The organism is Saonia sp. (genome assembly GCF_056326165.1).
In genome coordinates this window covers 1-57,671 of sequence record NZ_JBWFBN010000013.1, presented here as the reverse complement: position 1 = coordinate 57,671, position 57,671 = coordinate 1, and the positions used below count along the sequence as shown (strand labels likewise).

The 57,671-nt window shown below is 34.9% G+C and carries 48 protein-coding genes (1 of these 48 running past the window's edge); 21 read left to right on the top strand and 27 right to left on the bottom strand.

Going from position 1 to position 57,671, the window contains the following annotated elements:
* The 4 genes from AC000W_RS12005 to AC000W_RS11990 all read right to left on the bottom strand — a co-directional run.
* Positions 1 to 1,425, bottom strand: partial view of an efflux RND transporter permease subunit gene (locus AC000W_RS12005; protein ID WP_474748593.1) — the beginning only. 1,860 nt of this gene lie to the left of the window's left edge; 1,425 of the gene's 3,285 nt are visible here — the first part of the coding sequence; it begins with the start codon at positions 1,423 to 1,425; its stop codon lies beyond the left edge, outside the window.
* A gap of 3 nt (positions 1,426 to 1,428) precedes the next feature.
* Positions 1,429 to 2,577 carry an efflux RND transporter periplasmic adaptor subunit gene (locus AC000W_RS12000; protein ID WP_474748592.1) on the bottom strand — a complete coding sequence of 383 codons (1,149 nt, stop codon included), beginning with the start codon at positions 2,575 to 2,577 and terminating at the stop codon, positions 1,429 to 1,431.
* Between the two features lie 153 nt (positions 2,578 to 2,730).
* The gene (locus tag AC000W_RS11995; RefSeq protein ID WP_474748590.1) at positions 2,731 to 3,609 is read right to left on the bottom strand and encodes a leucine-rich repeat domain-containing protein; all 879 of its coding nucleotides are present in this window, start codon (positions 3,607 to 3,609) and stop codon (positions 2,731 to 2,733) included.
* A 190-nt stretch (positions 3,610 to 3,799) separates the two neighbouring features.
* Positions 3,800 to 5,713, bottom strand: a complete 1,914-nt coding sequence (locus tag AC000W_RS11990) for an ABC-F family ATP-binding cassette domain-containing protein (RefSeq protein WP_474748588.1) — start codon at positions 5,711 to 5,713, stop codon at positions 3,800 to 3,802.
* Positions 5,714 to 5,777: 64 nt separating this feature from the next.
* Between AC000W_RS11990 and AC000W_RS11985 the strand changes: the two genes are divergently transcribed.
* Positions 5,778 to 6,161 (top strand): DUF983 domain-containing protein, encoded by a 384-nt coding sequence (locus AC000W_RS11985; protein ID WP_474748587.1) that lies wholly within the window; start codon positions 5,778 to 5,780, stop codon positions 6,159 to 6,161.
* On the opposite strand, the gene AC000W_RS11980 is transcribed toward AC000W_RS11985, so the two are convergent.
* From AC000W_RS11980 to AC000W_RS11945, 8 genes are all read right to left on the bottom strand, one after another.
* Positions 6,158 to 7,213, bottom strand: coding sequence for an NAD(P)/FAD-dependent oxidoreductase (locus AC000W_RS11980; protein WP_474748585.1), 1,056 nt, complete (start codon positions 7,211 to 7,213; stop codon positions 6,158 to 6,160). The genes AC000W_RS11985 and AC000W_RS11980 overlap by 4 nt on opposite strands.
* Positions 7,214 to 7,301: 88 nt before the next feature.
* Positions 7,302 to 8,204 (bottom strand): type IX secretion system ring subunit PorN/GldN, encoded by a 903-nt coding sequence (gene porN / locus AC000W_RS11975; RefSeq protein WP_474748584.1) that lies wholly within the window; start codon positions 8,202 to 8,204, stop codon positions 7,302 to 7,304.
* 99 nt (positions 8,205 to 8,303) lie between these two features.
* Positions 8,304 to 9,872 carry a type IX secretion system motor protein PorM/GldM gene (gene porM, locus AC000W_RS11970; RefSeq protein WP_474748583.1) on the bottom strand — a complete coding sequence of 523 codons (1,569 nt, stop codon included), beginning with the start codon at positions 9,870 to 9,872 and terminating at the stop codon, positions 8,304 to 8,306.
* Positions 9,873 to 9,931: 59 nt separating this feature from the next.
* A complete protein-coding gene (gene porL, locus AC000W_RS11965; protein ID WP_474748581.1) occupies positions 9,932 to 10,585 on the bottom strand; it encodes a type IX secretion system motor protein PorL/GldL in 654 nt (217 codons plus the stop codon).
* Between the two features lie 80 nt (positions 10,586 to 10,665).
* Positions 10,666 to 12,027, bottom strand: coding sequence for a T9SS ring complex lipoprotein PorK/GldK (porK, locus tag AC000W_RS11960; protein ID WP_474748580.1), 1,362 nt, complete (start codon positions 12,025 to 12,027; stop codon positions 10,666 to 10,668).
* A gap of 115 nt (positions 12,028 to 12,142) precedes the next feature.
* A complete protein-coding gene (locus tag AC000W_RS11955; protein ID WP_474748579.1) occupies positions 12,143 to 13,300 on the bottom strand; it encodes a formimidoylglutamase in 1,158 nt (385 codons plus the stop codon).
* Positions 13,301 to 13,302: 2 nt separating this feature from the next.
* Entirely contained in the window at positions 13,303 to 15,786 is a 2,484-nt protein-coding gene (gene topA, locus AC000W_RS11950; RefSeq protein ID WP_474748577.1) for a type I DNA topoisomerase, read from the bottom strand.
* Between the two features lie 120 nt (positions 15,787 to 15,906).
* Positions 15,907 to 17,151 carry an LVIVD repeat-containing protein gene (locus AC000W_RS11945; protein WP_474748576.1) on the bottom strand — a complete coding sequence of 415 codons (1,245 nt, stop codon included), beginning with the start codon at positions 17,149 to 17,151 and terminating at the stop codon, positions 15,907 to 15,909.
* A 142-nt stretch (positions 17,152 to 17,293) separates the two neighbouring features.
* Here AC000W_RS11945 and miaB point away from each other — a divergent pair, with 142 nt between their 5' ends.
* From miaB to groL, 7 genes are all read left to right on the top strand, one after another.
* A complete protein-coding gene (gene miaB / locus AC000W_RS11940) occupies positions 17,294 to 18,739 on the top strand; it encodes a tRNA (N6-isopentenyl adenosine(37)-C2)-methylthiotransferase MiaB (protein WP_474748574.1) in 1,446 nt (481 codons plus the stop codon).
* A 3-nt stretch (positions 18,740 to 18,742) separates the two neighbouring features.
* Complete coding sequence (locus AC000W_RS11935; protein ID WP_474748573.1) at positions 18,743 to 20,014, top strand: sigma 54-interacting transcriptional regulator; 1,272 nt, start codon at positions 18,743 to 18,745, stop codon at positions 20,012 to 20,014.
* An 84-nt stretch (positions 20,015 to 20,098) separates the two neighbouring features.
* Positions 20,099 to 20,617: an LptE family protein gene (locus tag AC000W_RS11930; RefSeq protein ID WP_474748571.1), complete on the top strand. Its 519-nt coding sequence runs from the start codon at positions 20,099 to 20,101 to the stop codon at positions 20,615 to 20,617.
* Between the two features lie 4 nt (positions 20,618 to 20,621).
* Entirely contained in the window at positions 20,622 to 21,491 is an 870-nt protein-coding gene (locus AC000W_RS11925) for a hypothetical protein (protein ID WP_474748570.1), read from the top strand.
* A 2-nt stretch (positions 21,492 to 21,493) separates the two neighbouring features.
* Complete coding sequence (gene secG, locus AC000W_RS11920; RefSeq protein ID WP_474748568.1) at positions 21,494 to 21,853, top strand: preprotein translocase subunit SecG; 360 nt, start codon at positions 21,494 to 21,496, stop codon at positions 21,851 to 21,853.
* A 152-nt stretch (positions 21,854 to 22,005) separates the two neighbouring features.
* Positions 22,006 to 22,284, top strand: a complete 279-nt coding sequence (locus tag AC000W_RS11915; protein WP_474748567.1) for a co-chaperone GroES — start codon at positions 22,006 to 22,008, stop codon at positions 22,282 to 22,284.
* A gap of 20 nt (positions 22,285 to 22,304) precedes the next feature.
* Positions 22,305 to 23,939, top strand: coding sequence for a chaperonin GroEL (gene groL, locus AC000W_RS11910; RefSeq protein ID WP_474748565.1), 1,635 nt, complete (start codon positions 22,305 to 22,307; stop codon positions 23,937 to 23,939).
* Positions 23,940 to 24,029: 90 nt separating this feature from the next.
* Here the strand turns inward: groL and AC000W_RS11905 are convergent, their stop codons facing one another.
* From AC000W_RS11905 to AC000W_RS11880, 6 genes are all read right to left on the bottom strand, one after another.
* On the bottom strand, positions 24,030 to 25,130 hold the full coding sequence (locus AC000W_RS11905) for a DUF3179 domain-containing protein (protein WP_474748564.1): 1,101 nt from the start codon (positions 25,128 to 25,130) through the stop codon (positions 24,030 to 24,032).
* Positions 25,127 to 26,059: a hypothetical protein gene (locus AC000W_RS11900; RefSeq protein WP_474748563.1), complete on the bottom strand. Its 933-nt coding sequence runs from the start codon at positions 26,057 to 26,059 to the stop codon at positions 25,127 to 25,129. The genes AC000W_RS11905 and AC000W_RS11900 overlap by 4 nt, the downstream gene beginning before the upstream one ends.
* A gap of 151 nt (positions 26,060 to 26,210) precedes the next feature.
* Positions 26,211 to 26,921 (bottom strand): heavy-metal-associated domain-containing protein, encoded by a 711-nt coding sequence (locus tag AC000W_RS11895; protein WP_474748561.1) that lies wholly within the window; start codon positions 26,919 to 26,921, stop codon positions 26,211 to 26,213.
* A 4-nt stretch (positions 26,922 to 26,925) separates the two neighbouring features.
* Positions 26,926 to 27,282: a heavy-metal-associated domain-containing protein gene (locus AC000W_RS11890; RefSeq protein WP_474748560.1), complete on the bottom strand. Its 357-nt coding sequence runs from the start codon at positions 27,280 to 27,282 to the stop codon at positions 26,926 to 26,928.
* A 28-nt stretch (positions 27,283 to 27,310) separates the two neighbouring features.
* Positions 27,311 to 29,545, bottom strand: a complete 2,235-nt coding sequence (locus AC000W_RS11885; RefSeq protein ID WP_474748559.1) for a TonB-dependent receptor — start codon at positions 29,543 to 29,545, stop codon at positions 27,311 to 27,313.
* 106 nt (positions 29,546 to 29,651) lie between these two features.
* Positions 29,652 to 30,053, bottom strand: a complete 402-nt coding sequence (locus AC000W_RS11880; RefSeq protein ID WP_476658682.1) for an HYC_CC_PP family protein — start codon at positions 30,051 to 30,053, stop codon at positions 29,652 to 29,654.
* Positions 30,054 to 30,159: 106 nt separating this feature from the next.
* On the opposite strand from AC000W_RS11880, the gene AC000W_RS11875 reads away from it, so the two are divergent.
* The 6 genes from AC000W_RS11875 to rodA all read left to right on the top strand — a co-directional run bounded on the left by AC000W_RS11875 (position 30,160) and on the right by rodA (position 37,829).
* Entirely contained in the window at positions 30,160 to 30,612 is a 453-nt protein-coding gene (locus AC000W_RS11875) for a GAF domain-containing protein (RefSeq protein ID WP_474748556.1), read from the top strand.
* Positions 30,613 to 30,707: 95 nt separating this feature from the next.
* Positions 30,708 to 32,240 carry a bifunctional phosphoribosylaminoimidazolecarboxamide formyltransferase/IMP cyclohydrolase gene (purH, locus tag AC000W_RS11870; protein WP_474748554.1) on the top strand — a complete coding sequence of 511 codons (1,533 nt, stop codon included), beginning with the start codon at positions 30,708 to 30,710 and terminating at the stop codon, positions 32,238 to 32,240.
* 58 nt (positions 32,241 to 32,298) lie between these two features.
* On the top strand, positions 32,299 to 33,327 hold the full coding sequence (locus AC000W_RS11865) for a rod shape-determining protein (RefSeq protein WP_474748553.1): 1,029 nt from the start codon (positions 32,299 to 32,301) through the stop codon (positions 33,325 to 33,327).
* 46 nt (positions 33,328 to 33,373) lie between these two features.
* Complete coding sequence (gene mreC / locus AC000W_RS11860) at positions 33,374 to 34,192, top strand: rod shape-determining protein MreC (protein ID WP_474748551.1); 819 nt, start codon at positions 33,374 to 33,376, stop codon at positions 34,190 to 34,192.
* Positions 34,193 to 34,687: 495 nt separating this feature from the next.
* Positions 34,688 to 36,556 (top strand): penicillin-binding protein 2, encoded by a 1,869-nt coding sequence (gene mrdA, locus AC000W_RS11855; protein WP_474748550.1) that lies wholly within the window; start codon positions 34,688 to 34,690, stop codon positions 36,554 to 36,556.
* Positions 36,546 to 37,829 carry a rod shape-determining protein RodA gene (gene rodA, locus AC000W_RS11850; RefSeq protein ID WP_474748548.1) on the top strand — a complete coding sequence of 428 codons (1,284 nt, stop codon included), beginning with the start codon at positions 36,546 to 36,548 and terminating at the stop codon, positions 37,827 to 37,829. The genes mrdA and rodA overlap by 11 nt, the downstream gene beginning before the upstream one ends.
* On the opposite strand, the gene AC000W_RS11845 is transcribed toward rodA, so the two are convergent.
* Both AC000W_RS11845 and AC000W_RS11840 read right to left on the bottom strand, forming a co-directional pair.
* Positions 37,826 to 38,626 carry a DNA/RNA non-specific endonuclease gene (locus AC000W_RS11845; RefSeq protein WP_474748633.1) on the bottom strand — a complete coding sequence of 267 codons (801 nt, stop codon included), beginning with the start codon at positions 38,624 to 38,626 and terminating at the stop codon, positions 37,826 to 37,828. The two genes, rodA and AC000W_RS11845, sit on opposite strands and share 4 nt — an antisense overlap.
* A gap of 112 nt (positions 38,627 to 38,738) precedes the next feature.
* The gene (locus AC000W_RS11840; RefSeq protein WP_474748547.1) at positions 38,739 to 40,838 is read right to left on the bottom strand and encodes a carboxy terminal-processing peptidase; all 2,100 of its coding nucleotides are present in this window, start codon (positions 40,836 to 40,838) and stop codon (positions 38,739 to 38,741) included.
* A gap of 199 nt (positions 40,839 to 41,037) precedes the next feature.
* On the opposite strand from AC000W_RS11840, the gene surE reads away from it, so the two are divergent.
* Genes surE through AC000W_RS11815 form a run of 5 tightly spaced genes read left to right on the top strand, consistent with a single transcriptional unit; the run spans position 41,038 to position 45,806 of the window.
* The gene (surE, locus tag AC000W_RS11835) at positions 41,038 to 41,817 is read left to right on the top strand and encodes a 5'/3'-nucleotidase SurE (RefSeq protein ID WP_474748546.1); all 780 of its coding nucleotides are present in this window, start codon (positions 41,038 to 41,040) and stop codon (positions 41,815 to 41,817) included.
* Positions 41,810 to 42,094, top strand: coding sequence for a hypothetical protein (locus AC000W_RS11830; RefSeq protein ID WP_474748544.1), 285 nt, complete (start codon positions 41,810 to 41,812; stop codon positions 42,092 to 42,094). The genes surE and AC000W_RS11830 overlap by 8 nt, the downstream gene beginning before the upstream one ends.
* Position 42,095: 1 nt before the next feature.
* Complete coding sequence (lpxB, locus tag AC000W_RS11825; RefSeq protein ID WP_474748543.1) at positions 42,096 to 43,208, top strand: lipid-A-disaccharide synthase; 1,113 nt, start codon at positions 42,096 to 42,098, stop codon at positions 43,206 to 43,208.
* A gap of 32 nt (positions 43,209 to 43,240) precedes the next feature.
* Positions 43,241 to 43,792: a C40 family peptidase gene (locus AC000W_RS11820; protein ID WP_474748541.1), complete on the top strand. Its 552-nt coding sequence runs from the start codon at positions 43,241 to 43,243 to the stop codon at positions 43,790 to 43,792.
* Position 43,793: 1 nt separating this feature from the next.
* Positions 43,794 to 45,806, top strand: a complete 2,013-nt coding sequence (locus AC000W_RS11815) for a ComEC/Rec2 family competence protein (RefSeq protein WP_476658681.1) — start codon at positions 43,794 to 43,796, stop codon at positions 45,804 to 45,806.
* Positions 45,807 to 45,826: 20 nt separating this feature from the next.
* Here AC000W_RS11815 and AC000W_RS11810 read toward each other — a convergent pair whose 3' ends face one another.
* On the bottom strand, positions 45,827 to 47,395 hold the full coding sequence (locus AC000W_RS11810; RefSeq protein ID WP_474748538.1) for a peptide MFS transporter: 1,569 nt from the start codon (positions 47,393 to 47,395) through the stop codon (positions 45,827 to 45,829).
* A gap of 163 nt (positions 47,396 to 47,558) precedes the next feature.
* Here AC000W_RS11810 and AC000W_RS11805 point away from each other — a divergent pair, with 163 nt between their 5' ends.
* Positions 47,559 to 48,869, top strand: a complete 1,311-nt coding sequence (locus AC000W_RS11805; protein ID WP_474748536.1) for a hydroxymethylglutaryl-CoA reductase, degradative — start codon at positions 47,559 to 47,561, stop codon at positions 48,867 to 48,869.
* A 3-nt stretch (positions 48,870 to 48,872) separates the two neighbouring features.
* Entirely contained in the window at positions 48,873 to 49,784 is a 912-nt protein-coding gene (locus AC000W_RS11800) for a GYDIA family GHMP kinase (RefSeq protein ID WP_474748535.1), read from the top strand.
* On the opposite strand, the gene AC000W_RS11795 is transcribed toward AC000W_RS11800, so the two are convergent.
* From AC000W_RS11795 to AC000W_RS11770, 6 genes are all read right to left on the bottom strand, one after another.
* Positions 49,781 to 51,901 carry a peptidylprolyl isomerase gene (locus tag AC000W_RS11795; RefSeq protein WP_474748533.1) on the bottom strand — a complete coding sequence of 707 codons (2,121 nt, stop codon included), beginning with the start codon at positions 51,899 to 51,901 and terminating at the stop codon, positions 49,781 to 49,783. The two genes, AC000W_RS11800 and AC000W_RS11795, sit on opposite strands and share 4 nt — an antisense overlap.
* A gap of 91 nt (positions 51,902 to 51,992) precedes the next feature.
* Positions 51,993 to 53,282, bottom strand: coding sequence for a hemolysin family protein (locus AC000W_RS11790; protein ID WP_474748532.1), 1,290 nt, complete (start codon positions 53,280 to 53,282; stop codon positions 51,993 to 51,995).
* Positions 53,283 to 53,493: 211 nt separating this feature from the next.
* Positions 53,494 to 54,093: an LPS export ABC transporter periplasmic protein LptC gene (lptC, locus tag AC000W_RS11785; protein ID WP_474748530.1), complete on the bottom strand. Its 600-nt coding sequence runs from the start codon at positions 54,091 to 54,093 to the stop codon at positions 53,494 to 53,496.
* A 2-nt stretch (positions 54,094 to 54,095) separates the two neighbouring features.
* The gene (locus AC000W_RS11780) at positions 54,096 to 55,466 is read right to left on the bottom strand and encodes a tetratricopeptide repeat protein (RefSeq protein ID WP_474748529.1); all 1,371 of its coding nucleotides are present in this window, start codon (positions 55,464 to 55,466) and stop codon (positions 54,096 to 54,098) included.
* 38 nt (positions 55,467 to 55,504) lie between these two features.
* Positions 55,505 to 56,788, bottom strand: a complete 1,284-nt coding sequence (gene bamG, locus AC000W_RS11775) for a BamG family beta-barrel-assembly machinery protein (RefSeq protein ID WP_474748528.1) — start codon at positions 56,786 to 56,788, stop codon at positions 55,505 to 55,507.
* Entirely contained in the window at positions 56,789 to 57,517 is a 729-nt protein-coding gene (locus AC000W_RS11770) for a type III pantothenate kinase (protein WP_474748526.1), read from the bottom strand. It lies immediately after the preceding gene.
* Positions 57,518 to 57,671: the final 154 nt, after the last annotated feature.

Genomic DNA, 57,671 nt, shown 5'->3' with positions numbered 1-57,671 from the left:
TAATGCTTCAACCAAAGAAACAACCAAAGTAAGTATTACAATTACTGAAACTTCCGAGAAAAATTCTCCTATACGACTATCCAAAAAGAAGAAAATGGAAAACGCCAAAATTGTCGTTATAATTGCAGACACAATTGGTGGGATTACCTCCATAGTACCATCTATTGCCGCCTGCACAGGAGTTTTCCCCTTCTCATAATGTTGATAAATGTTCTCTGCAATTACAATACCATCATCTACCAGAATACCAATTACAATAATCATCCCAAAAAGAGATAATACATTAATGGTAACATTGAACAAGGGTGCAAAAACAAACATTCCCAAGAAAGCTACCGGTAACCCAAAAGCTACCCAAAAAGCCAATCTAGTATTAAGGAAAAGGGACAAAAAGAGAAGCACCAAAATCATCCCTACCACCGCATTTTCTGTTAGCAATTGGGTACGCTGATTTAATACTTTTGATAAATCGTTGACAATACTAAGCTGTACATTATTATATTTTTGATTGAATTCTTCTACATATACCTTTACCTTATCTGCTGCAGAAATTAAATCCTCTGTGTTGGTACTGGTAATGGTAGTGTTTACTGATAAATTGCCATTGAAAAAGGATGCATTGGGCGTTTCGGAAAACCTGTCCCTAACAACAGCTACATCTTTTAATCTTATTGTTCTTCCTGATGCATCTGATCTAATAATTACATTAGACAATTCATCTCCATAATAACTTCTGTTATTAGCCCTAATTAAATACTCCTCAGCACTGGTCTTAATATTACCACCCGTTACCAATATGTTAGCATTTCCTAACGCTTGGGCCACTTCATTAAAAGATACATTATAAGCAAGCAAACTATTCTCGTTTACCGCAATTTCTATTTCCTCTTGGGGGTATCCAGAAATATTTATTTGAGAAATACCATCAATGCCTCTAAGATCATTCTCAATTTGTCTTCCTATTTGTTTTAAGGTAGCCAGAGGAATATCATCACCGCTAATTGCAAAGCTTATGGTTTGCCTCACAGCTTCTAGCTTAGAAACTACTAAAGGCTCCATCCCTGATGGAAATGACGGAACTCTGTCCACGGCATTCTTAACTTGTAAGAGCATAAAATCTATATCTCTTCCTTTTTCTATTTCAACATTTATGCTTCCACTATTTTCCCGAGAAGTAGAAGTAACTCTATCTACGCCAACTAACCCCTTAAGATTATCTTCTATTTGAAGCACAATACCTTCTTCAACCTCTTGCGGAGAAGCTCCTGGATAGGTAATGTTTATTGAAATATTTTTTGATTCTGAAAGTGGAAAAAACGAAGATTTTAATGTGTAAGCACCAACAATACCAAAAATAAAAAATGCAATAATGATAACATTGACAGCTACATGGTACTTGATAAAGTATGATATAATCTTCCTCATTATTTATTCTGTTGCGTTGGACTTTTGCGCTGTGCCTTTTTCATCGAAAATCTTTACCAGCATTCCAGCATATGCTCCTACTACTGGTTTTTCTATTATTGTTATTCCATTTGGCACATCCTTGAGTACAACTTTTTTATCAGAAAAGAAAACAGGTTTTACATCTATTAAATCTAATATAGAATCTCTAACCACAAAAATTTGTTGGCTTTCCAACAACAATCCCCGATCAATTTCAATAGCATTGGTTTCTTCTTTGGCATTAAGGTTAGCTTCCAAATACATACCTTCTTTCAACTCACTACTGGTTACTTCAATAAAAGCAGTGACAGTTTGTGAAGCTTGATCCACCCTACCATTTATACGGGTAACTCTACCTGAATACTCTTTTGTTCTGTCTAAGTTCACCAAATTAACAGCCTCTCCTTTCTTTAATAACTCGCCATGAATTTTACTAACCGCCACTTCCAACTCATAAACTCCAACATTTATATATTCCCCTAATTTTTGTCCAGGACGAACTAAAGTTCCTTCTGTTACCAAGGCTTCTGTAAGAATTCCATTATAAGGAGCGGTAATAGTAAATTTAGAAAGTCGTTGTTCTAAGTTTTTAACATTGTAGTAATTGGTTAAAATTCCTCTTCCAGAAATAAAGTACTGTTCTTTTTCTGATGCCATTTTTGGCAAAGGCGGTGTACTTTTATTAATATCAAAGCCTCTTAAATATTCTTCCCACTTTGGAAAAACTTCGGGATAATCCAAACGCAAGTCTGGCATTATGGAAGTAATTAAATTATAGAGATTACTTTTTGCGGATTGTACACTTGCATAATATTCCGAAGCGTCTATACCAATCAATCTTTCACCAGTTCTGTACTCTTGACCTGCCTTAAATAATTTATTTCCCCTTCTAAAAACACCTTGAACCTCTGCAAACAATTCCATTCGTTGTTTAGCAACAAGGTTACCATTAGCAGTAACTATAATAGGAATAGTCTTATTTACAACTGTATCTACAAAAACCGTTTTAACCACCTTATTTTGGCGTGCAATTGGTTTTCTTTTATTTTTAACGATAAGTCCTGCACCATAAATTGATGCTATAATTAGTAGAACTCCTAGAATTGATAAAATAAGTTTCCTGAGATTCATAAAGGATAGGATAGATTGGTAATAAGATTACAAAACTATCCATTAGTTTAAGCTAGTCTTGTTAAATATATCTTAAATATCCCAGTGCCTTGTAAATAAAAAAGGATGCCATATAGGCATCCTTTTTTCAAAACTAACTAAATTAAAATACTACTAATTGTCATCATCATCGACAAACTTGGTGTCTGCCATTCTTGTTTTGCTAAAATCCATATCCTTAAAATCTAACCTAACATCTTCTTTATCATAATCGAACACCAAAAATTGTTGAGTATTCATCATCTCCAAACTTTTATAAGAATTAAACTTATTATTTTGGATTTGAAGTATTTCTAAGCTTGCCAATTGACCAAATTCCTGTGGAATTTCACCGCCTAAATTATTATTAGCTAAAACCAATTCTTTCAATTGACCCAAATTACCTAATTCAGAAGGTATAGACCCCTCCAATGTATTTTCAAAAAGTCCAAGGCTTTTTAACATGGTAAGCTTACCCAAGGATTCTGGTATTTCTCCTTTTAAATTATTACTAGATAGGTTAAGCACTTTTAAATTTTTTATATCTCCAATACTTTCTGGAATACTTCCATTTAAGAAGTTATTGAAAAGAGAAAGTTCTTCCAAGCTCTTTAAGTTTCCAATTTCATTGGGAATAACACCCTTTAATCGGTTCATTTCTAGCTTAAGAACTTTCAGTTGCCCTAAATCAGATAATTCTTTGGGAAACTCTCCAACCAAATTATTGAATGCCAAATTTAGATGCGATAAATTTTGTAGCTTTTTAATACTCTTTGGGATGGTTCCATTCAAATTATTTCTAAATAAATTTATCTCAACCACATGTCCATCAGCAACCTTAATCCCATACCAGCTTTCAACTGGTTCATTTAGATTCCACTTTTTTATCCATTCACTTCCCTTTGTATAATTATAAAAATCTATGAGAGCCTTTTTTTCCTTGCTAGATACATTTGCAAAGATCATTTGCCCAGAAATAAAAAACAAGATTAGAATAAGTTGTGCTTTTTTCATTTGCTATATATTAATGCTTAGAAAAAAATAATGAATTTCCTACATGCATAGGATTTATCCTACAAATTTAAGATTACAACGGTAAATAGGCAAAAATATTCGTTCAACGGTGGCAAGACTGTTCATTTTTGTTGTGAACTACCAAAAAACTGTGGTTAAAGACTTTAAAATAGATTTGAAACTGTCTTTTTTATGTCAAGCTTTCTAATTCTAATGTGATGCTCTCCCAATTTTTCATTAACTCTTCCAAAGTTTTTTTCTTTTTTTGGTAGCCATCAAAAAAATTAGGCTTGGAAATAGCTGCATCATAATTCATTAAAAGTTCATGGTCTATTTCTCCTATTTCCTTTTCCAAAGATGAAATTTTACTCTCTATTGTGCTGAGCTTGTTCTTCAAAGTTTTTAATGCTTTCGCATCCTGATAACTTGTGTTTTTTGGTTTGTTTTTTTCTTTTTTTTGCTGAATGTCTTCTTTCTTTTCTATTGCTCTAAAATCCTCAACCTTTCTTTGTTCAAGATAAAAATCAATATCTCCTAAATATTCTTTTATTTTTCTATCCTTGAACTCGTATACCTTATTGGTGAGTCCTTGTAAGAAATCCCTATCGTGCGAAACCAATATCAAAGTTCCTTCAAAATTTATTAGAGCTTGCTTTAAAACATTTTTGGATTTTATGTCAAGGTGGTTGGTAGGCTCATCCATAACCAGAACATTAAAAGGCTGTAGTAACATTTTAGCCAATGCCAACCTATTACGCTCACCTCCGGATAACACTTTTACATATTTCTCCACATCATCTCCTCTAAAAAGAAAGGAACCTAAAATATCCCTAACCTTACTTCTATTCTTTTCATTGGCTGCATCTATCATGGTGTCCAATATGGTTTTATTCCCATCTAGATATTCTGCCTGATTTTGTGCAAAATACCCTATCTGGACATTATGTCCCAACTTAAGGTGGCCACCATAATCCAAATCGCCAACCATAATTTTTGCCAGCGTGGATTTTCCCTGGCCATTTTGACCCACAAAAGCCGTTTTACTATCTCTTTCAATAAGTAGGTCTATTCCAGCTAAAACATGCTTATCACCATAACTTTTGGACAACTCTTCCATCTCCACAATTATTTTTCCTGGAGTTACGGAAATTGGAAACCTAAGGTTCATGACACTGTTATCATCCTCATCGACCTCAATACGTTCTATTTTATCCAATTTCTTTATTAGTGATTGTGCCATTGATGCTTTTGTAGACTTAGCCCTGAACTTTTCAATCAACCTTTCTGCTTGTTGTATTTCTTTCTGTTGATTCTTTTGAGCATTAAGTTGCTGCTCTTTCATTTCCGACCTCAACACCAAATATTTTGAATAAGGCTTGTTGTAATCATAGATTCTACCCAAAGAAATTTCTATGGTCCTATTGGTTACATTGTCCAAGAACATTTTATCATGGGATACTATTACCACAGCGCCAGCATAGTTCTTTAAAAACTGCTCTAGCCATATAATAGATTCTATATCCAAATGGTTTGTAGGCTCATCCAACAATAGAACATCGTTATTCTGCAAAAGCAATTTTGCCAGTTCTATACGCATGCGCCAACCACCAGAAAAAGTATCCGTTTTATTATCAAAATCTTCGCGTGAAAAACCAAGTCCTTGCAATATTTTTTCTGTATCCCCTTGATAGTTGTAACCTCCTAAAATCTCATACCTATGGGTAACCTCGCTAACATCTACCATAAGTTGATGATAGATATCACTTTCATAATCTGTTCTTTCTGCCAATTGATGATTAATATCATCCAATTGAAGTTCCAGCTTTTTTATTTCCTCAAAAGCTTGATAAGCTTCCTCTAAAACTGTTCTACCTTGTTCAAAATCTATATCCTGTCTAAGAAACCCTATCTTAACTTCTTTATCCGAAGCAATGACTCCAGTATCTGGAGCACTGTCTTTAGACAGTAATTTTAATAAGGTAGATTTTCCAGCTCCATTTTTTCCAATTAACCCAACTCGGTCTCCAGAATTTAACCTAAATGAAATCTCCTCAAATAAAAACTCACCTCCAAATGAAACGGAAAGGTTATGGATATTCAGCATATTTTGTGACTATTGTTACAATGAAAATTAATGAGAAACTGTAGTTTTGTAAAAACTTTTGCAAATGTTAAAAAAAGGAAGCAAACTCTACAGCATTTTAACAGGAACTTGTCCAAAATGCCAAGAAGAAAGCATGTATTTGGATAACAATCCCTATAATGTTTCCAAACTTTTAAAAATGCACGAGCGTTGTTCTCATTGTAACACAAAATATAAAATTGAACCCTCTTTTTTTTATGGAGCTATGTACGTAAGTTATGGGGTGGGAATTGCCTTTGCAGTAGCTGCATTTATTATTTCCTATTTATTTGTAGGCGCTTCATTAAAAACCTCCTTTATATCCATTGTAACTACCATGGTTGTTTTTATGCCTTTCATTATTAGAATATCCAGAAACATTTGGATTAATTTTTTTATTGGCTATGACCCAGAAGTGAAAAAGGCTTAGGCATTAAAATACTTTTTTGTATACCTTACCACATCCATTTCCTTAGGCAATGCTTCATTGGCCTCTATAAATTTATATAGTTTGTCCGATGCAAGTGGACCTATCATTACTCCCCTTGATCCAAAGCCATTAAGTATATACATATTTTTATATTTTGGATGGCTCCCAACCAAAGGTCTCCTATCTGCTACTGTTGGCCTAATTCCTGCCACATGATTTATCTCCTCATACGCACACTTTAGAAATGTATCCAACTTTTCTAATAACTCTTCTTTTGCTTCTTTGGTAGGTGTATTGGTCTTATCCTTCCATTTATATGTAGCGCCCACTCTATACAAATCATTTCCAAGAGGGATTATAAATACCGAAGATTTAATAACATTATACTCTTTTAAGGCTGGGGCTTTTATTGTGAGTAATTCCCCTTTGGTACCGTTAAGTGGCAAATAATTAAAATAAGGATTCAGCTTTACTCCAAAACCAGTGGCAAAGACAATTTTTCTTGCTTTTATAGATTGATATGAAATATAGCCATTATGAATTTCTAGTTTAGAAAACTGAAAAGATTCATTTTGTAAAGCGTCTTTTCTATTTAAATAGAGTTCATAATTTTCTTTTAATAATTTGGTGTCTATCCTACCAGTTCCCAACACCTCTCCATAACCAAAAGGGGCATTAATATGTATATTTTGATTTGAAACTATATTAGGTGACAAAAATGGTTTTAGATTAACCTTGTCCGATGCTTCAAACCAAAGGTTTTGTTCCTCTATTGAAGCAAAACGCCTTAAAACTGGAACCTTATAATCTAACCTAATTCCTAACTTGTTTTCTATATCCCTATAGAAAGGTTGTGCAAAATCCAATTGTTCTTTTGCATTCCAAACAGCAGTAAATCGTTTTAAAATAACAGGATTATAAAGACCCCCAGCAACAGTAGATGATTTTTGAGAATCATCTGTAATTACCTTAAAAGTCTTTTTATTCTTTTCCAGAGTCTCGCAAAAAGAAACTCCTGCTAAGCCCAATCCTACAACCAAATAATCTAACATTAGGGCAAAAATAAAAAACGCCGCACATTAAGTGCAGCGTTTTCATTTTATAATTGAATTGGAATCAATATAATTTTATGCGTTTTTATTAATAAGCCCACATATCTTGTTCTCTATCCCTGATAGTTTCTTTAATACGTTTAGCTTCTAATAATTGAAACAAAGCATTATCTGCGACATATTCATTTACCTTACGGTCTCCGTGAACATTGTCTTCTCTGTATATAATTGCATTGAACCTTCTTGCATTCAACAACATATCATAAGATATGGGTTGAGCAGAATTTCGTTGGTTAAACACCTTGGCTTCGTGCAAAATTTCCCTTGCACTTGGGTACCATACCCAAAACAATTCTACTTTGGCATCTTCCAAATCCATAGACTCATCATCTATAAAGTTAACATCTGGTGCAACTGGTGCAATACCTAATAATCTATATTTTAATTCTCCTAAACGCTTGTCAAAATACCAAATACCTTTAATATGGTATTCTTCAATGTCAGCAGCAGTTAAATCTCTTTTATTAATATATTCTGCAGAAATTTCTTCACCAGCATTATATTGCTCATATCCATAATCTGTAGTATCTACTTTTTGCAAAGCACCTTTTACATCTTCAAGTGTTCTTTTTTCAGTAAAATAAGAATCCGCATAAACATCTGTTAGTTTACCATTTCTAATGTTCTTCATAAGAACATCATATAATGATCTTCTATCAGATCCTATATCTATAGTATCTGTAGGATAGTATAGCGGAAAATTAACACGCTCATCCAAATCTATGGTTTCCCATAAAGTTTTGGACCAGAGAATATCCCTTTCATCAACATAGGCATATGCTAGAGGAGCATCATTATCGTGAGCAATTTGCTCTTCTGTTTTTACTCCAATCTCTTCTGGTTTTTTGGCATTTAAAATATTTGCCTGTGCCATCATTGACATTGGTAGTAGAGCAACAACTCCAATTAATAAAACATTCTTCCAATTCATTTGTAACTATTTAATTATTTTTACTTAGCTAGATTATTTGCTTTTTAGAGGTATTGCACGCTGGGCACAATACCCGCTAAAAAGCTTTATTTTAATATACTAGTTTGTAATTTCTATAACAACAGGAGATACTTTTTTCAACTTGTAACTTCTATTGTTAGTGATATACGCCTCGACATCAAAAATTTGTACGGCATCACCTCTTTTTGCCCTTCTAAGAGCCGACTTGGCTCTACCATCCAACTTGTTGCCTTTTACAATAACAGTTGGTTGTCCAGGTACTTTAAACTTAAATCCACTTACGGCAAGATTCAAATCAAAATCGAAATCTTCCAATAAGGCTCCAACAGTAGCAATTTCCAGGTTTGTTCTTGGCATTTTTGCACTACCAGACTCTCCTCTAATAGAACCAGCTGGTCTTGGAATATCTTTAATTCTAAACTCAGCAGGAGTAGAGATACGTTGACCATCAGGCAATACACCAGATGCAATAATCTTTACAGTTCTACCTTTTCCAGGGTTCATAACATATTTACTACCACTTCTTTTAGTAAGACCAGGTGCAGATGCAGAAACCTTGTTGTCTGGAATTCCAGGTATGGAAATAGACATTGGGTTAGCAACTCCACGGTATACTACATTCATTTTATCAGCAGCAATTAAAGCAGCATTCGGCTTTGTTATAGTTGCAAATTTTTGAGATACTGGCACTTCTGTACGCTCACCATCTTGCAAGAACACCAAATTTCCTTTTAATTCGTGATCTCCAGGACTACCGGCACTTACCAATAATTTTACTTTACCATCTTCGATAGCAAAATCTTTACCTTCAGTCAATTTTCTACCATCCAAAGTAATGTTTACTTCGTTTGGTCTAGTAGTAGCATCCTTACGACCCAATACAATACTTCCTGTGAACTTTTCACCAGCATAATAAGCTGATTTTTCTTGCTCCAACAAAGTAGTATAGTTGGTCATGGATATTTCACTGGTCAATTGACCTTCCAACATTGCTTTCAACGCATCCTCTTCAGTAGCTTTAATGTCAGCCTGCAATGCAGTCAACTTAGTTAAAGAAGCTATTAAAGGAAATCCTTCATAGTGATAGTTGATCCAATCTTGTTTTGTACCATCTCTCTTCTCTACTTTACCGTTAGCATCACCTGTTTCAAAACGTGTTGAAACTGATGCCTTTACTTCCTTCATCTCTACTGGTAAAATAGCAGATATTTTAGTACGGTAATCTGTGATTCTCTTTAAGAACTCTTGTCCTTCTTTACCAAGATTATCACCTTGAAAGAATTTTTCATCCAAATAATCTGACTTGTCCATTACGGCATAATCTTTTGGATCTTCTACGTCTTTGACCAATTCTGTTTTTAAAGTCTCCAAGTATTTATAGTAGTCTTGCGACAAACCTTTAATTTCTTGTGCTTTTTTGTAAAGAGGACCAAATTTTTCCTCATTCTCAGACGCTTTAGTTTCCAAACCGCTTAAGAAGGCAAGATTACTTTCTTCGGTTTTTCTGTTGGAAGTCTCCATCTTTTCGTTCATAAGACCGAAAGCTGCAAGAACTTCTTTACTCATATTTAATGCCAGCATACATATGAAGACCAAATACATTAAGTTGATCATCTTCTGCCGTGGCCCTTGTTTTCCTGATGCCATGTTTTTCTAATTAGGTTTAATTAATAATTTGATTTGGATTTGTTATTTACTAACACTAATTAGTTTTTACTCATTGCAGACAACATACCACCATAAACTCCATTTAATGAAGAAAGGTTAGTTGCTAAAGATTCCATTTGATCCTTAAGTGCTCCAGCATTTTCTACAACTTCTTCGTTGATAGAAGCTTGTCTACTAGCACTTTCTAATTGTACTTTATATAAGCTATTCAAAGATTCCATTTGAGCTGCCGCTTGAGACATTTCATCAGAATATTTCTTAGTAGATTCCATTGCATCAACTGTAGGTGCAATTCCTTTTGCAGCACCCTCAAAGTTTTTAATACTACTACCTAAGCTGCTCATTAATTCAGCATCAACACCAGCTTCTTTTAATAAGTTATCCAATTTTTTAGATAGCAATCCTTCAGCTTCCTTAGCTTCTTGAGCTTCAGTTTTCTTTTTACCTGAAGATTGTCCACCAGCTAATTCTGGGTATACTAAAGACCAATCTAAGTCTTCATCTATTGGTTCAAATGCACTAATTGCAAAAATAAGAGCTTCTGTAATAAGACCTACTGCTAAAAGAAGACCGCCTGTTAATGGTCCAAATTCCCAGTGTAGGATTTTAAACAATGCACCAATGATAACGACTGATGCTCCAAGGCCATAGGCCATTGCAAATAATTTTTTTGTTGATTTTGACTGTGCCATAATTTAAAATTTAATTTAAGTTTAATGTTAAAAATAATAAGTATTTGGTTAAATTTAAGATAAGGTTTACATTAATTTTTTTATCTGATTCCTTTAGGGTCTTCTTCTCCCATAAAATCCTGCACTGTACGGAATCCTATATAACTTCTTGCAGAATCTTGATATTCATAATCTCTTGTACTTACTTGTAAAAAGTATGCAACATCTTTCCAAGAACCACCTCTAATAACTTTTCTTTCATTATCACCAGATATGGCATTTGGGTTCATTGTTGAAACATATTCATAAGAATTAGGGTCGTAACTAGAGTTTGTCCACTCAGAAACATTCCCTGCCATATTAAATAGGTTATAATCGTTTGGCTCAAATGATTTTGCCTCTACAGTATACAGTGCAGTATCCGCAGCATAATCCCCACGTTGTGGTTTAAAGTTTGCCATAAAGCAACCTGTGTCACTAATTACATAAGGACCACCCCAAGGATAAGTTCCACTTTCAATACCTCCTCTAGCAGCATATTCCCACTCAGCTTCAGTTGGTAATCTAAACTGGTTTACAAACTGCTTGCCTTTATCTTTTTGATCATCATTTTTGAACTTGGTTCTCCAGTTACAAAAAGCTTTGGCCTGTGCCCAAGAAACCCCTACAACAGGATAATCGCTATAAGCATCATGCCAAAAATAATCGTTGTGCATGGGTTCATTATATGAGTACGAGAAATCTCTAATCCAAACTGTTGTGTCAGGATATATTTCTAATTCTTCTTGTCTAATGAAATCTTTTCTACTACCGCTTCTTGAACGAGCAGCAGCTTCAATATCCATCCAACTGTACTTGTATTTTAATTTTGTAACATCTACTGTTCTCTGACCGTTATATGACTCTTCCTCTGGAATATATATTGAGTCCATAATCTCGGCATAATACTCATCTGGATAATCGGATGTATCCCAAACTAAATCTTCATCTGTGTTCAGGGCTCTACCTTCATAATAATTATCTCCCATTCCAGAATAGTTGTCCATCATGTATTTATCATACACAGACATTTTGGTAGTATCGGCATCCTTAAATGCATACTCACCTATACCCCCATCCTCTGGACCTAATCCCAACTCATCTGCTAAGATGGCCAACTTGGTTCTCGTAATAGAATCTTTCACCCATTCTACAAACTGGCGATATTCACTATTGGTGATTTCTGTATCATCCATATAGAACGATCGCACGGTTACAGTTTTGGTCGGAGCGCTCATAACCTTAGCCATGTCTTCTTCAGACTTACCCATGATAAATGCGCCTTGGGGAATGAGTTCCATTCCATAAGGTTTTTCAGGATACCATTTCTTTCCTTTGGCTCCTACGAGTTCCCCTTGTGTTTTAGACCCACAGCTTGTGAGTAAAAAACCAAATGCTATAGATAGTAACAATAGCTTTTTCATACTTTAGGTTAAATTTGGATTATGAGTTTAAATTGTAATCACAATTATTATTCTCTAAAACTAATTTTTGATTAAAATATTGTGCAAGAATATATATCCTTAAAAAATATTTTAATCAATTAAAGCCTTTCTTATAAGCTTTAAACCACCTTTCAGGAATATTTTGATTACATGCATCTAGATAGTCCTGTTCGGTGCATGGTAATAACGCAGGTGAATTTGTTTTATTATGTGAAGTTAAAATAGATGGTACTTCTACCCACCATCTTTCTGTTAAGTGGCTTTTGTAGTATACAAGTTCTTCTGTATCTGTAGGCACTATAAACTTGGTAAAATCTTCATTTTTAGAGTTTGGAAATTCCTCTACACGGTAATTATGTCCTTCAACAAAATACCAGATTATTTGAGCTATCAACTGATAGGTTTGAGGTGTATTCTCTCCCTCATAAATACCAAAGACAGATACCTTATCACTAATCCCTGCATATCTTGCAATGGCACATATTTCCCGTCCATTGAAACCATTTGGAGAAAAGTTACCAGACATGCATATATCACTTGCTCTAACTGCCCTCAAATCTACACTCACCATATGGGCATTCCTAAGTACGGGTTCTGCCAAAGATATGTTGGCAGAAATATCACCCAATCTATAGGCATCAAAAAAGAGGCGTTCCATAAGGTCCACTTCTTCTTGAGCATTAAAATAACTTTGGTAACCAATGTTAGAAAAATTAAAAAGATTATTAGGAGCATCTGTGATAATCTTGCTCATGTAGGAATTTGAAGAAATAAGTTCTTCATCTTGGCCAAAATCGAATCTACTATCAACAGCTACTAAATTTATCATATCCTTAATGCCATCAAAAGCTCTGTAAGCTGGATATGTAATATCTTGGGTTGCACCAATAATAATAGGTATAACTTTTTCTTCTAATAAGCCGGCAACAATTTCTTTTACCACAAAGTAAGTGTCCTCTACACTTTCTCCTTCTTCAATATCCCCCAAATCAACGATAGTGGCATCCCAATTTCCCATCATTAATTTGTAAAACTGCAATCTGATTTCTGAAACATTTAATGGTTCCAGTTTCTTTTCAAAAGCATTTCTAGATTCCAAAACACCCATAATGGCAAAGGATGCATTTGCAAGAACTGGGAGTCCTTTTCTTTCTGTATGTTTATGAATATTGCTTCCCAGTGCTTGGGGCGGTAACAATTCACAATGCGCCAATACTTTATCTGCAACCGGAATCAAAAAATCAAATGCCATAATTACTTTTTAGCCTTTGGTTTTGTCTTTCTTTTTGGAGTTTTCTTTTCTATAAGTTCTTTCGCCTGTTCCAAAGTTACTTTTGCGGCATCAACATCCTTGGAAATCTCAACCTTTATTTTTCCTTTTATAATGTTGTGCCTACCCCATCTGGCCTTTTCTATTCGTATTTTTTCTTCTGGCCACTCCTGTACTAATTTATCAATTTCCTTCTGCTTTTTAGCCTCAATTAGTTCTTCTATATCTTGTTGTGACAGGCTATCAAAATCATATTTTTTGTTCACGTTTATGAACATTCCGTCCCACTTTATAAAAGGGCCAAACCGCCCTACACCTTTGGTGACATCCTTACCTTCGTATGCTGCAACAGGAGCATCTGCTTTTTGCTTTTCTTTAATAAGCTCTATGGCCCTATCCAAATCCACATCGAAAGCACTTTCCCCTTTTTCTAGAGAAACAAATTTTTTCCCAAACCTAACATAGGGACCAAACCTTCCAACGTTAGCTTCAACTTCCTCACCTTCAAACACACCTAGTTTTCTTGGCAAGGTAAAAAGCTCCATGGCATCTTCATATGTTATTGTCTGTAAAGATTGTTCTGGCAATAAACTGGCGAACAAAGGTTTTTCTTCCTCTTCCACTGTTCCAATTTGTACCATGGGTCCAAATCTACCCAACCTTACTGCAACCTGTCTTCCTGTTTTTGGATCAGTTCCCAAAACACGCTCTCCACTAGCTCTTTCTGCGTTTTCTTGAACATCCAATACATTGGGATGAAAATCTTTATAAAATTCGCGCATTACTTTTTGCCAATCTTCACTTCCATCAGCAATCTCATCAAAATCCTCTTCAACTTTCGCTGTAAAGTTGTAATCCAAAATGTTAGCAAAATTAGTTACCAAGAAGTCATTTACAATCATACCAATATCGGTAGGCACTAGCTTGCCCTTTTCCGAACCAATAGTTTCAGATAAGTTCTTTTCCGAAACCGAACCAGACTCCAACACCAATTGCGAATATTTTCTCTCCGCACCTTCAACAGTTCCTTTTTCTACATACCCTCTATTCTGAATTGTAGAAATAGTTGGTGCATAAGTAGAAGGTCTTCCAATACCCAATTCTTCTAATTTCTTTACTAAAGAAGCTTCGGTATATCTATAAGGTGGTCTTGTAAAACGTTCTGTTGCCGTAATATAATTATTGTCCAGAGCATCCCCAATTTTCATTGCCGGAAGCATTCCTTCTTGCTCTTCTGCTAAATCCTCTTCATCTTGGCCTTCCATATATACTTTAAGGAATCCATCAAACTTAATAACCTCACCATTAGCTGCAAACTCTTGAGAATGCGTATTGGCTTTTATTTTTACATTGGTGCGCTCCAACTCAGCATCGCTCATTTGTGATGCCAATGTTCGCTTCCATATTAATTCATATAACTTAGATTGATCACGTTCTAAGGAAACCGACTGTCTTTTCATATCTGTTGGGCGTACAGCCTCATGTGCCTCTTGTGCTCCTTTGGATTTACCAGTAAAGCTCCTAACCTTACTATATTCCTTACCATAATTTTCTTCAATAGCATCCTTTGCCGCATTTATAGCTTCGGGGGAAAGATTTACACTATCCGTTCTCATATAGGTAATAAGTCCCGCTTCATACAAACGTTGGGCAACCTGCATGGTTCTACCCACAGAAAAATAGAGTTTTCTTGCTGCTTCTTGCTGCAAAGTGGATGTTGTAAATGGTGCCGCTGGAGATTTTTTTGCAGGTTTTTTGTCCAAGCTAGAAACTGAAAAATTAGCCTCCAGATTCTGTTGTAAAAACTTTTCTGCTTCTTCTTTTGAGTTGAAATTTTTTCCCAATTTGGCAGAAAACACACTTCCTTCTTTTGTCTTGAATTGTGCTACAACCCTATATGATGCTACGGGTTTAAAAACCTCTATGTCCCTTTCCCTCTCAACAATTAGACGAACAGCCACGGACTGTACCCTACCAGCCGAAAGTCCTGGTTTTATTTTTTTCCAGAGCACTGGAGATAATTGATAACCTACCAATCTATCCAAAACTCTTCTTGCTTGCTGAGCATTTACAAGGTTATAATTTATCTCACGTGGATTCTCTATTGCTTTTTGTATGGCACTTTTCGTAATCGAATTAAAAACAATCCTTTTGGTCTTATCCTTATCCAATTTTAACTCCTCTGCCAAATGCCAAGATATGGCCTCACCCTCTCTATCTTCATCACTTGCAAGCCAAATAGTCTCTGCCTTACTTGCTAAATCTTTTAGTTTCTTAACAAGAGCCTTCTTTTCCTTATCAACAATATATTTAGGGGCAAAATCATTATCTACATCTACACCTAATTCTTTGGATGGAAGGTCCGCAATGTGTCCAAAGCTGGACTCTACTTTAAAATCTTTGCCTAAAAATTTTTCAATGGTTTTTGCCTTTGCGGGCGACTCTACAATTACTAAGTTCTTTGCCATTCATTGGGTTTTGAAGTGACAAAAGTATATCAATTTTTTTATTTTAACCTTTATAATATGGTATTGCATAAAAAAACACCCATCATGATGGGTGTTTAATTTTTTTATAAAACCAAAAAATCAATTTAATTCCAACATGCTTATCAGCTCTATACTGTTCTCTAAATATGTATATTGATATAAGATTTCATCTCCGACCATTAGCAATGTTTCTTCTAATGGAATTACGTCAAAGGTGATAATATCTTCAAAATGATTTAGGGCTTCTAAATTTGAAATATCGGTCTTGTCATATACTTTTAGGCCAGATGAGCCGTCGCAAACAAATAACTTTTCATCCTTTATTCCCAATCCATAAGGCTCATCCATTGCATAGATTTCTGATAACTCGGGGCTGGAGATGTTGGAAATATCAACTATAAAAAGTCCACTTTCAGTAGCTCCACAATTGTTCCCTCCTCTTAAAGTAACATAGGCGTAGTCTCCATCTACAACAACAGGATCACAAGCGGTACCATGTTGAAATTCTGATATAAAAGTTGGGTTTGCAGGTGAGGAAATATCATATATATACATTCCTCTCATACTGCCAAGGAATAAATGGTTGTCTCTATTAAAAATAGTTTCAATATCAAACCCAGCATACACATCATCCAAATCCTGTGGATTCTCCAAATCTGAGATATTGAATATATTAATGCTATGGCTGTCCACAGCATACAAATAATCATTTACAATTTTAAAACGCGCCAACGAACCTCCTTGACCTGTATCTCCTCCAGTATCATTGGCCGTCTCCGCAAACAAAACATCAGGGCCTCCAAATCTTTGTTCATACTCTTCAATCAATCTTCTTTCTGTAATTGTTTCCCAGCCAACTATTATTTCATTTTCATAATCTATATTTTCATATTCAATAAAATCAGCATCAACTGGCCAGGCCACATAGTCCTGCAGAACATTTTCTAATCGGTTTACAATTTTAATACTGTTGATGTTAGAAATATCCAATACAATTAAATCGGTAAGACTATCAGCATATAGAATATCATCCTTCACAGAAATATCCACATTACCCGCAATTTTTATAAAAGCTATTTTTTGTGGTGAAGCTGGGTTGCTATTATCTATAACATGCACTCCTTTATATTTATCGTTTACAAAAATGTAATCTTGGTAAGCATATATTTTTCCAGATTCATCAATGGGCAAAGGTGAAACAATATCCACACTATTTTTAAATTCTACCTTGGTCATCTTTAATGGTCTTGCCACCAAATAATCGGCGTATTTACTATCTTCTTTATCGCAGGATACAAAACCCAATAGTACAATTGATACTAATATAAAAATTGTCTTTTTCATGATTGATTTTTTTTAGTTGCTATCATATAGATGAGTTATGTACGTGGACGTTGCGTTAAGTTTTTGATAAATATTTAACTGTCAATTTGTCACCATTTCCCAATTAGCACTATCTTTGCAAACCCATTGGAAGACAATATTAATGGAAAAAATAATAGACGAAACCGCTCAAGGAACTGCCTTAAACATTAAGGAGAAGAAAAAAAATTCGCGCAAGCTTTATATAGAAAGTTATGGTTGCCAGATGAACTTTTCCGATAGTGAAATTGTGGCTTCTATCTTGGCAAATGAGGGTTACAATACCACGCAAAACCTTGAAGAGGCAGATTTAGTTTTGGTAAACACCTGCTCCATTAGAGAAAAGGCAGAGCTAACGGTTAGAAAGCGGTTGGAGAAATTCAATAAAGTAAAAAGAACCAACCCTCATATGAAAGTTGGGGTTTTGGGCTGTATGGCAGAACGTCTAAAAAGTAAATTTCTAGAAGAAGAAAAGATTGTGGATATGGTCGTAGGACCAGATGCCTATAAAGACTTGCCAAATCTTATCCAAGAAATTGATGAAGGCAGAAATGCTGTGAACGTAATCTTATCTAAAGATGAAACCTATGGTGATGTTGCGCCTGTTCGTTTAAACACCAATGGTGTTTCTGCTTTTGTTTCCATAACACGTGGCTGTGATAACATGTGCACCTTTTGTGTTGTCCCTTTTACTAGAGGAAGAGAACGAAGTAGAGATCCACATTCCATTATTGAAGAGGTAAACGACCTATGGATAAAGGGGTATAAGGAAGTTACACTTCTTGGACAGAACGTGGATAGCTATCTGTGGTATGGTGGTGGATTAAAAAAAGAGTTTGCAAATGCCAGTGATATGCAAAAAGCTACTGCTGTGGATTTTGCCAATCTTTTGGAAATGGTAGCCATTGCCCAACCCAAAATGAGAATTCGTTTTTCAACCTCTAACCCACAGGACATGACTCTTGATGCTATTAACGTAATGGCTCGTTATAATAATATATGTAATCATATTCACCTTCCTGTTCAAAGTGGTAGTAACCGTATTTTAAAAGCCATGAACCGCTTGCACACACGAGAAGAATATTTTAAGTTAATAGATGACATTAGAGAACTTATTCCAGATTGTGGTATTTCCCAAGATATGATTATTGGTTTTCCAACAGAAACGGAAGAAGACCACCGAGACACTTTATCTTTAATGGAATATGTAAAATACGATTTTGGATATATGTTTTCTTATTCGGAAAGACCTGGAACTATGGCTGCTCGGAAGTTAGAGAATGATATTCCTGAAGATGTGAAAAAAAGACGATTAGCTGAAGTTATTGCCTTACAACGAGAGCATTGTCAATATAGAACAGATCAACATCTTGGAAAAGTAGAAGAGGTTTTAATTGAAGGTTCTTCAAAAAAATCTGATGCACACTGGATGGGAAGAAACTCTCAAAACATAGTTGCCATTTTTCCAAAAGAACAATATAAGATAGGTGATTTTGTAAATGTAAAAATGAATGACTGTACTTCTGCCACTCTTTTGGGCAAGGCAGTTGGTTATTCAGACAACAATTAAAAAATGGAAAGCATACAATCCATAAAGCAACGTTTTGAAATTATTGGCAATGATTTAAAGTTAAATCGAGCCATTGAAAAAGCAATTCAAGTAGCACCAACGGATATTTCTGTTTTGGTGACAGGTGAAAGTGGAGTTGGCAAAGAATCTATTCCAAAGATTATTCATTCCCTATCACATAGAAAACATGCAAAATATATTGCAGTAAACTGTGGTGCCATTCCAGAAGGCACTATAGACAGTGAGCTATTTGGACATGAAAAAGGTGCATTTACCGGTGCCACACAAACCCGTAGCGGCTATTTTGAAGTTGCAGATGGTGGTACCATTTTTTTAGATGAAGTTGGGGAATTGCCACTAACTACCCAAGTGAGACTTTTAAGGGTCTTAGAAAATGGTGAATTTCTAAAAGTAGGCTCCTCCCAGGTACAAAAAACCAATGTTCGTATTGTTGCCGCAACCAACATTCATATGTTCGAGGCCATTAAGAAAGAGAAATTTAGAGAAGACCTTTATTATAGATTAAGTACAGTAGAAATAAACATCCCTCCTCTAAGAGAACGCAAAGAAGACATTCATTTATTGTTTCGCAAGTTTGCCTCAGACTTTGGTCAAAAATATAAAATGCCCACAATTCGTTTGGAAGATGATGCTGTTCAACTTCTATTAAAATATAGGTGGCCAGGAAATATTAGGCAACTTAGAAACATTGCCGAACAAGTGTCCGTATTGGAAGAGAAAAGAAGCATTTCTTTGGCAACACTAAACAGTTACTTGCCCAATGCTGGGGATTCCAATTTACCGGCCGTTATCAACAAAGAAAAAAAAGAAGGGGATTTTAGTAGTGAAAGAGAAATTCTCTACAAGGTTTTGTTTGATATGAAAGGAGATTTGAACGACTTAAAAAAGTTGACCTTGGAACTTCTTAAAAATGACAATGGTGAAAAAGTACAGGAAGAAAACGAAACCCTTATCAGAAAAATTTATGGCAACAATGGAGAAAACGTTATAAAGGACGAACAAGAAACCATGGAAGTGCTACAATTGCCAGAACCCGAAATAGAGACCCATACCCATATTGCCGCAGTACAGGAAGATAAGTATCATTTTGCTGAAGAAATAGAAGAGGAAGAAACCCTATCTTTACAGGAAAAGGAAATAGAACTAATTAAAAAGTCCTTGGAACGCAACAGGGGTAAAAGAAAGGCCGCAGCGACAGAATTGGGAATTTCGGAACGTACTTTGTATAGAAAAATAAAACAGTACGATTTATAGCCCTTCAGCTATTAACAGAAATTAAATCTTAAAAAAAGAATAAAGATTAGGAAAATGCCATTTGTTTTTTGGAATTTTAGCAACATGAGAAAATACATACTAAAAACCATTGGTCTATTGTCATTTTTATTCTTAAACGGTTGTGGTATATACAATTTTACTGGTGGTGATGTTGGAACTGCTGAAACATTTCAGGTAAGTTTTTTTCAAAATTATGCCACTCAAAGTGCTGGTTCTATTATTGAGCCAGGGCTAGACAGAAATTTTACATTGGCACTACAGGATTTAATCATGAACCAGACCAGCTTGGATTTGGTAACCAGTAATGGCGACTTGTTATATGAAGGTGAAATAGTGGAATACCGGATTGCTCCTATGACTGCAACGGCAAGTCAAACTGCAGCCCAGAACAGATTAACAATGGCAGTAAATGTGCGTTTTTACAATAAAACCAAAGATGATGTAGATTTTGAAAGGCGCTTTTCCTTTTTCTTTGATTATCCTGCAAACTCGCTGTTGGATGCTGTAAAAAGTCAGGCCCATGAAGAAATTTTTGAACGTATTAACCAAGATATTTTTGGCGCCTCATTAGCCGATTGGTAAATTTATGAATGTAGAAGATTTTACATACCTCTTAAAAAAACCCAGTAAGATAAGCTCTCCTGTTCAAACAAAACAGTTGGAAGATATTCTTGCCGAATACCCCTATTTTCAAGCTGCAAGAGCAGTTCATTTAAAAGGGCTTAAGAACCTAAACAGTTACAAATACAATAGTGCCCTAAAAATTACAGCTGCGCATATTGCAGACAGGGAAGTGCTTTTTGATTTTATAACATCCGAAGAGTTTCTTCAAACTAACATTGTTAAGGAAAAAATCTCCTTGGATAATCAGGAAGAGACTATTCCCCCAGAAGAGTCACACACACTACATGATGCAAAATCCAAAGACAATCCTCTTCCGCAAAATATTAAAGATGCCGAAGAAATTTTAGACCCCGCACTATTTAAATCTAAAGACCCTAAGATTGACAAGGCGCTTTCTAAAGCCAAAAAAGATGCAGAAAAAAAATTGGAGTTGGGCAAACCTTTGGAATTCACCAAAAATGAAAAACATTCGTTTAGCGAATGGCTACAACTAACATCTGCCAAACAAGAAGAAGATGAAGAAGCAGATTTTCCATTAGAACAAGACGTTCTTAAAAAGAAGAAATTTGACTTAATAGACAAGTTTATTGAGGCCAATCCCAAAATAGTTCCAACTGGGAAATCTGACCAAAAAATAAATATTAAAGAATCTTCCAAAATTAACACTAACGAGTTAATGACAGAGACTTTGGCTAAGGTATACTTAGAACAAAAAAAATACAAAAAAGCAATCCAAGCATACAAAATTTTAAGTTTGAAATATCCAGAAAAAAGTAGTTTCTTTGCAGACCGAATTAAAGCGGTAGAGAAAATACAACAGGAAAACATATAGAAATGAGTACATTTTCAATCTTCTTAATTTTAATAATCGCAGTATGCCTACTGTTGGTATTGGTTATTATGGTTCAGAACCCAAAAGGCGGTGGCCTTTCATCTTCTTTTGGAGGCGGTGGCAACCAAGTAGTGGGCGGTGTTAAAAAAACAGGTGATTTTTTAGATAAAAGCACATGGACTTTATCAACTTTGTTGATTGTTTTAATTCTTTTGTCCAATGTAGCTCTAAAAGGTAATTTTGCAGATGCAGAATCTAAGTTGTTACAAGGTGATGATATTGAAAACACTCTTCCTGAAACAACAACACCGGAAACTCCAGCAGCAACAAATGAAACAAACCCTATTGATACAATTCAATAAACAGATAAAACATATTGTGAAAAATATAGCAAAATGCCAGCAAAAATGACAAGCTGGCATTTTTGTTTTACAATATGTCAGTTTTTCGGAATTGGCATAATTTCTGCCCATCAGTATCAAGTATTTAAATTATCAAACTAAAAAATAAAAACATGGCGAAACTTAGTATTAAACCATTAGCAGACAGGGTACTTATTGAGCCCATGGCAGCCGAAACCAAAACTGCATCTGGAATCATTATCCCTGACACCGCTAAAGAAAAACCTCAAAAAGGAAAAGTGGTGGCTGTTGGTCCTGGAACAAAGGATGAAAAAATTACCGTTAAAGTTGGTGATTCTGTTCTTTATGGAAAATACGCAGGCACTGAGCTAAAATTAGATGGAACCGACTATCTAATGATGCGTGAAAGTGACATTTTAGCAATCGTTTAATTATAAAAATTAACTAAGAAATGGCAAAAGATATAAAATTTGATATTGACGCACGTGACGGACTAAAACGTGGTGTTGATAAATTGGCTGAAGCTGTAAAAGTAACCTTGGGTCCAAAAGGAAGAAACGTAATTATTAGTAAATCTTTTGGCGCTCCACAAGTAACTAAGGATGGTGTTACAGTTGCCAAAGAAATAGAATTAGCCGATGCTCTTGAAAATATGGGAGCACAAATGGTTAAGGAGGTTGCATCTAGAACCAATGACCAAGCCGGTGATGGTACTACAACGGCAACTGTATTGGCTCAAGCAATCGTAAAAGAAGGTTTAAAAAACGTAGCTGCCGGTGCCAATCCTATGGATCTTAAAAGAGGAATAGATAAGGCTGTTGCAGCTTTGGTAGAAAACTTGGAAAAGCAAGCTAAAAAAGTAGGAAGCTCTACTGACAAAATAAAACAAGTAGCTTCTATTTCTGCTAACAATGATGGAAACATTGGTGATTTAATTGCACAGGCATTTAGTAAAGTTGGTAACGAAGGTGTAATTACTGTAGAAGAGGCTAAAGGAACTGATACTTATGTAGATGTTGTTGAAGGTATGCAGTTTGACAGAGGTTATCTTTCTCCTTACTTTGTTACTGATACAGATAAGATGATTGCAGATTTAGAAAATCCATACATCTTATTGTTCGACAAGAAAATCTCAAACCTACAAGAAATTCTTCCAATCCTTGAGCCAGTAGCACAATCTGGAAGACCTTTATTGATTATTGCCGAAGATGTAGACGGGCAAGCGTTGGCAACTTTAGTAGTAAACAAATTAAGAGGTGGTTTAAAAATTGCTGCTGTTAAAGCCCCTGGATTTGGAGATAGAAGAAAAGCAATGTTAGAAGATATTGCTATTTTAACTGGTGGTACTGTAATCTCAGAAGAAAGAGGATTCTCTTTGGAAAATGCAGATCTAACTATGTTGGGTACTGCAGAAACAGTTACTGTTGATAAGGACAATACGACTATTGTTAACGGTTCTGGCAACAAAAAAGACATCAAAGGAAGAGTAAGTCAAATTAAGAGTCAGATAGAAACTACTACCTCTGATTATGACAAGGAAAAACTTCAAGAACGTTTGGCCAAATTGGCTGGCGGTGTTGCCGTACTTTATGTAGGAGCAGCTTCAGAAGTTGAGATGAAAGAAAAGAAAGACAGAGTTGATGATGCTTTACATGCAACAAGAGCTGCTGTAGAAGAAGGTATTGTTGCTGGTGGTGGTGTTGCTTTGGTAAGAGCAAAATCCGTTTTAGAAAAATTAACTGCTGAAAATCTTGATGAAGTTACAGGAATCCAAATTGTGGCAAAAGCAATTGAAGCTCCACTTAGAACTATTGTGGAAAACGCAGGTGGTGAAGGTTCTGTTGTAATTTCTAAAATTTTAGAAGGAAAAGGTGATTTTGGTTTTGATGCCAAATCTGAAACATATGTTGATATGCTTAAGGCCGGTATCATAGATCCTAAGAAAGTAACTAGGGTTGCATTGGAAAATGCTGCTTCTGTTTCGGGAATGATCTTAACCACGGAATGTGCCTTGACAGATATTAAAGAAGATGCTCCTGCTATGCCTCCAATGGGTGGCGGTGGCGGAATGCCCGGTATGATGTAATCATATTATAATCTTCTTAAATATAATTAGAAAAACCCGCTTCTTTCAAAGAGCGGGTTTTTCTTTTTAAAACACTAAAAACAAAACTTATTAATTGTATATCTCTACGTTAGGATAAAATGCCCCAATAGAAAACCAATAGGCAATAAATGATATAGTGGGCTTTAATTTATTTCCCTCCCCTGGACCAGAAATAGCTTCTCCAAAAACGTTCCATACCGTATCATTACTATCAGTAAAAAACGCTTCAGTTCCATTATAAGAATATTCAAAATCCAAGGTGCTAGTACTACTATCCAATTCAAAAGAAACTATTGTAGTGTTATCCCCAACCAAAAGAATTTCTTTTCCATTAAAATTGTCCTTAATTATGTTTCCTTCTTCAAAGACATCAAACTGATATGCCTTTGCTTTATCAGCATCTATTAATGCATGAACTCTTTCTTTAGAAGGCAATCTATCATCCTCAGGGTTTAAAGGAAAAATCAAATAAGAATGATTAGTTTTATAATCTCCATATGGATACACTCCATAACTCCTAGAAAAACCGGTGTCAGAATTCATTACTTTGGTATTTGGATACATGGTTTTCCAGACTCCCCAAGTAGTTTCCAAAACAGGGATAACATTTGGAATCTCACCAATTAATTCCCCATTGATGCATTTTAAACCAACTTGCGACCAATTACTATCAGTCGCACGATCATATGGTATTAAATTATTATTGTATAATAGACCAGACACTCCAAATGTAGTTTCATTTCCATCAACAATTCTGCTCCAACCAATGGAGGTTCCGGTTAAAGGACATAGAGAAATGGCCATTGGAATTCCATTTATCTCATCATTTACAATTTCATGCCAATCCAAAATAAAATGAGGGTACGCTCTTGTCTCATTACCAACTTTAACACCGATAACCAAGAAATTGTCAGAATCATCAGGAACATCATTAACTGTAAAAAATTTAGGGCTGTCTATAGATGGTATTCCATCCTTTCCAGGACCACCATCTCTTACTTCTGCTACTGGCACTAACCAATTATTGGTTGATGCAACACCTCCCCCTTCTTCATCACCACTACTTGTATTGTTTGGCAGATTTAAATCGGAATCAGTAGATACATCACTACTACTACATGAAATAGTAAGCAGTATGCTTGCAAGTAATAAAAAAATCTTCTTTTTCATTGTTCAATATTTAGGTTAATATCATTTTTCTTGGCATTTAAGTTTAAAGAAAGACCACTTGTAAATCTATATGTAGGAGTTAGCTGCGTACCGTCTACATTACTAATTATAGGCAGTTCCAACTTATTAAGAAATGTTATCCTAGGGAATAACTTAATAGATAGGCTTGGAACAACAAACAACCACTTACCACCAGTATTACTCAACTCATTACCGTTAATAATATCTCTATTTGCCTTTCTATATTTAAATGTTAAACTGACATTAACAATTGTATTTAAAATCAAGTACTGATCGGAAACTCCAAAAAAAGCTTGTATTTCATTTCCATATTCATAGATTGATGAACCTTGCAGATAATCGGCATTTTCACCTGTAATTCTACTAATAACCCTTGCTGAAAATGTTGTAGTAGGTCTAAACTTAAAGTTTTTACTCAATGATGCAAAGAGAATTACATCCCAAGCCCCGCTACCTGGTTGTAAATCTGCTATATATGTTATTCCAGAATTATTTACCTCATCAAAAGAACCCAGAGGAATTTTAACACCTGTTCCAAAAGTAACATCACTAGTTTCTCCAAGTATTTTTGCAAATCCATATTTAACCAACACAACTCCATCTCCTATTCCAGTAGTTTGCTGTAAATCAACATTTCCAAACTGGTCTATTGCCCTTCTTTGGTTTACCCATGTCAATAAGCTTTCAACTGATAATCTATCAGTTATTGAATATCCCAAATTAAACAATCCAGAATGTGTAATTCGTTGACGCGAATTATCATTTAATTTCTCACTACCAACATTAAGGGTCTTTAAATTATTATAGTCATAAAATAGACCAAACTCCAATGAGCCTTTTCCATTATTTACCAAACCAAGACTGTTAGATAAGGGTATTCCTCCTGAGCAACAAGTTTGAGAAAACATGAGTGGACTCAATAAAAAAAATGAGAAAACAAGGATTAGTTTAGTGTACATAGGTTTAGACTAGCACACAATTAGTGTTCACAAAAAGGAACTCCTTACACTAAAGGATGATTTTAACGCATTGAAATAATGTAATTTAACGTTTGTAAACCTACGCTACAAAACTATTGACCAACATCCAAAAAGCCATAACCAACATTATAGCATTTTCTATAAACGTGGCTTCGGTCATTGGTAATTTTAAAGCGGTTCCCAAACAAGCACAACTAATGCTTTTTTTGTCTAATAAAGTTTTTGTGACTCCAACAGTAGTTATTCCTAAAATAATAATTGTAGCAATCAAAGCTATTTTAACATTAAAGCGCATTAAAAACATTAACCCAAGCGTCACCTCAATAAAAGGGTATACCCAACCATACACTGGAATTCTTTTTGCCAAGGGGTCATACATTCTAAAACTTTCTGGAAATCCTTTTAAGTCCAGCAACTTAAAAAAGCTAAAAACAATATAAAAAAGCCCCATAAAATCCAACATGGCCTCACTGATATTCCAATTTTTATAGTTCAGTAAAAAAGCAGCGGAAAATAAATAGAGAAAAATGAGAAACAAGGGTTTTAACTGTTTCCATTTAGAAACCGGTTCATCAATTACACCTTCGTTCTTATCTGAAATGGAATATTTTTTTGGCAAAGCATTTTTAAGAGCATCAAATGGAATATAAGTATCCATAGTAATCTGTGCTTGTCCTTTTTCCAAGTCGACATCAACTATGGAAACACCTTTTATATTTTCTAATTTTTCCCTAACAGATGCCACACATCCATTACATGTCATTCCCGTTACCGAATATGTCTGCTCCATTTACTTAATGCTCAACATCATCATGATTCTTTATATCCCTATATCTACAGCAAGGATGCACACTTTCATAAGCCTCTTCTGTTGCCTTCAGTTCTTTGGTATCATGGCCTACAGCTGCCAAAGCCATTTTAACTTCCATTGGGTTGGTTTTGCGTTCATCCAACACTAATGACAATTGATGACTTGGCACATCCCAGAGCGCATATTTAACACCTGTTACTTCCAAACACGCTTTTTCAATGCGCATTTTACACATTTCGCATACTCCATCTACTTCAAATTCTACTTTTTTGTTCTTCTCTTGTGCAAAAGTTACAGTGGCAATCAACAGAAAGGCTATTCCTAAAATTATTCTTTTCATGTTTTATTTTTTTATTGTTTTTAAATGGTTATAGTTTAAATCTAAATCCTGCATAATACATAGTTCCCATGATTGGAGCATATACTATACTAGTATCAAAATATGCGCCAAAAGGGTCATCTGCACCCAAAATTGGCTTGTTCTGTTTAAAATTAGTCAAATTCTCGCCACCTACATAAAGTTCAAAATGGTTTGAAAGAACTTTTGTAATCTGGGCATTCATTAAACTGTAGGAAGGTGAAAACTCATTTAGCCTACTAGAAAGAGGATTTCCACTTGTGTTGGGAAGACGTTGTTTGCCTAACGAATGTAAGGTATAATCCAATCGCCATTGAGCTCCGTTATCCTTGGGTTGAGTTACATACCCTATATTGGTGAAAAATCTGTGCTTAGCCTGCAGTGGTTTTTGTAATTGTCCATCTCTATAATCTGTCTTTACATCATAGTACTTATATGCAGTTCTCAATTCCACGTTTTTTAGAATTTCATAATTCACTTCTATTTGCATACTGTTAGCAACACTTTTTCCTTCCAAATTATAAAAAGATATTCTCTGAGAATTTTCCCAATCTACCACAACTTGGTTATCAAAATCGGTTTTATAATAATCCAGGGTTATGTTACCTTCTCTTTCTTTAAAGGTAAATCCTTGAATAAAACTGACTCCATAATTCCATGCTACTTCCGGGTCCAATCCATATATTTCTCCTCCTTCATCCAAAATTTGGATGTCTCTGGAAGATGCAAAAAGTCGTTGGTTCTCTGCAAATATATTTGCTGCTCTTCTACCTTTCCCAAATGAGGCCCTTAAACTTCCTTTTTCCCATGGCGTATAACGCGCATGTAGTCTTGGAGTGATAAAAGTCCCTAGTCTATTATGATTATCCACCCGTAAACCGGCAACCAAACTCAATTTTTCCAAATTAGTATAGCTATACTCAAAAAAACCGCCAAAGGAATAATCTGTTCTGCGAAATCCTCGTGTGTTGGCAAGTTCATCATATTTATCATATGCATAGGTCAACCCTGTGGTGAATTTGTTTTTTGTATTTCCAATGATTGAATTGAATATAGCATTGGTATAAATACTCTGATGCGATATGTTATATTGATTTAGACCATAATAAGAATCCTGGTTGTGAATGCTATAAGAGGTTTGAAATCCAATACTTTGAAAAGGAAGTTGTGGAAAAACATAGCCTAATTTCAAGGAAGTGTCAAAACGCCTAGTATCTATTTCACCACCCCATGCATTGGTTGTAAATCTATCATTTTTAGGATCAAAATCCTTTAGACCCACTTGTTTTTCATCATTTAAAAAACGGACATTCAAAAAACTAACCCATCCAGTTTCAGGATTTTGGTACTGCCAGCGGTTCATTACATTTATTTGATCTGCCAAGGGAGCATCTAAAAAACCATCTCCATTGCCATCTTCTTTATGGTTCCTTTGATTGCCATGAATATAAATACCCGTGCTCAATTTGTCCGTTAGTTTTCTATTAATGTGCGTATTCAGTTCCAACCTTCCATTTCTATTAGCATAGCCATTTACAAAAAGGGCATTGTCTGTCAATGGTTTTACTAACTCTGTATTTATTTGGCCAGAAATACTCTCGTACCCGTTTACCACACTGCCCGCTCCTTTAGTTATCTGTATACTCTCTACCCAAGTTCCAGGAGTAAAAGTAAGTCCGTAAGCCTGTGAGGCGCCACGAACCATTGGAATATTTTCTTGGGTAATCAATAAATAAGGACTTGTTAACCCAAGCATTTGTATTTGTTTAGTTCCAGTGAGGGCATCAGAAAAATTAACATCAATCGCAGGATTGGTTTCAAAACTTTCGGACAGATTGCAACAAGCAGCTTTTAAAAGTTCTGCGCTATTAACTGTTATTACATTCTGCGCCTTAAAAAACGTTTTTTGTACAGCATCACGCTTTTTCTCAACCACAACCTCATCTAACATATTAGATGGTTTTAACCAATGGCGAACCATTTTGCGTTCGTCAATCGTCAAAGTATCAGAAGTAAAACCAACATAACTAATAATAAGTCTGTTGTATTCTTTTGAATAGGGAATTGCAAACAGTCCCTCGTCATTGGTAATTGTTCCAATTTGGGAGTTCATCCAATAAACATTGGCCCCTTGCAAACCAATATGCTTGTTCTCGCCATTGGCTTCCATCACCATTCCTTCAATAGTATCCTGTGAATGAGCCCAAAAAGAAAAGAAGGTGAAAATTATTATATATTTTTTCATTGAAATTTTAATTTGATATAACGTTTAATTCTTGCTCCAGAATGAAGCATATAACTCATTTCCCTAAACAATAGTTATTGGAGGGAAAATGATAAAAAACGAAAAATCAAATTAAAAAAACTTGGTCAAGAAGCTGTATGTCCTTAACCAATATGGGAGGAGGGTATTCTCTACGGGGAACAATTTGTTCCGATAGGACATCAAATAAATTTAAATATGATTGTGCATAGACAACAATAAACAATTGTTGGTCTAAACTTAAATCATCAAAGGAAATTTTTAGATCATCCTGACCCTCAACAACTGTGATTTCGTCCGAACAACAGTCCATTTTCATATCTCCATCAGAATCCATTAATTGCATACCACAATCTTCGGCTTTATGGAATATTGCAACATCCATTACCCTACCCATGCAAAAGTGCTTCTCCACCGTCCATGAAGTAGTAGAGGCCAGCAAAAGCAAAGCCATTAGAAAAGACATTATTTTATGAAGCAAATCTTTCATCACTGCAAAAATACAAAATATTAAATCTCTTAATGTAGGAACACTCTTTATTAACTAAATATTAAGTGCAATATTGTCGTAATTTTACAAAGAAAACAGTATAAATATGTTTACACAACTTAGACCGAAAATTTCTTCTATCACTAACAATTTCGCTTTAAATGTTGATGAAAAATTGCAACAAATTTGTGATGTATTAAAAGTTACCGTTCCTCATTATGATTGGGTAGGGTTTTATTTTAAAAATGGAGATAAAAGAGAGCTAAAATTAGGCCCTTATGCTGGTGAACCAACGGACCATACCATAATCCCTTTTGGAAAAGGCATTTGCGGGCAAGTGGCAGAATCCAATAAAAATTTTGTTGTGCCAGATGTAATGGCTCAAGATAATTACATTGCCTGTAGCATTACCGTTAAGGCAGAAATTGTAGTTCCTTTGTTTGTAAATGGTAAAAATATTGGGCAAATAGATATAGATTCCAACACCCCAGACCCATTCACAGAAGATGATGAACGTTTTTTAGAATTTGTAAACCTAGAAGTAGCCAAAATTCTTTAAAACTTTAGAGGTTTTGTTAATAAACCACATCGTTTTTTAACTTCAAAAAAAGTACTTTTGTTGCCTTAATTCTTTTATAACCAAGCATACAAAAAATGAGTACTTCTAAAAAAGCCACATCGGCCTTAATTTCTGTTTTTCATAAAGATGGTCTAGAGCCCATTGTTAAAAAATTTAATGAACTAGGAATTACAATCTACTCCACTGGAGGGACAGAAAAATTTATTAAAGAATTAGGGATTGATGTTGTTCCTGTTGAAGAAGTAACAGATTATCCTTCTATTTTAGGAGGCAGAGTAAAAACGCTTCATCCAAAAGTTTTTGGAGGCATTTTAAACAGGCAAGAAAATGAAGGTGATGTTGCCCAAATGGAAGAATTCAACATACCACAATTGGATATTGTAATTGTAGATTTGTACCCTTTTGAAAAGACAGTTGCAAGCGGTGCCTCTGAACAAGATATTATAGAAAAAATTGATATCGGAGGTATTTCTTTGATTCGTGCTGCCGCCAAAAACTATAAAGATGTACTTTGTGTTTCTTCTATGGAAGATTATGCCAATTTCCTTGATGTAATTTCATCAGGAAATGGATTTACAACTCTTGAGGATCGTAAACGTTTTGCAGCAAAGTCTTTTAATATTTCCTCTCACTATGACACCGCAATTTTTAATTACTTTAATCAAGACCATAAAGAAGCTGTTCTAAAAATTAGTGAGCCAAATGGACAAGTCCTTCGTTATGGGGAAAATCCGCATCAAAAAGGATTCTTTTTTGGTGATTTTGATGCTATGTTTACCAAGCTTCATGGTAAAGAACTATCCTACAATAACTTGTTAGATGTTGATGCCGCCGTAAATCTAATCAACGAATTCAAAAATGACAACCCAACTTTCGCTATCTTAAAACATAACAATGCTTGTGGTTTAGCAATGAGGGATACATTGCACAAAGCTTATATAGATGCGTTAGCAGGTGATCCCGTTTCGGCATTTGGTGGCGTTCTTATCAGTAACAAAGAAATTGATGTAGCCACTGCAGAGGAAATCCACAAGCTTTTCTGCGAAGTAGTCATTGCGCCAAGTTATTCAGCCGATGCATTGGAAATTTTAAAAGGCAAGAAAAACAGAATTATCCTTATTTTAAAAGATGTTGAACTTCCAGAAACATCTGTAAGAACATGTCTAAACGGAGTGCTAGTTCAAGACAAGGACAGTATTACCGATGCCATTTCTGATTTATCCAATGCAACAACAACTAACCCTACCGAAAGAGAGTTGGAAGATTTAATATTTGCCTCCAAGCTTTGTAAACACACAAAGAGCAATACCATTGTCTTGGCCAAAAACAAACAATTATGCGCAAGTGGTACAGGACAAACCTCCAGAGTAGATGCCCTAAACCAGGCTATACATAAAGCCAAGTCTTTTAATTTTGATTTAAATGGAGCAGTTATGGCAAGTGATGCCTTCTTTCCCTTTCCAGATTGTGTTGAAATTGCAAAAAATGCTGGTATAACAAGTGTCATTCAACCAGGTGGTTCTATAAAAGACCAATTAAGTATTGATTATTGTAATGAAAATGAGGTTTCTATGGTAATGACAGGAACAAGACATTTTAAACATTAATTTTGTTACTTTCATCGATAAAACTTACTTTTAAACCGAAACGAAACTAATAACATAAATGGGATTTTTTGATTTCTTGACCGAGGAGGTAGCTATTGATCTAGGTACCGCCAATACCCTCATAATTCATCTGGATAAAGTAGTAGTAGATAGTCCATCAATTGTAGCAAGAGATCGAATTACTGGAAAAATAATTGCTGTTGGTAGGGAAGCCAATATGATGCAGGGAAAAACCCATGAAAACATCAAGACTATTAGACCTTTAAAGGATGGAGTAATTGCAGATTTTGATGCTTCGGAAAAGATGATTAACATGTTCATCAAAAATATTCCTGCATTAAAGAAAAAGTGGTTCCCTCCTGCTCTTAGAATGGTAGTTTGTATCCCTTCTGGGATTACAGAAGTAGAAATGCGCGCTGTTAAAGAAAGTTGTGAGCGTGTTAATGGTAAAGAGGTTTATTTAATACATGAACCAATGGCCGCGGCCATTGGTATTGGATTGGATATTATGCAGCCCAAAGGAAACATGATTGTGGATATAGGAGGTGGTACAACTGAAATTGCTGTGATTGCCTTGGGTGGAATTGTTTGTGACAAATCGGTAAAAATTGCGGGTGATGTTTTTACTAATGATATCATTTACTATATGAGAACTCAACATAATTTATATGTTGGTGAGAGTACCGCAGAGAACATTAAAATACAAATTGGATCTGCGACCGAAGATTTGCAAAGCCCCCCAGAAGAAATGTCCGTTCAAGGCAGAGATTTGCTGACAGGTAAGCCAAAGCAAGTATCCATTTCTTATAGAGAAATAGCAAAAGCATTAGACAAATCTATTCTTAGAGTAGAAGACGCTGTTATGGAAACCTTATCGCAAACGCCTCCAGAATTGGCTGCGGATATTTACAACACTGGTATCTATTTAGCAGGTGGTGGTTCTATGCTAAGAGGACTGGATAGAAGATTATCACAAAAAACTGATTTACCTGTGTACATTGCCGAAGACCCATTAAGGGCAGTTGTAAGGGGTACAGGAATTGCACTAAAAAATCTAGAACGTTATAAGAGCATCCTCATAAAGTAAACATGTCTTTTGAGACTTTTTTAATGGTTTGCTAAAACAAAAGTGAATGCAGCAGATTATCAATTTTATAATTAGATATAAAATCAGTTTACTTTATATCTTTTTGATGTCCATTGCATTAGGATTCACCATACAATCTCACTCCTATCACAAATCAAAATTTTTAAATTCCGCCAATCGTTTTTCGGGAGGGATTTATAATTTGTCGGCAAACATTTCTTCTTATTTTGATTTAGGTGAACAGAACAAAAACCTGATTGAAGAAAATAGAAGACTTAGAAGTCTTCTTTACAATATAGATGGCGAGAGTCTTATAAAAATAGACTCTTCTCAGATTGGTTATACAATATCTTCAGCCAGGATTATTAAAAATAGCTACGCAAGTCCAAGAAATTATTTAACTATTGATAAGGGAAGTAATGATTCCATTAAACAAGATATGGGAGTAATTACAAATAATGGTATTGTTGGAATTGTAGATTATACTTCAGGTAATTACGGAAAAGTACAGAGTATATTAAATTCCAGGTCCAATATAAATGCCAAAATAAAGAACACCAATTATTTTGGCTCCTTAGTTTGGGACACTAAAAGATATGATGTGGTACAATTAACAGACATACCCCGTCTTGTTCCTTTACATGTTGGGGATACCATAGTGACTGGGGCTATGTCCAGTATTTTTCCTGAAAACATTCCTATTGGAACCATAAGAAAATATGACCTTAATGCATCGCAAACACTGTACAACATAGATGTTCAGCTATTCAATGATATGGCCAACCTTAAGAATGTGTATATTATAAGTAACACCAATAGACAAGAAATTTTAGAATTGGAATCTAAATTAGAAAATGACCAGTAATTTTTACTTTTTAAATATCATTAGGTTTGTTCTACTTGTACTAGTACAGGTACTGGTGTTCAATAAATTAAATTTTTTTGGCTATATAAATCCGTTTGTTTATATCCTTTTTCTATACTGGTATCCCATAAAAGAAAATAAGGGATTCTTCATTGCTATTGCGTTTCTTTTAGGATTGTTTGTTGATATTTTTTCAGATACGTTGGCTCTACACTCTGCAGCAACAGTTACAATTGCCTTTCTAAGGCCCACTATTATGCGTTTTGTTTTCGGTGTAAATTATGAATTTCAAAGTTTTAAATTAAGTAGTGCAACCAAGGCACAACAAATCACTTTTTTAGCGTTATTAATTATAATACACCATATCGTTTTCTTTTCATTGGAAATTTTTAGTTTTTCCAATTCATTATTAATTTTAAAGAAAATACTTGTCACTTTTTGTGGTACTTTGGTGATATGTTTATTATTGAATCTACTTTTTAATGTTGAAAAACAATGAAGAAATTTTTATTGTCCTCTATCATCATCATTATTGGAATTACCTTTATAGGTAGACTTTCTTATTTACAAGTTTTTAGTTTTTCCCCAAACCAAGTATTAGAAGATACAGCCGTAAAGGCAATTTATGATTATCCCGAACGTGGTTATATTTATGATCGCAATGGAGAACTTATGGTTGCAAACCAGCCCGCATATGATGTAATGGTTATACCTAGAGAGGTAAAGCCATTGGATACTCTAGAGTTCTGCAATCTTTTAGGTATAGATAAAGAACAATTTATCATCAAGTTAAAAAAAGCAAAAGTATATTCTCCTAGATTGCCCTCAGTTTTGGTTCCCCAATTATCCAAAGAGGATTATGCAGGGTTACAAGAGAAAATGAGAAAATATGAAGGGTTTTATATCCAGAAAAGGTCATTAAGAGATTACACCACACATAGTGCAGCCAATGTTTTGGGTTATATTAGTGAGGTAAACGAAAGAGATTTAGCAAAAAACAAGTACTACGTGGCCGGTGAACTTACAGGCAGAACTGGTATAGAAAAACAATATGAGGAAATCCTTAGAGGTAAAAAAGGTGTTCAATTTATACAAAAAGACCGTTTTAATAGAGATATTGGCCCTTTTAAAGAAGGCACATTGGATACAATACCAGAACAAGGAAAAGATATTCATATAACCTTGGACAAGATATTGCAGGAATATGGCGAAAAGCTAATGCATGGAAAACGTGGAGGTATTGTTGCCATTGAACCCAGTACTGGGGAAATATTGGCCATGATTTCTGGACCAACATATGACCCCGCACTTTTGGTAGGCAGGGAACGTTCCAAGAATTACACAAAATTGTATTACGATTCTATTGCTAAACCCACGTGGGACCGTTCTATTTTAGCGCAGCCATCTCCCGGTTCCCCTTTTAAAACCTTAAATGCATTAGTAGCCCTACAAGAAGGTGTTATGACGCCTGAAACAAAAGTAACCTGTCACCACGGCTTCTATGTTGGGAACACCAAAAGAGGATGTCACTGCGGTGGCGGTGTTCGCGATATGAACTCAGGAATCTATAAATCTTGTAATGCTTATTTTGCACATACGTTTAGAAAAATATATGACAAATATCCCACAACCGATGAAGGCATGGATGTATGGGAAAAACATATGAAAAGTTTTGGGCTTGGCAGTTATTTGGGCTCTGATCTTTATACGGGAGCACCAGGCAGAGTTCCCAGCAAAAAATATTATGATAATGTTTATGGTGATAATCGTTGGTCTTCATCATATATAATATCAAATTCTATTGGACAAGGAGAAGTTGCAGCAACTCCCATACAATTGGCTAATATGACCGCAGCAATTGCCAATAGAGGTTATTACTATACACCACATGTTATTAAAAAAATTGGAGAGGATAATATTGACATCCCTAATTTTACACAGCGTAAGTATACCACAATTGATAAAAAACATTTTGAACCAATTATTGATGGTATGACCAATGTTTATAAATATGGAACTGCAAATCGGCTTCAAGTAGAAGGAATTGAAATAGCAGGAAAAACTGGAACTGTTGAAAATTATACTAGAATTGATAGTGTAAGGACACAGCTTACAGATCATTCAGTATTTGTTGCTTTTGCCCCAGTAGAAAATCCAAAAATAGCCTTGGCAGTTTATATTGAGAATGGGTACTTTGGAGGAAGATATGCTGGGCATATTGCCTCCCTCTTAATAGAAAAATACCTCAAAGGAGAAATTACCAGAAAAGATTTGGAACAAAGAATGCTAGAAAAAACTTTGGAGCATGAATATGCCAAACCTTATAGTGGCCAACCGTTCAAGATAAATGAGCATGTTTGGTAAGAGCGTACTAAAAAGAATTGATTGGTTTTCTATTATACTTTATCTTTTGTTGACAGGAATAGGCTGGTTAAATATCTATTCCAGTACATTTTCTGAAGATAATACCTCCATACTAGATTTTAGTGAGCTCTATGGCAAACAGCTTTTTTTTATCGGTATCAGCATTGTATTAATTATAATTATTCTTGCTTTAGAGACTAATTTTTTTGAACGATTTTCCAGTATTCTTTACATTATATCTATTGCATCACTTTTAGGGCTTTTTGTATTTGGAAAAACAGTAGCGGGAGCAACTTCTTGGTATAACTTAGGATTTTTCAATTTTCAACCATCAGAACTAGCAAAAGTGGCAACTGCATTGGCACTAGCAAAGTACCTTAGTGATATACAGACCGATATTAAAAGAAGGAGGCATCAATTATATGCTTTCTTAATTATCTTTATTCCTGCTCTTTTAATAATTCCACAACCAGATCCTGGAAGTGCTTTGGTTTTTCTTGCGTTGATATTTGTGCTTTTTAGAGAAGGTGTTCCACTCTTTTACCTTGCTGTGGGGCTTGTTCTAATTCTCATTTTTGTTACTACATTAATGTTTGGCACCGTATGGGTAGGAATAGGGTTAGCTATACTGCTTGCTCTTTTTTTATTATTAAAAAGGGCAACATTCAAAGTCCCAATATTTCCATTAACCTTGTTTTTTATTGGAGCTATTGTGTTTTCTCTTTCTGTAAACTTTGTTTTTAATAATGTTTTTGAACAACGCCATAGAGACCGGTTTGGTCTTTGGCTACGTTTGGAAAAGGACCCAAAAAAATTAGATGAGATTAGAAAAACCATTGGATACAATACTTATCAATCTGAAAAAGCTATTGAATCTGGGGGCTTCTTTGGCAAAGGATTTTTGGAGGGAACACGTACCAAAGGAGATTTTGTTCCAGAACAACATTCAGATTATATTTTTAGTACTGTGGGCGAAGAATGGGGTTTTGTAGGTACTGCCACCGTAATTATTCTTTTTTCTCTATTATTGCTCCGTTTGGTACATATTGCAGAACGTCAAAAATCTGCCTTCAACAGAATGTATGGCTATGGTGTAATCTCTATTTTACTTATACACTATTTTATTAATATTGGCATGGTAATAGGTCTTTTACCAACAATTGGAATACCGCTTCCGTTTTTTAGCTATGGAGGTTCTAGCATGTTGGGTTTTTCAATTTTATTATTTATCCTTCTTAAACTGGATACCAACAGACTAAATGAGTGGCATTAAAATTTCCAATCATTAATCCTTATTTCTGACTCAAATTCACCTTCAAGATTATTCGGCATATTTTCAAAAAAATCAATCTTGGCAATCTTCTCCAACTCATCTATGGAAATAACAAAGCTACCTAACGACCTTGTACTTTCTTCATGTGGAATTAAAAATGCCAACACTTTTGGTTTTTCTAAACTTCCTCTACAAACAATCTTATAATAATATCTAGGTATAGCCACGTCCTCATCGCCAATGGTTGGCAATCCTTTTTCTAGGACACCACCTGTTACTACATATAAATCCCCATATCTTTTTGCCCAAAATCTTACTTGTTGTTCCAATCTATTCCAAACACCTGCATTAAAATCCCTATCCTGAGGACTAATATTACTGGTATAAAAAGTTTCATTATAAGCATATTCCGAAAAACGCCTATCTCCCGCAGGACAAAGATGACCTCTGTCATAGCCAGACCCTTTATAATTACGCCAATCAGCTGACTTGGTCCTTACCTTTGGGTCTTCAATAAAATATGGCCTTTCCCTATCATCATATGTTAAGTGGCTTTTTTTAAGCCTGTAGACCACCCATTCTGCCTGCTCATATTTTTCACTATATGAAAGAGAAAAATGGTTGTGATCAATTATTGCTCCTGTTGTAGAACTTGGCAGAAAAAGCTCGTTTATTTCTGTTTTGGAATCTTCTCCCTCAGGAGCAGAATAAGTGTCAGGAGTATAAAAATTCTCAAATACCCAAAAACCAACAACGCATATAAGAATTAGTATAGTGTATATGGTTTTATTGTTCATTTTCATTAAGTCAAAATTAATTCTATTTTAATGAATGATGTTGATAGATTCCCATAAAAAAACCTCACCATAAAGTGAGGTTTTTAATTTTTTAAACTTTTAAAAGAATTCCTTATCCTTTAACACTGGCAAGTTTAGCATTCTTTATATTATTCAATTGTAAATCCTGAAGCACATTTACTGCTTCTTCAACATACACATCTTTAGCCAAATTCTTGTGCCATCTGTCTCTCTTTTCCCTTAAAATGGAATCTTGGGTAAACAGTTCTTGCTCATATTTTAAAGATTCAAAATTAAGGTGTGAATCATAGTTGGAAATCGATTTAAAGTAATCTGACTTCACTTTGAATTTTTCCTCATTAGATTTATAATCACTGTATTTTAATGAAACAATAACCTCATCTTGCTGCTCTTTAAGCCATTTGGCATTTTCCTCTATCAACTTAATTTGAGGATTGCCGGCCATACGCTTAGAGCTATTGGCAATTGTTTGTTCATAGTCTATATAACCTTCCCAAACTTTATAATCCGCAGGGGTTATTTTATCCCAGGCCAATGGATTATCTTGATTTCTTTCACCCAATTCAATGTAACTATATCTGTCTGGTACAACCACATCACTTTTAACACCTTCTAATTGTGTTGAACCGCCATTAATTCGGTAGAATTTTTGCGTGGTAAGCTTAATTGCTCCCAAATCACCATGCTCATTGCTTCTAACAATATTATCTAACGGAATCACATTTTGTACAGTTCCCTTTCCAAAAGTCTGCTTACTACCAATTACAACCGCTCTTTTATAATCTTGCATAGCTGCAGCCAAAATTTCTGAAGCAGAAGCGGATAATTCATTTACCAATATTACTAATGGTCCATCCCATTGAATGCGTTCGTCCTTATCGTCATATACATCTTTTCCTTGCCCGGATGATTTTACTTGTACAATAGGGCCATCTTTAATAAACAACCCTGCCATTTCCACAACTGTTTTTAAGGATCCGCCGCCATTGTCCCTAAGGTCTAATATCAAACCTTCAACGCCATCTTTTCTTAGGCGTTCAACTTCTTTGGCAACATCGGTAGCTGCATTTCTTTCACCATAGTCATTAAAATCTACATAAAATTTTGGAAGGTTAATCAATCCAAATTTTTGATTTCCTTTACTTATTTTAACAGATTTTGCATATGACTCCTCTAATTCTACTTGATCTCTAGTAATTGAATATACTTGGATGCTCCCATCTACCTTTTTAATTGTAAGGTTAACAATAGAACCTTTCGGCCCTTTTATCAACTTAATGGCATCATCCAATCTCATCCCTACGATATCAACAGGAGTTTCATTTTCCTGGCCTACTTTTAATATTTCGTCCCCAACTTCAATTTGCTGGTCTCTCCATACAGGTCCACCAGAAATAATTTCTACAATTTTTGTTTGGTCTTTTCTTTTTTGCAAACGTGCACCAATACCATCATACTTTCCAGACATACTTGTGTCAAATTTCTCCTTGTCATCTGGAGCAAAGTAGAAAGTATGTGGGTCAAACTGATCAACAATGGTGTTTATATATTGTACAAACCAATCTTTTCTTTCATACTCTTCTATAAAATCAAAAAAATCATCCAACGTACCTCTTGTAGATTCTCTGGCTTCTTGTTCTGCTTTTTCTATGGATACTGATTCTGCATCAGTTGCTTTAGAATCATATGTTCCCATTGTAGCATATTTAAGCTGCTTTCTCCATCTTTCTTTTAGTTTCTTTTTAGACTCAGCAAAAGGTTGATTTTCATAATCAATATTTATTTCTTCATCCACCGCATAATCAAACGGAGTGGAAAGCACCTCGCCATATATTTCTTTTGCCTCTGCCATTCGTTTCATCAATCTGTCATAAACCAAATTGAAAAAATCTATCTCGGTATTCTTTATTTGATCATCTAACTGATACTTATATTTTTCAAATTCCTGCACATCCGATTCCAAAAAATATCTTTTTGTTGGATCTAGTACATCTATAAAACTTTCAAAAACATTGACAGAGAAATCATCATTTATATCTTTGGGTTCATAATGACCCCTTTCCAATACATAAGTTATTAAATCCAATAACAATTTGTCTTTGTCATTGGTTTCAAAAGACTTATTTGTAAAACTGCAGGAAGCCACGGCAACTAACATTGCCAAAAATGCGAAAGCTAAATTCTTTTTCATGTAATCTTTTTTTATTTAAGTCCAAAAACCTATCTGGAAATTGAACGAATCATAAAATCAAAACTTCAATTGTATATTGAACTCCCTAATATACTGAAAAAACCATGCCAGTTTAAAGCCGACACCTTATTTTTTTGTTAAACCGCATAGGGAACTGTTCTTAATGAAAAACGTATTTTTACGGCATAAATTATATTCCATGCAAAAACCCCTTATTTTGGTCACTAATGATGACGGTATTACTGCGCCTGGACTAAGAGCGTTGGTTAGGTACATGAAGAAAATTGGTGATGTGGTTGTGGTTGCTCCAGATAGCCCGCAATCTGGCATGGGACATGCTATTACCTTGGACAATACGCTGTATTCTAAGAAAATGAAGGTGGATTTAATGAACGGTGCAAAGGAAGAATATAGCTGTAGTGGCACACCAGCAGATTGTGTAAAATTAGGATTGCAAGAACTTTTAGAAAGAAAGCCAGATTTGTGTGTAAGTGGTATTAACCATGGTTCTAATTCATCTATTAATGTAATTTATTCCGGTACAATGAGTGCTGCCATAGAAGCAGGTATAGAGGGTATTCCCGCAATTGGTTTTTCGCTATGTGATTATTCTTGGGAGGCAGATTTTGAACAAGCTAAAGACCACATCATAAAAATTGTAAAAGAGGCCTTAGCAAATGGAATTCCTAAGGGAGTCGTATTGAACGTGAACATTCCTAAACTATCCAAAAAAGAAATAAAAGGAATAAAAATATGCAGGCAAGCTAGGGCAAATTGGAAAGAAAAATTTGATAAAAGGACAAATCCCATGGGCAAAGATTATTATTGGCTCACTGGTGAATTTGAACTTTTGGATAAAGGTGAGGATACTGATGAATGGGCTTTGTCCGATGGGTATATATCTGTAGTCCCAACGCAATTTGATTTAACAGCGCATCACGCTATTCAACATATAAACAACTGGAATTTACATGAATAATAAAAAAGAAATTCTTATAGGTTTTGCAGTAGGCATTATTGCAAATACAATAGGCACTCTTTTGTACATTGTCCTATTTTCTGATATGGGCATTGCCGACACTTTTAAAGCAGCAATTGAGCAAGAACATATTGGGAGCCTATTAGCATTGGGAGCCATTCTAAATTTAGTGGCCTTTTTTCTATTTTTAAGAATTAGAAGAGATTACAGGGCAAGGGGTGTTATGATGGCTACTATATTGACTGCCTTAGTAATACTTTATTATAAAATGTTTTAGAATGAAGTATTATATCATTGCCGGCGAAGCATCGGGAGACCTACATGGGTCCAATCTCATTAAAGCCATAAAGATTAAGGACATAAATGCAGATATAAGATGCTGGGGGGGTGATTTAATGCTTAAAGCTGGTGGTAATCTAGTAAAGCATTACAAGGAAATGGCCTTTATGGGCTTTTCTGAAGTGCTTTTTAATATCCGTTCTATTTTTAAGAATATTAATTTCTGCAAAGTAGATATTAAAAATTTCAATCCAGATGTTATCATCTTCATTGATTACTCTGGATTCAATCTCCGCATTGCAAAATGGGCAAAGAAGAATAATTTTAAAACCAATTATTACATCTCTCCTCAAATTTGGGCTTCTAGAGAGGGGCGGATAAATAAAATAAAGAATACGATTGATGCCATGTATGTTATCCTTCCGTTTGAAAAGGATTTTTATGAAAAAAAACATGGATTCCCTGTTAACTTTGTGGGTCATCCTCTAATTGATGCCATTAGTAATAGAGAAAAAACCAATGAAAAAGCTTTTAGAGTAGAATATCATTTGGATGCACATTTACCAATCATTGCACTTTTACCAGGGAGCAGAAAACAAGAGGTTAAAAATATGTTACTCCTTATGCTTTCTATTGTAGAGCATTTTCCAAACTATCAATTTGTTATTGCTGGCGCGCCCAGTTTAGATAAGGAATTTTATGAACCTTTCATGACAAAACCCAATATTGGTTTTGTTGCCAATAAAACCTATCAATTATTGGATATTTCACATTCGGCATTGGTCACTAGTGGCACGGCAACTTTGGAAACCGCTCTTTTTAAGGTTCCGCAAGTAGTGTGCTATAAGGCCAATTGGATATCATACCAAATTGCTAAACGAATCATTACATTGGAATACATTTCTTTGGTTAACCTAATTATGAAAAAAGAAGTGGTAAAAGAATTGATTCAGAATGAGCTCAACACTAAAAACCTGATTTCTGAACTTACCAAAATTCTTGATGGCCCTAACCGAAAATCTATTTTTGAAGACTACCATGAGCTTGAAAAAAAATTGGGCGGTACGGGTGCCAGTGAAAAAGCTGCGGCATTAATTGTTGAAAATGCTTAATTTTGATATCCGAGTGATATAATTTTCCTTGGATGCTTCGTAAATCAATATATTTTTCCTTAGTTCTTTTACTTACTAGCTCATGCTTTGTAAAAAAGAAAACTACTTATGGAAAAAAACCACGTACAGTAACAGTTGAAGCTTCTCCAGAAAACAAAATTCCCGAAGATAATAACTCAAAAACCTCACCCAGAAAATCCAACAAGGCAAATAATATTATATCAACCGCTTTAACTTTTACGGGAGTTAAATATAAATACGGAGGAACTACTAGAAAGGGAATGGATTGCTCTGGACTCCTTTATGTGGCTTTTAATGAACATGACGTTGCTATTCCTAGAGTTTCCTATGTTATGGCAAATGAGGGGAAACAGATAAAAGTAAAAAATGTAGACAAGGGCGATTTACTCTTTTTTAAAACTACTAAAAAAGGCAAAAGAATAAACCATGTAGGACTTGTTGTTGCTGTAGAAGGGAATGATATTAAATTCATCCATTCTACTTCTTCTAGAGGAGTTATTGTTTCTTCTTTACGAGAAGGTTATTGGAACTATGCTTTTGTAAAAGCCACTCGTATTCTTTAATATGAATTTATTCAAATTCATTTCAGTTAAACTGGCTCTTTTTATGATATTGGGTATTTTAATTGGCCCATTTCTAGCTGTTGACCCAACCATTTTAGTATCCTTTGCTACATTAAATCTTATACTTCTTGGGCTTCTCTTCTATAAAAACCCAAACCACCGTTCTGGTTGGTTTGGCCTATTGTTTGGAATTAGCACAATTCTAATTGGCGCCCTTTCCTATACTATGGCCCAGCCTAAGAATAAAGCTGTGCACTACTCCAATTTCGAATTTGAAAATACAAAAATATGGACCATAAAAATTAGAGAAGTTTTAAAATCAAATTCGTTTTCAGACCGATATGTTGCAGTAATTAAAAGCATGGATGACACTAAAAAGTCGGGTAAACTCATCCTGAATTCTCCTACTGATTCTACAAATTTAGAATTTAAGGTAGATGATGAACTGTACATTAACACAAAGCTTTCTGAGGTAAATCCACCTCTAAATCCACATCAATTTAATTATGCATCATATTTAAAAGATTTGGGTATTCATCATCAAATTTTCCTAAGTCCATCAAATTATATAAAGAAGAAAAATGCCACACAGACAGTCTTTGGAATGGCCGCTAGAATCAGAAATAATATTATATCAAAATTACAAGAAGCAAATTTTGGAAAGGAAGAATTATCGGTAATCCAAGCTCTTTTATTAGGACAACGAAACAGTATTTCTGAAGAAACTTATGACAACTATAAAAATGCTGGAGCAGTCCATATTTTGGCACTTTCTGGTCTTCATATAGGAGTAATTTTATTTCTGCTTCAGTTTATTCTAAAGCCTTTAGAGCAACTTCCAAAGGGCAAAACCATAAAACTGATTACCATTGTTCTTTTATTATGGGGTTTTGCATTTTTGGCAGGATTTTCAGCATCCATCATAAGGGCAGTTACCATGTTCTCGTTTATTGCCTATGCCATGTATTTGAAAAGGCCAACCAACATGTTCAATATTTTAGCATTGTCCCTTTTCTTTATTTTATTGTTTAACCCTATGTTGTTGTTCCAAGTAGGGTTCCAGATGAGTTATGCCGCAGTATTTGCAATTGTTTGGATATATCCCAGATTACAAAAATGGTGGTTTCCTAAAACGTGGATTTTGCAAAAAGGATGGCAATTGCTATCCGTTAGCATAGCAGCACAATTGGGAGTATTGCCGATTAGTCTATTTTATTTTCATCAGTTTCCTGGCTTGTTCTTTGTTTCCAATTTACTGATAGTACCTTTTTTAGGAATTATTCTTGGGTTAGGGATTTTGGTTATTGTTCTTGCACTTTCTAATATGCTCCCAAAATTTCTTGTTGATTTTTACAATACTTTAATTCATTTAATGAACTCAGTTGTTGGTTGGGTCGCACAACAAGAAGTCTTTTTGTTCAAGAATATTTCTTTTGATGGGGTTCAACTACTAATTAGTTATATGGTTATCATTGCTTTGGTATTGGTACTTACCAAAACAATTTTTAAGCGATTGGTGTTTCTTCTTTTAGGAATTATAGGTCTCCAATCATGGACTTTATATAAAGAAAATGATGCTTTACATAAGGACCGATTATTATTATTACATCAATCTAGGAATACTGTCATACTTTATCAAAAAGAAAAGATGCTGAAGGTTTTAAGTTCAAATAAAATAACTCCACAAAATAATATTGAAAATTATGCAATCGCCGAACGAATTGACAGCATTGCATATGATTCTCTAATAAATAGCTATCAAATCCAAAACAAAAAACTTCTCATCGTGGATAGCATGAGCATATATACTAGCACTAAGGTAGACTACCTTTTATTGACCCAATCTCCAAAACTTAATTTAGAACGGTTAATAGATTCCATTCAGCCAAAACTAATTCTTGCAGATGGCAGTAATTATAAAAACTATGTAAATAGATGGGAAAAAACATGTAAAAAAAGAAGACTCCCTTTTCATTACACTGGTGAAAAAGGAGCTTATTATTTTATCCGCTAGCGGATATATTACAAACTCATTTAATCATGGTTAGACAACTCAAACCCTTCCGTTTCATCATCGTGTACTAGAGTTTCTCTATCCTCTGCACCATGGGTAAGTCTTTTCAATGGTTTTAAAAGCAGCAATACCAATATTCCAAAAAGTACAGCAAAAATAAAGAGTCCGCCGAAAACTTTTAATTCTCCCGCCTGTACGGAGCTTTCTCCGATAACACCTGCCACTTTATTTCCTAAACCAGTTGCAGCCCAATAGACCCCCATCATTAACGCCATGTAACGTGCTGGCGCAAGTTTTGTGAAAAACGACAAGGAAACGGGAGACAAACACAATTCTCCGATAGTGTGAAAAAGATACGCTAATACTAACCAATACATAGCAGAGCTACCATTGCTTTCATATTGCAATGAGGCAAAAACCATATAGACAAAACCAACGCCCATAATAATGACCCCCACTGCCATTTTAAATAAGGATGATGCTTCTTTTCCTTTCAGCTTTCTCTTTGCCCAAAAATTAGCTATAACTACAGCCAGGAGTATAATAAAGCCCGCATTTGCTCCTTGGAACCATGCTGCAGGAACTTCCCATCCCATAAACATTCTGTTGGTTTTTTCTTGAGCATATAAATTCATTAATCCTCCCATTTGCTCAAATGAGCCCCAAAAGACCAAAACCATTAATAATGAGATTAATAAAACTACATACCTATCTTTTTCAACCTGCCCATTCAGGTTTTTATAAATCATCATCATTAGGCCTATAATAATGGACAGTACCACAAACAGTGCACCATACCCCCAATTGTCTGGCCCTTCAAATGTAAAGCCTGCATAAATAGACAGTACAAGAAACACAACTACTATTCCTAATTGTAAAGGGGATTTAAACAATTGTCCGAATAAGGTTGTCAAGCTAATATCCTCTGACTTTTGTTCCGCTGTAGGTTCATTCCCAACATGGACTAAGAATCGTTGCCCATAAAGATAAACTACAAGACCCATGAGCATACCAATACCAGCCAATCCAAAACCATAATGCCAACCATATACCTTTGCAACCAAACCAACTGTTAAGGAAGCCAAAAAAGACCCTAAATTAATTCCTACGTAAAAGATACTAAAACCTTTATCTCGTCTTATATCATTCTTTTTATACAACCCCCCTACCATAGTAGAAATATTGGGTTTTAACATCCCAACACCCATTATCACAAATCCAAGACCGGTATAATATGCCCAAATGGCATCTATGGCCAATACTCCATGTCCAATTGTAAGCAATATGGCACCAATGGTAACCGCCTTTTTTTGCCCAAGATATCTATCGGCAATAAATCCTCCAGGAATACTCATTACATAGACCAACATAGTGTACCACCCATATAAAGCAAGAGCTTCTGTTGTGGTCCATCCTAATCCTCCTTGGGGATTGTTTTCTAACGCTTTGGCAGTCATATATAAAGTTAACAGCGCTCTCATACCGTAATAGGAAAAGCGTTCCCACATCTCTGTAAAAAAGAGGACATAAAGTCCTACTGGATGTCCAAAAAGTTCTTTTTGATGTGCATGCTTTACTGTGTCTACCATAATTTATAGGTTGATTAGTTTTATCTCTTCTTTTAATAATATCACAATATATTAAACTTTAGCCTTAGTTTGCAACAAGTCCTATGTCATAAATTACCCTTTTAACCAAATCATATAACTTAGAGGCTTTATATTTATCTTTGTCCCAAGAAATAAATAGCATATGATTTCTCCCAAAGAGGGATTTTCCAAATTAAGTAAAGAAGAGAAAATAGACTGGCTTGTTGAGCATTACACTGATAGTTCATCAAACACTAAAAACATTCTTGAAAATTATTGGAACACTGATAGTGACCTGCAAAAATTGCACGATGAGTTCATAGAAAACACAATCACCAACTATTATCTTCCTTTTGGGATTGCTCCCAATTTCTTAATCAATAATAAATTATATGCTATTCCCATGACCATTGAGGAAAGCTCGGTTGTTGCCGCAGCCAGTAAGTCCGCAAAATTTTGGTTGGAACGGGGTGGGTTTAAAACCACAATTTTAGGAACTGAAAAAGTAGGACAGGTGCATTTTATGTACAAAGGTGATCAGAATCAGCTAAGGTTATTTTTTGAAGCCATTAAAGACAAGTTGCTAGAAGATGTTTTGCCAATTACTCAAAATATGGTAAAGCGGGGTGGTGGAATTACCTCTATTAAACTGAGTAACAAAACCAAAGAACTGGAAAATTACTATCAGCTCCATTGCACTTTTGAGACTATGGATGCCATGGGTGCTAATTTTATTAATTCATGCTTGGAACAATTTGCCAAGACTTTAAAAAATGAAGCCTTAAGTTCTTCTATTTTATCTAATAAAGAGATTGAGGTTGTTATGAGCATTCTTTCCAATTATGTTCCTAACTGTCTAGTAAAAGCAGAAGTAAGTTGCCCAGTGGAAAAATTAAATGAAGGTGGATTAATCTCTGCTGATGAATTTGCCAAAAAAATGGTTCGTGCTATAGAAATAGCCAAAGTAGAGCCCTATAGAGCCGTTACTCACAATAAAGGTATTATGAATGGTGTAGATGCAGTTGTTTTGGCCACAGGAAACGATTTTAGAGCCATTGAAGCCGGTGTACATGCCTATGCAAGCAGAGATGGTAAATACTCTAGCCTAACACATGCAGAAATAGAAAATGGTATTTTTAAGTTTTGGATAGAAATCCCATTGGCCCTAGGAACAGTTGGAGGGTTAACTAGCTTACATCCTATGGTTAAAGTCGCTCTGGAAATTTTACAAAAACCAACAGCACAAGAACTAATGCAGGTAGTAGCCGTAGCAGGGTTAGCACAGAATTTTGCAGCTATTAGATCATTGGTCACCACAGGAATTCAACAAGGACATATGAAAATGCACTTAATGAACATTCTAAACCAATTAGGCGCCACCGAAGAAGAGAAGAAATCACTTGTTCTCCATTTTAAGAAAAATACGGTGACTCATAGTGCCGTTCACGAAGCTTTTCAAAAGTTAAGAGCATAGTAAATGGAAAATACATTCTACAGCAACGGAAAATTACTGCTCACAGGCGAGTATGCAGTATTGGATGGAGCATTGAGTTTAGCTGTACCAACCAAATATGGGCAATACCTAAAAGTATCCAAAAACCATTTCAATGAAATTTCTTGGCAGAGTTTGGATGAGAAGAATGAAATTTGGTTTGAAGCCAGATTGAATTCGACCAACCTAGAAATTACATCTGCTTCCGATATGGAAATTGCCAAAACCCTTCAAAAAATCTTATTGGTAGCCAAGAATTCCAACAGTTCATTTTTATTAGAAACTAATGGCGTCCTCATAGAAACTAAGCTTACGTTTCCCAAGGATTGGGGATTAGGCACCTCATCCACTTTAATAAATAATATTGCTCAATGGGCAAAAATTGATGCCTACAAATTATTACGGAACACAATTGGCGGGAGTGGATATGACATTGCCTGTGCCCAACATAACACTCCAATTCAATACCAATTAAAAAAAAGACTTCCTGAGGTAAAAGAGATTTCTTTTAATCCAGAATTTAAAGAGCATCTGTATTTTGTGTATTTAAATAAAAAGAAAAACAGCAGAGAGGGTATTAATCAATATAGAAAACAGGAATTTAATTCTGACAAATTCATCAAACAAATTTCTAATATATCCAAAGAATTAATTGGCTGTACAGATTTATTATCTTTTGAAAAATTGTTGACTGAGCATGAAAATGTAGTTTCCAATATTCTTAAAATTTCACCCGTAAAAGCTACTCTATTTTCAGATTATTGGGGTGCTATAAAAAGTCTTGGAGCCTGGGGTGGTGATTTTATTCTGGTCACTGGAAACGAAAAAACCCCTGAATATTTTATATCCAAGGGTTTTAATGTTGTTATTTCCTATGAAGAAATGGTATTTTCTTAATAGAAAATAGTTCTATTATCTTCTATTTCTGACCCTTCTTTCAACGCATTATATACAGCAGTTGTTACTTTACCAGCCCCTGTTGTTCTAAGTGTATTGGCATAGGTAACATAGTTATCCAATTTTGGAGCTTCCTCCTTTTTAGTAACCTTTACCATAAAGACCCCTGTTTCACCTTCAATTAATTGTGATGTAGCATCTTGTTGCAATGCAAAAGCAGAACCTACAACCATGGACTCTCTACCTGCGCCTGGAATGGTTGGTGATTTCATGGTCAACGCAGTGGCATTTGACAAACTAACATTGTTATCCTTTGCAAAAGCATCCATGGCCTTGCCTGTATTGTTTGCAATAATCTGTTGCGCTTTTAGTTTTTTACGAAGTTTTGGAAGCACTGTTGCAGAAGCATCCTCAACAGACATTAAGCCTTCCTTAAACTTATCTGTCAACTGTACCACAGCATACCCATTGTTAAGATCAAAACGCTTTATATCCCCTATTTTAGAATCCTCATCGAATGCCCATTGTACAATAGCACGTTGAGTAGACAGACCTGGTAAATTCTCATCCATGGCCTTAATTTTATTTATAGGTCTTACCACATACTCACTTTCCTTAGCCAAATCAGTAAAAGGAGTGTCAGATGATATTGACTCCATCTCAAACTTAGTAGCATCTGTAAATAGCGTATTGATTGTTTCTTCCGAAGGTGATACCTCTCTTGATAATGTAGCCACCTGTACAAGGTCTTGTTTATCATCTACCTTTACAATATGATAACCAAATTCAGTTTCTACCAAACCAATATGACCTACTTCATTCCCGAAAGCGAAATCATTGAATTTTGGAGTCATAATACCTTCTTGAAAATATCCTAAATCTCCTCCTTGTGGTGCAGAAGGACCATCAGAATTTTCCCTTGCCAATTCAGCAAAAACAACATCAGACTTTAAGGCTTCTTTTAAAAGCTCTTTGGCTTTGTCCTCTGCTTCTCCTTGTGTTCTCTTTACTTCTGGGTTTGCTCTTTCTGCCCCCTCATAGGTAATAAGAATATGACTAGCCTTAACTGAACCATTTGGTTTCCTTGCCATCATTCTAGCAACTCTAAAGAAATCTCCTTCTCTATAAGGTCCATATGTTTCGCCCACGCCAAGAGCCATAATAGAATCTGCAAACTGAGTAGGAATACCTGTTTTAGCCTTAAATATTGTATCAAACTTAGTATCAGAATTTCTATCCAAGAAAGCTGTAACATCTGTAACTGTACTAAAGCCAGAGATGGTATCTGTTGTATTGGTAGCCTCATTATACTCTACCGTACTACTCAATAGTTTTGTGATTTCGTCCTTAACCGCAGTTTCATCTTCCAAGGAAGGTTTTTCTTCAAAGAATACATATTGTAAATCTCTAGCACTTTCTTGTTTGTATTCATCCTCATGCTCATTGATATAAATATCTATCTCCTTTTTACTTACAACAATTGAGCTATCTGGAATAGAGTTATAAGGAACTCTTACATATTGAATATCTACTTTATCATTAGCCAATTTATAATCCAGTTCTCCTTCTTTTAAAGTAGCACCAATACCAGCTTTGACCAAATTAAAATATGTTTGCTCCTTTGCTTGTTGAATTATGTTTTTCTCATCTTGCAACCACAATTCATATTGCGAGGGCAAATTGGTTTTTAAATTCGCAACAAATTCTCTAAATACATTTTCATCAAAAACCCCATTTTCATTTACAAATTGTGGGTTTTGACTATATGATGGATTGTTTTTTAGGAAATTAATGATTTGGTCCTGCTCAATATTGATTCCTAATTTATCGAATTCTTGTCCCAAAACAGCACTTCTAATCTCTTGGTTCCAGACATTGTTCACTACCTGCATTGTTGTAGCGTTGGCACCATATCTTCTTGAAGCACTTTCTACTTTTCTTCTAAAATCATCAACAGAAATATCATTCCCATTTACCTCAGCTATGCTAGAACCCACTTTTGCTCCTCCAAAATCATTGCTTGTAAATATCCCAGATATTACAAAGGCAAATAATGCCAAACCAATAATCAATATCAATATAGTGGTACGTTTTCTAATATTCTCTAAAATGGCCATTATGTAGTTATGTTTAAATCAGTTGGCGAAATTACCATTTTCTTTTGAAAAAAGAAAGCTAAAAAAGACTGTTATAACGTATCGGGATTACCTAATCTTTATCAATAATTTTAAGGCTTACCAAATCAATTTTTGTATTGGACACTTCCAAAATGGTAAAAAGGAAATTCTCTATTTTAATCTCTGTGTCTTGCTCTGGAATTTCACCAGTTTCATTAACGATTAACCCACCTAGAGTTTCATATTCTTCAGTCGCAGGTAATTCAAATTTGTAGTGTTCGTTTAAATAATCAACTTCAATTCTTGCAGAAAACTTATAAGCATCTTCACTTAATTTTTCCTCTACCAAATCTGTAGAATCATGCTCATCTTCTATTTCTCCAAACAATTCTTCTACAATATCTTCCACTGTAATAATGCCTGAAGTTCCTCCATATTCATCTAACACCACCGCGATGCTTTTTCTTTTTTTGGTCAGCACATTTAACACATCGCTTATCAACATAGTCTCTGGAACAAACTCTACTGGCAGTAGAATGCTTTTAAGGGTCTTTGGTTTTTTAAAAAGTTCGTATGAGTGCACATAGCCTATAATATCATCTATGGTTTCTTTAAAAACAAGTATTTTGGAATATCCGGTCTCTGTAAAAATTTTAGCTAAATTTTTTGGAGTTTCGTGTAGCTCCACGGCCATAATTTCTGTTCTAGGCACCATTACTTCCCTAGCTTTAACAGCAGCAAATTCCAAAGCATTTTGAAAAATCTGAATTTCAGAATCTACCTCATCCTCTTTTTCCACTGTTTCCATTTGCTCCGTTATGTAATCCCCTAATTCTAACTTTGAAAAAGAAAGTTGAACCTCATCTCCTTCTGTTTTAAAAAAGAATCTTAAAATAAAGTCTGAAACTTTAATAATGAATTCTGAAATAACAGAAAAAATTAAATAGAAAATGTAAGCTGGAGCAGCCAAAATCTTTAGTAAGGAATTTGAATATATTTGAAACAAGACTTTAGGCAAAAATTCGGCAGTAAGAAGAATAATTAAAGTAGAGATAATCGTCTGAGACAAAAGGCTAAAATCTGTCAACATCAAATTTAAAAAACCATAAGAAGTTGGATATAGGCCTGTGAACCAATTCATTAAAAGGTCTCCCATAAATATACCATACACTACCAATGCTATATTATTTCCAATAAGCATGGTGGCGATAAACTTGGATGGTTTTTTAGTAAGCCTTGTAAGTACTTTTGCCAAAAAACCTTCCTGCTTTTTTTCTATTTCTATGTGTATTTTATTGGCAGAAACAAAAGCTATCTCCATACCAGAAAAAAATGCTGATAATAATAAGCAAATAGCAATTATAAGATATTGTGCTTCCAAAATTAGTTTTGGTTATTATCTTTTTTACGTTGTTCAAACTTTTTTCTATAGTTTCTCCTAAAGAAAAACATTCCTATTGAAACTAATGTGAAAAAAACGAACAGGTATGCTCCATTTCTATCCACACTCCAATCTGTATAAATTCTATAAATTGAGAAACAGAACACGGCCAAGTATAGGTATTCTGTATATTTTAAAATATTAATCATAATTATTCTTCTTTTATCATCATTAGACCATAGGTTTTATGTGCACTAAAAAAACTACGATCCATATTAAAATCCATTCCTTCACCATCCATTATACTACCATCCTCAGGATTGGTATATTTAAACTTTTCTTGCGTAAACACCCAAGAATTTCCTCTATCCCAATACAATTGTGGAGCCTCTAACTTTTTACCATCTTGACTCTCTATAACCACATTTCCCTGTAAATCTACCACATTTGTTAAAGAGTAAATAATTCCATAGTCCGCCGTGATAACGCTTTTGTTATTTTCTTCATCAAAAAAATCTACTTGAAGTCCCTTTGGAAATGTACGATATGGAAACCTAAGATTATCAAAATCCTCACTAATGGGGCTTTTTAAAATAGCAATGGTCCTACTATTTTCCACATCTTCATTACTCATTTTATCCTTGGTCTCTGTATAAGTCAAAACAAAGTTCTCTGCCACGCCTTGCGGGAAAATAATGGGAGGAGCTTCATCTCCCACTCTTTCATAGGTGTCCTTACAGGATAAAAAAAACATTGCCACAGAAAGAACTATGGCAATGTTTGCAAAATTATATTTTAAATGTTTTAACATTCTTATAGGTTAGGCACTTTTACGCTACCTCCTACCCAACAACTAAATGTTACAGTCTTACCAGCCATGCCAGCATTGAAAATCATTGTTTTATCTGGAGCTTTAGCCGAATAACTATTAGCAGACTGATTAGCTCTTCCACTCAAAGAAGGATCAACTCTACCAGCTCTACGGGCCATGTCTGCTGCTTTCCAGTATATTGCTCTTTTCTCAAATGTTGTTGTACCGCATTGATTGGCACTACCAGCATAGAGACTAGCAATTAATAAATATGCTTTTCCGTTAGATGGGTTAGCATCTATAGCCTTTTGAGCGTAGTTTCTCGCTGTTGACTTACTACCTCTTCTATAGATAGTGGCTATCTTATATAAGATATCAGACTTTTTATAGTTATCCGTTTCCAATTCAACTGCTTTATTAAAATCTGCAATTGCACCACTACTATCACCTGCTTTTATTTTTAACGCACCACCATACATATATGCACTTGCAGATGGTTCCAAAGCCAATTGAGCTTCAAATAACTTTCTGAACATAGGATCGTCTGTACAATCTTTACTAAACATTCTTCCTACAGCTCTTTTTACCCAAGTAACATCACCCTTCTTCTCATCAAAGCTCTTTTGGTATAATGGAATTAAGTTTTCGCATTCTGCCAAAGCGCCTAACTTAGAATCTATACTACCTGCAATGGTTCCAAAAGATTTTGAGTTTGTAGTTGCTACTCTCAAAGATCTTTTCTCTTTAGATGTAAGTGTCCCCGCTTCTTCTTTAGGCAATAATTTAGTAATTACATCAATCAATTTCTTGTTTTCAACTTCGATTTTTTCTGTTACATCATCATATGTATCAAAAACCGATTGTAAATCTTTGCTACCTGCATTGTGTAAATCTACCAAACTAGAGAAATACATATACAAAGCTTTAGGGTTTTTAAAGTTTGCTATATCTTCTGTAAATGCCTTATGTAAGGAATCATAGATTTCTTGATCAGAAATCATCTCATTCTCCTGTAAAAGCAAAGTCTTATCTGTAATTACACCAGCTAAAGGAAATCTGGACTCAAAATATTTACGACTGTTGTCAAAAACACCAATCAATTCATTAATAAAAGTAGTCTTGTCAGCTCCAGAAGCTTTATCAATCTTATCTTTTAAAATTCTTTCTCCATATGAATAGACGGCGCGGTGTACATCTGGACAGGTTTCATAAACCATTTTCCATGGTTCATATGCAGCATCAAAATTTTTAACCTTTACGTGCTCGGAGAATATAGAAAGGTTGGTCATACATTCCTGGTTCTGAGCTTGAGCATTACTTACACCCATCATGCCCAAAACAGCAATCATCATTAAGTAAAGTTTCTTTTTCATTTGTTCGTTATTTAAAGTGGTTAATGTACTAAATTTTCTTAATTTATTCTTCTTTTTAAGAACCATTTATCATTTAAGGTCAAGCCTACGTTGACTTTCAAATAGCTCTCTTCAATTAAATTGGCATCTGTTGTTCCTCTTCTTCCTACCTCAAAACCAAGATTAATATTGGAAAAGTTAGGAATTGTTGAGTTACGAGCGCCAAGCGGTAAACCTAATCCAAAAGTTATGCCAAAGTTATTTATTTCTTTGTTGTTGATTATCATTCCAGTTTTGTCCATACGAACTCCAGCCCTATAAGTCACTCGTTTTAAGTAACTTGTAAAAGAGGTGTAGTCAGGAATTAAATAAGCTCCAAAAGCAAGGCTACTTGCATCTTGATACATAATATTATCTACTCCCAAAAAGTCATTTCTAAATGAACTCAAAGTCTGCGTACTATATTCCGCACCAATAAACCATTTTTTGTTTTCTCCATAACCAAGGCCAAAAGTAGTGGTGGTAGGCACCTTTAGCTCTGTATTTCTTAAGTTTTGAGTGTCTAAATTCACATCAATCACCTCAATATCCTGTCCAGTTGAGGGTAAAAAAGAACCTATTACCTGAGAATTCTTAGAAACCAAGTTAGATTGTGTTGCAATCATTACAGAGGTATATAGCGTATTCTTTTTCCCAACTTTAGGCGTATAATTTGCGGCCAAATTAAAATCATATCCATTTATTTTGGACAACCTCCTATCTATGGTTCCAAACTGGACATTTTCCACAGATTGTACTCTTTGGCTTTCTATGGTTCCAAAATTGAAGTTGACAGTAGCGCCAATTCCTAAATTCTTAGCCACTTTATAACCTAGCGACATATATACCCTATTAAGACCGCCCTCACCAGAAAAAACATTTGTCACTGCATTCTGGTTTTGGTTCACACTTTCTGATACCAAACTATACCCTACAGAAGAGTATGGCATTAAACCAAAGCCTATAGCGCCTTTTGGGCTTATTGGTAACCCGACAGCTAAGTAATCTAAATTGGTGACAGATGTGTTCTGTTCTTCTGTGAAGCTTTTTAATCTTAGTTCCTTATGTGATAAACCAATGGCGTAGGTAGTCAATTTTAAATCAGAATAAGCAGCAGGGTTTTTAATGTTAACATGAATGCTGTCAGAAAACATACTCAACCCACCCATCATTTGGTTTTCAACTGTATTTACAGCTCTTGAATCTCCTACTCCAAAATATGAATATGGGGAAACCGTCCCATTTTGTGCATACATACCATATGATGTGCAGCATAACAATGCAATTAGAACTCTTTTTATCATCTAGTGTTTGTTGTACTCCAATAAATAATTTAACCCCTCTAGGAGAAATTTAGAATTGGCAAATATGGTATTTTTTAGGCGTTTAGACAAGAATTGAGCATCTCCGCCTGTTAAAATAACTGTTAAATCTTTAAAACGTGAAGAATATTGATCAATAACACCATCTATTTCTATACAAATTCCATTTACAACACCACTGTGCATACTGGTTTCGGTAGAATTTCCAATAAAATCTATCTTGTCTTTTTTCTCTAAAAGAGGAAGCCCAGCAGTATGCTCGTGCATAGCCTTATATCTCATGGCTATACCAGGAGATATTGCACCCCCTAAATACTGTCCATAATCATTTACAATATCATAAGTTACGCATGTACCTGCGTCTACAACCAAGGTGTTTCCCCTTGGATTAAAATAAAAAGCGGCAGCAGCAAGGGCAATCCTATCAACACCCAAGGTTTGTGGAGTAGCATATATGTTTTTGAAAGGTACTTTTGAAGTATGGTCCAATATATGGATTGGACAGAACAAAGATAAAATTGCGACATCTTTTTTACTTAAAAAGCCTACTGATGATAAAATAGCATGTGAAATCTCAGGAAAGCTATCACAGACTTCTTTTGTTTTCTTTAAAAAATCGGCAAGCTCCATTCTTTCATAAAAGATAAGGGTTCCCTCATCAAAAACGGCCAATTTTACTATTGTATTTCCACAATCTACTACAAGATTCATACTACAAAGATCAAAAAACCTCTAATAACAAACACCTTTTTTAAGATTTTTGTTTGTATATCCTAAATTAGAAATTATATTTGCACCCGCTTAACGGCTATGGTGCCTTAGCTCAGTTGGTAGAGCAATGGACTGAAAATCCATGTGTCCCTGG

What these genes read in the sequence shown, in the direction of transcription:
- AC000W_RS12000 (WP_474748592.1), bottom strand. Translation starts at nt 2,577, where the DNA reads ATGAATCTCAGGAAACTTATTTTATCAATTCTAGGAGTTCTACTAATT.
- AC000W_RS11995 (WP_474748590.1), bottom strand. Translation starts at nt 3,609, where the DNA reads ATGAAAAAAGCACAACTTATTCTAATCTTGTTTTTTATTTCTGGGCAA.
- AC000W_RS11990 (WP_474748588.1), bottom strand. Translation starts at nt 5,713, where the DNA reads ATGCTGAATATCCATAACCTTTCCGTTTCATTTGGAGGTGAGTTTTTA.
- AC000W_RS11985 (WP_474748587.1), top strand. Translation starts at nt 5,778, where the DNA reads ATGTTAAAAAAAGGAAGCAAACTCTACAGCATTTTAACAGGAACTTGT.
- AC000W_RS11980 (WP_474748585.1), bottom strand. Translation starts at nt 7,213, where the DNA reads ATGTTAGATTATTTGGTTGTAGGATTGGGCTTAGCAGGAGTTTCTTTT.
- porN (WP_474748584.1), bottom strand. Translation starts at nt 8,204, where the DNA reads ATGAATTGGAAGAATGTTTTATTAATTGGAGTTGTTGCTCTACTACCA.
- porM (WP_474748583.1), bottom strand. Translation starts at nt 9,872, where the DNA reads ATGGCATCAGGAAAACAAGGGCCACGGCAGAAGATGATCAACTTAATG.
- porL (WP_474748581.1), bottom strand. Translation starts at nt 10,585, where the DNA reads ATGGCACAGTCAAAATCAACAAAAAAATTATTTGCAATGGCCTATGGC.
- porK (WP_474748580.1), bottom strand. Translation starts at nt 12,027, where the DNA reads ATGAAAAAGCTATTGTTACTATCTATAGCATTTGGTTTTTTACTCACA.
- AC000W_RS11955 (WP_474748579.1), bottom strand. Translation starts at nt 13,300, where the DNA reads ATGGCATTTGATTTTTTGATTCCGGTTGCAGATAAAGTATTGGCGCAT.
- topA (WP_474748577.1), bottom strand. Translation starts at nt 15,786, where the DNA reads ATGGCAAAGAACTTAGTAATTGTAGAGTCGCCCGCAAAGGCAAAAACC.
- AC000W_RS11945 (WP_474748576.1), bottom strand. Translation starts at nt 17,151, where the DNA reads ATGAAAAAGACAATTTTTATATTAGTATCAATTGTACTATTGGGTTTT.
- miaB (WP_474748574.1), top strand. Translation starts at nt 17,294, where the DNA reads ATGGAAAAAATAATAGACGAAACCGCTCAAGGAACTGCCTTAAACATT.
- AC000W_RS11935 (WP_474748573.1), top strand. Translation starts at nt 18,743, where the DNA reads ATGGAAAGCATACAATCCATAAAGCAACGTTTTGAAATTATTGGCAAT.
- AC000W_RS11930 (WP_474748571.1), top strand. Translation starts at nt 20,099, where the DNA reads ATGAGAAAATACATACTAAAAACCATTGGTCTATTGTCATTTTTATTC.
- AC000W_RS11925 (WP_474748570.1), top strand. Translation starts at nt 20,622, where the DNA reads ATGAATGTAGAAGATTTTACATACCTCTTAAAAAAACCCAGTAAGATA.
- secG (WP_474748568.1), top strand. Translation starts at nt 21,494, where the DNA reads ATGAGTACATTTTCAATCTTCTTAATTTTAATAATCGCAGTATGCCTA.
- AC000W_RS11915 (WP_474748567.1), top strand. Translation starts at nt 22,006, where the DNA reads ATGGCGAAACTTAGTATTAAACCATTAGCAGACAGGGTACTTATTGAG.
- groL (WP_474748565.1), top strand. Translation starts at nt 22,305, where the DNA reads ATGGCAAAAGATATAAAATTTGATATTGACGCACGTGACGGACTAAAA.
- AC000W_RS11905 (WP_474748564.1), bottom strand. Translation starts at nt 25,130, where the DNA reads ATGAAAAAGAAGATTTTTTTATTACTTGCAAGCATACTGCTTACTATT.
- AC000W_RS11900 (WP_474748563.1), bottom strand. Translation starts at nt 26,059, where the DNA reads ATGTTTTCTCAAACTTGTTGCTCAGGAGGAATACCCTTATCTAACAGT.
- AC000W_RS11895 (WP_474748561.1), bottom strand. Translation starts at nt 26,921, where the DNA reads ATGGAGCAGACATATTCGGTAACGGGAATGACATGTAATGGATGTGTG.
- AC000W_RS11890 (WP_474748560.1), bottom strand. Translation starts at nt 27,282, where the DNA reads ATGAAAAGAATAATTTTAGGAATAGCCTTTCTGTTGATTGCCACTGTA.
- AC000W_RS11885 (WP_474748559.1), bottom strand. Translation starts at nt 29,545, where the DNA reads ATGAAAAAATATATAATAATTTTCACCTTCTTTTCTTTTTGGGCTCAT.
- AC000W_RS11880 (WP_476658682.1), bottom strand. Translation starts at nt 30,053, where the DNA reads ATGAAAGATTTGCTTCATAAAATAATGTCTTTTCTAATGGCTTTGCTT.
- AC000W_RS11875 (WP_474748556.1), top strand. Translation starts at nt 30,160, where the DNA reads ATGTTTACACAACTTAGACCGAAAATTTCTTCTATCACTAACAATTTC.
- purH (WP_474748554.1), top strand. Translation starts at nt 30,708, where the DNA reads ATGAGTACTTCTAAAAAAGCCACATCGGCCTTAATTTCTGTTTTTCAT.
- AC000W_RS11865 (WP_474748553.1), top strand. Translation starts at nt 32,299, where the DNA reads ATGGGATTTTTTGATTTCTTGACCGAGGAGGTAGCTATTGATCTAGGT.
- mreC (WP_474748551.1), top strand. Translation starts at nt 33,374, where the DNA reads ATGCAGCAGATTATCAATTTTATAATTAGATATAAAATCAGTTTACTT.
- mrdA (WP_474748550.1), top strand. Translation starts at nt 34,688, where the DNA reads ATGAAGAAATTTTTATTGTCCTCTATCATCATCATTATTGGAATTACC.
- rodA (WP_474748548.1), top strand. Translation starts at nt 36,546, where the DNA reads ATGTTTGGTAAGAGCGTACTAAAAAGAATTGATTGGTTTTCTATTATA.
- AC000W_RS11845 (WP_474748633.1), bottom strand. Translation starts at nt 38,626, where the DNA reads ATGAACAATAAAACCATATACACTATACTAATTCTTATATGCGTTGTT.
- AC000W_RS11840 (WP_474748547.1), bottom strand. Translation starts at nt 40,838, where the DNA reads ATGAAAAAGAATTTAGCTTTCGCATTTTTGGCAATGTTAGTTGCCGTG.
- surE (WP_474748546.1), top strand. Translation starts at nt 41,038, where the DNA reads ATGCAAAAACCCCTTATTTTGGTCACTAATGATGACGGTATTACTGCG.
- AC000W_RS11830 (WP_474748544.1), top strand. Translation starts at nt 41,810, where the DNA reads ATGAATAATAAAAAAGAAATTCTTATAGGTTTTGCAGTAGGCATTATT.
- lpxB (WP_474748543.1), top strand. Translation starts at nt 42,096, where the DNA reads ATGAAGTATTATATCATTGCCGGCGAAGCATCGGGAGACCTACATGGG.
- AC000W_RS11820 (WP_474748541.1), top strand. Translation starts at nt 43,241, where the DNA reads ATGCTTCGTAAATCAATATATTTTTCCTTAGTTCTTTTACTTACTAGC.
- AC000W_RS11815 (WP_476658681.1), top strand. Translation starts at nt 43,794, where the DNA reads ATGAATTTATTCAAATTCATTTCAGTTAAACTGGCTCTTTTTATGATA.
- AC000W_RS11810 (WP_474748538.1), bottom strand. Translation starts at nt 47,395, where the DNA reads ATGGTAGACACAGTAAAGCATGCACATCAAAAAGAACTTTTTGGACAT.
- AC000W_RS11805 (WP_474748536.1), top strand. Translation starts at nt 47,559, where the DNA reads ATGATTTCTCCCAAAGAGGGATTTTCCAAATTAAGTAAAGAAGAGAAA.
- AC000W_RS11800 (WP_474748535.1), top strand. Translation starts at nt 48,873, where the DNA reads ATGGAAAATACATTCTACAGCAACGGAAAATTACTGCTCACAGGCGAG.
- AC000W_RS11795 (WP_474748533.1), bottom strand. Translation starts at nt 51,901, where the DNA reads ATGGCCATTTTAGAGAATATTAGAAAACGTACCACTATATTGATATTG.
- lptC (WP_474748530.1), bottom strand. Translation starts at nt 54,093, where the DNA reads ATGTTAAAACATTTAAAATATAATTTTGCAAACATTGCCATAGTTCTT.
- AC000W_RS11780 (WP_474748529.1), bottom strand. Translation starts at nt 55,466, where the DNA reads ATGAAAAAGAAACTTTACTTAATGATGATTGCTGTTTTGGGCATGATG.
- bamG (WP_474748528.1), bottom strand. Translation starts at nt 56,788, where the DNA reads ATGATAAAAAGAGTTCTAATTGCATTGTTATGCTGCACATCATATGGT.
- AC000W_RS11770 (WP_474748526.1), bottom strand. Translation starts at nt 57,517, where the DNA reads ATGAATCTTGTAGTAGATTGTGGAAATACAATAGTAAAATTGGCCGTT.